This is a genomic window from Brevundimonas sp. SL161 (assembly GCF_049896985.1).
GTDB lineage: Bacteria > Pseudomonadota > Alphaproteobacteria > Caulobacterales > Caulobacteraceae > Brevundimonas.
In genome coordinates, this window is sequence record NZ_JAFCVJ010000005.1 from 110,526 (window position 1) to 165,060 (window position 54,535).

At 63.7% G+C, this 54,535-nt stretch carries 42 protein-coding genes and 2 pseudogenes (1 of these 44 running past the window's edge); 25 read left to right on the forward strand and 19 right to left on the reverse strand.

The genetic code is table 11. The features are described from left to right. A protein-coding gene (locus ACP7AU_RS06225; RefSeq protein WP_426038757.1) for a cell division protein FtsX crosses the window boundary here: on the reverse strand, positions 1 to 648 show its 5' portion. Its footprint begins 285 nt before the window's first position; the window shows 648 of its 933 coding nt (coding positions 1–648); the start codon lies at positions 646 to 648; its stop codon lies beyond the left edge, outside the window. Beyond that, entirely contained in the window at positions 645 to 1,355 is a 711-nt protein-coding gene (locus tag ACP7AU_RS06230; RefSeq protein WP_426050853.1) for a cell division ATP-binding protein FtsE, read from the reverse strand. Before ACP7AU_RS06230 ends, ACP7AU_RS06225 begins: the two co-directional genes overlap by 4 nt. Before the next feature lie 77 nt (positions 1,356 to 1,432). On the opposite strand from ACP7AU_RS06230, the gene ACP7AU_RS06235 reads away from it, so the two are divergent. Next, positions 1,433 to 2,344, forward strand: a complete 912-nt coding sequence (locus ACP7AU_RS06235) for a zinc-ribbon domain-containing protein (protein WP_426050854.1) — start codon at positions 1,433 to 1,435, stop codon at positions 2,342 to 2,344. Continuing rightward, entirely contained in the window at positions 2,337 to 2,870 is a 534-nt protein-coding gene (locus ACP7AU_RS06240; RefSeq protein WP_426050855.1) for a phosphoribosyltransferase, read from the forward strand. The genes ACP7AU_RS06235 and ACP7AU_RS06240 overlap by 8 nt, the downstream gene beginning before the upstream one ends. Here the strand turns inward: ACP7AU_RS06240 and recQ are convergent. Next, positions 2,867 to 4,741, reverse strand: coding sequence for a DNA helicase RecQ (recQ, locus tag ACP7AU_RS06245; protein ID WP_426050856.1), 1,875 nt, complete (start codon positions 4,739 to 4,741; stop codon positions 2,867 to 2,869). The genes ACP7AU_RS06240 and recQ overlap by 4 nt on opposite strands. Before the next feature lie 1,297 nt (positions 4,742 to 6,038). Here recQ and ACP7AU_RS06250 point away from each other — a divergent pair. The 3 genes from ACP7AU_RS06250 (at position 6,039) to ACP7AU_RS06260 (ending at position 7,602) form a co-directional block, all read left to right on the forward strand. After that, the gene (locus tag ACP7AU_RS06250; RefSeq protein ID WP_426050857.1) at positions 6,039 to 6,371 is read left to right on the forward strand and encodes a hypothetical protein; all 333 of its coding nucleotides are present in this window, start codon (positions 6,039 to 6,041) and stop codon (positions 6,369 to 6,371) included. A 183-nt stretch (positions 6,372 to 6,554) separates the two neighbouring features. Next, the gene (locus ACP7AU_RS06255) at positions 6,555 to 7,187 is read left to right on the forward strand and encodes a hypothetical protein (protein WP_426050858.1); all 633 of its coding nucleotides are present in this window, start codon (positions 6,555 to 6,557) and stop codon (positions 7,185 to 7,187) included. 130 nt (positions 7,188 to 7,317) lie between these two features. Continuing rightward, on the forward strand, positions 7,318 to 7,602 hold the full coding sequence (locus ACP7AU_RS06260; protein ID WP_426050859.1) for a hypothetical protein: 285 nt from the start codon (positions 7,318 to 7,320) through the stop codon (positions 7,600 to 7,602). 367 nt (positions 7,603 to 7,969) lie between these two features. Here ACP7AU_RS06260 and ACP7AU_RS06265 read toward each other — a convergent pair. Continuing rightward, positions 7,970 to 8,439, reverse strand: a pseudogene (locus tag ACP7AU_RS06265) (transposase); the annotation flags it as partial. A 192-nt stretch (positions 8,440 to 8,631) separates the two neighbouring features. Here ACP7AU_RS06265 and ACP7AU_RS06270 point away from each other — a divergent pair. The 9 genes from ACP7AU_RS06270 (at position 8,632) to ACP7AU_RS06310 (ending at position 17,071) form a co-directional block, all read left to right on the forward strand. Next, a protein-coding gene (locus ACP7AU_RS06270) for an IS3 family transposase (protein WP_426050860.1) occupies positions 8,632 to 9,821 on the forward strand; the annotation gives its coding sequence in 2 pieces (ribosomal slippage) (positions 8,632 to 8,881 and positions 8,881 to 9,821; 1,191 coding nt in all). A 170-nt stretch (positions 9,822 to 9,991) separates the two neighbouring features. Then, complete coding sequence (gene rfbF / locus ACP7AU_RS06275) at positions 9,992 to 10,759, forward strand: glucose-1-phosphate cytidylyltransferase (protein WP_426050861.1); 768 nt, start codon at positions 9,992 to 9,994, stop codon at positions 10,757 to 10,759. Beyond that, positions 10,756 to 11,808, forward strand: coding sequence for a CDP-glucose 4,6-dehydratase (gene rfbG, locus ACP7AU_RS06280; RefSeq protein ID WP_426050862.1), 1,053 nt, complete (start codon positions 10,756 to 10,758; stop codon positions 11,806 to 11,808). Before rfbF ends, rfbG begins: the two co-directional genes overlap by 4 nt. Further along, complete coding sequence (gene rfbC, locus ACP7AU_RS06285; protein WP_426050863.1) at positions 11,805 to 12,353, forward strand: dTDP-4-dehydrorhamnose 3,5-epimerase; 549 nt, start codon at positions 11,805 to 11,807, stop codon at positions 12,351 to 12,353. Before rfbG ends, rfbC begins: the two co-directional genes overlap by 4 nt. Then, on the forward strand, positions 12,350 to 13,573 hold the full coding sequence (locus tag ACP7AU_RS06290) for a class I SAM-dependent methyltransferase (RefSeq protein WP_426050864.1): 1,224 nt from the start codon (positions 12,350 to 12,352) through the stop codon (positions 13,571 to 13,573). Before rfbC ends, ACP7AU_RS06290 begins: the two co-directional genes overlap by 4 nt. 14 nt (positions 13,574 to 13,587) lie before the next feature. Further along, complete coding sequence (locus tag ACP7AU_RS06295) at positions 13,588 to 14,409, forward strand: NAD-dependent epimerase/dehydratase family protein (protein ID WP_426050865.1); 822 nt, start codon at positions 13,588 to 13,590, stop codon at positions 14,407 to 14,409. Then, positions 14,406 to 15,473: a class I SAM-dependent methyltransferase gene (locus tag ACP7AU_RS06300; RefSeq protein WP_426050866.1), complete on the forward strand. Its 1,068-nt coding sequence runs from the start codon at positions 14,406 to 14,408 to the stop codon at positions 15,471 to 15,473. The genes ACP7AU_RS06295 and ACP7AU_RS06300 overlap by 4 nt, the downstream gene beginning before the upstream one ends. Then, a complete protein-coding gene (locus ACP7AU_RS06305) occupies positions 15,460 to 16,230 on the forward strand; it encodes a cephalosporin hydroxylase family protein (protein WP_426050867.1) in 771 nt (256 codons plus the stop codon). The genes ACP7AU_RS06300 and ACP7AU_RS06305 overlap by 14 nt, the downstream gene beginning before the upstream one ends. 31 nt (positions 16,231 to 16,261) lie before the next feature. Beyond that, a complete protein-coding gene (locus ACP7AU_RS06310) occupies positions 16,262 to 17,071 on the forward strand; it encodes a hypothetical protein (RefSeq protein ID WP_426050868.1) in 810 nt (269 codons plus the stop codon). A 9-nt stretch (positions 17,072 to 17,080) separates the two neighbouring features. Here ACP7AU_RS06310 and dapD read toward each other — a convergent pair whose 3' ends face one another. Genes dapD through argB form a run of 3 tightly spaced genes read right to left on the reverse strand, consistent with a single transcriptional unit; the run spans position 17,081 to position 19,562 of the window. Further along, positions 17,081 to 17,953 carry a 2,3,4,5-tetrahydropyridine-2,6-dicarboxylate N-succinyltransferase gene (gene dapD, locus ACP7AU_RS06315; RefSeq protein ID WP_426050869.1) on the reverse strand — a complete coding sequence of 291 codons (873 nt, stop codon included), beginning with the start codon at positions 17,951 to 17,953 and terminating at the stop codon, positions 17,081 to 17,083. Then, positions 17,950 to 18,639, reverse strand: coding sequence for a pyrimidine 5'-nucleotidase (locus ACP7AU_RS06320; RefSeq protein WP_426050870.1), 690 nt, complete (start codon positions 18,637 to 18,639; stop codon positions 17,950 to 17,952). The genes dapD and ACP7AU_RS06320 overlap by 4 nt, the downstream gene beginning before the upstream one ends. After that, positions 18,636 to 19,562 (reverse strand): acetylglutamate kinase, encoded by a 927-nt coding sequence (gene argB / locus ACP7AU_RS06325; protein WP_426050871.1) that lies wholly within the window; start codon positions 19,560 to 19,562, stop codon positions 18,636 to 18,638. Before argB ends, ACP7AU_RS06320 begins: the two co-directional genes overlap by 4 nt. A gap of 159 nt (positions 19,563 to 19,721) precedes the next feature. Between argB and ACP7AU_RS06330 the strand changes: the two genes are divergently transcribed. The 3 genes and pseudogenes from ACP7AU_RS06330 (at position 19,722) to ACP7AU_RS06340 (ending at position 25,811) form a co-directional block, all read left to right on the forward strand. Further along, positions 19,722 to 20,291, forward strand: coding sequence for a sugar phosphate nucleotidyltransferase (locus ACP7AU_RS06330; protein ID WP_426050872.1), 570 nt, complete (start codon positions 19,722 to 19,724; stop codon positions 20,289 to 20,291). 71 nt (positions 20,292 to 20,362) lie between these two features. Next, positions 20,363 to 21,763, forward strand: a pseudogene (locus tag ACP7AU_RS06335) (AGE family epimerase/isomerase). A 118-nt stretch (positions 21,764 to 21,881) separates the two neighbouring features. Next, on the forward strand, positions 21,882 to 25,811 hold the full coding sequence (locus tag ACP7AU_RS06340; RefSeq protein ID WP_426050873.1) for a M10 family metallopeptidase C-terminal domain-containing protein: 3,930 nt from the start codon (positions 21,882 to 21,884) through the stop codon (positions 25,809 to 25,811). Positions 25,812 to 25,849: 38 nt separating this feature from the next. Here ACP7AU_RS06340 and ACP7AU_RS06345 read toward each other — a convergent pair whose 3' ends face one another. After that, positions 25,850 to 26,134: a DUF6471 domain-containing protein gene (locus ACP7AU_RS06345; protein WP_426050874.1), complete on the reverse strand. Its 285-nt coding sequence runs from the start codon at positions 26,132 to 26,134 to the stop codon at positions 25,850 to 25,852. 109 nt (positions 26,135 to 26,243) lie between these two features. Between ACP7AU_RS06345 and ACP7AU_RS06350 the strand changes: the two genes are divergently transcribed. The 5 genes from ACP7AU_RS06350 (at position 26,244) to ACP7AU_RS06370 (ending at position 35,403) form a co-directional block, all read left to right on the forward strand. Then, a complete protein-coding gene (locus tag ACP7AU_RS06350) occupies positions 26,244 to 28,004 on the forward strand; it encodes a type I secretion system permease/ATPase (RefSeq protein WP_426050875.1) in 1,761 nt (586 codons plus the stop codon). Next, complete coding sequence (locus tag ACP7AU_RS06355) at positions 28,001 to 29,395, forward strand: HlyD family type I secretion periplasmic adaptor subunit (protein WP_426050876.1); 1,395 nt, start codon at positions 28,001 to 28,003, stop codon at positions 29,393 to 29,395. Before ACP7AU_RS06350 ends, ACP7AU_RS06355 begins: the two co-directional genes overlap by 4 nt. Positions 29,396 to 29,403: 8 nt before the next feature. Next, complete coding sequence (locus ACP7AU_RS06360; protein WP_426050877.1) at positions 29,404 to 30,162, forward strand: sulfotransferase domain-containing protein; 759 nt, start codon at positions 29,404 to 29,406, stop codon at positions 30,160 to 30,162. A 288-nt stretch (positions 30,163 to 30,450) separates the two neighbouring features. Continuing rightward, positions 30,451 to 33,384: a beta strand repeat-containing protein gene (locus tag ACP7AU_RS06365; protein WP_426050878.1), complete on the forward strand. Its 2,934-nt coding sequence runs from the start codon at positions 30,451 to 30,453 to the stop codon at positions 33,382 to 33,384. A gap of 336 nt (positions 33,385 to 33,720) precedes the next feature. Further along, positions 33,721 to 35,403, forward strand: a complete 1,683-nt coding sequence (locus ACP7AU_RS06370) for a glycosyltransferase family 4 protein (RefSeq protein WP_426050879.1) — start codon at positions 33,721 to 33,723, stop codon at positions 35,401 to 35,403. 214 nt (positions 35,404 to 35,617) lie between these two features. On the opposite strand, the gene ACP7AU_RS06375 is transcribed toward ACP7AU_RS06370, so the two are convergent. After that, positions 35,618 to 36,874 carry a glycosyltransferase gene (locus ACP7AU_RS06375; protein ID WP_426050880.1) on the reverse strand — a complete coding sequence of 419 codons (1,257 nt, stop codon included), beginning with the start codon at positions 36,872 to 36,874 and terminating at the stop codon, positions 35,618 to 35,620. Between the two features lie 128 nt (positions 36,875 to 37,002). On the opposite strand from ACP7AU_RS06375, the gene ACP7AU_RS06380 reads away from it, so the two are divergent. Next, entirely contained in the window at positions 37,003 to 37,698 is a 696-nt protein-coding gene (locus ACP7AU_RS06380; protein ID WP_426050881.1) for an acyltransferase, read from the forward strand. A gap of 10 nt (positions 37,699 to 37,708) precedes the next feature. On the opposite strand, the gene ACP7AU_RS06385 is transcribed toward ACP7AU_RS06380, so the two are convergent. Then, complete coding sequence (locus ACP7AU_RS06385) at positions 37,709 to 38,539, reverse strand: FkbM family methyltransferase (RefSeq protein WP_426050882.1); 831 nt, start codon at positions 38,537 to 38,539, stop codon at positions 37,709 to 37,711. Between the two features lie 88 nt (positions 38,540 to 38,627). Here ACP7AU_RS06385 and ACP7AU_RS06390 point away from each other — a divergent pair, with 88 nt between their 5' ends. Then, positions 38,628 to 40,283, forward strand: a complete 1,656-nt coding sequence (locus ACP7AU_RS06390) for a glycosyltransferase family 4 protein (RefSeq protein ID WP_426050883.1) — start codon at positions 38,628 to 38,630, stop codon at positions 40,281 to 40,283. Here ACP7AU_RS06390 and ACP7AU_RS06395 read toward each other — a convergent pair. The 9 genes from ACP7AU_RS06395 to ACP7AU_RS06435 form a co-directional block, all read right to left on the reverse strand. Then, entirely contained in the window at positions 40,280 to 41,998 is a 1,719-nt protein-coding gene (locus tag ACP7AU_RS06395) for a hypothetical protein (RefSeq protein WP_426050884.1), read from the reverse strand. The two genes, ACP7AU_RS06390 and ACP7AU_RS06395, sit on opposite strands and share 4 nt — an antisense overlap. An 18-nt stretch (positions 41,999 to 42,016) precedes the next feature. Continuing rightward, the gene (locus ACP7AU_RS06400; RefSeq protein ID WP_426050885.1) at positions 42,017 to 42,868 is read right to left on the reverse strand and encodes an FkbM family methyltransferase; all 852 of its coding nucleotides are present in this window, start codon (positions 42,866 to 42,868) and stop codon (positions 42,017 to 42,019) included. Positions 42,869 to 43,016: 148 nt separating this feature from the next. Further along, positions 43,017 to 44,702: a hypothetical protein gene (locus tag ACP7AU_RS06405; RefSeq protein ID WP_426050886.1), complete on the reverse strand. Its 1,686-nt coding sequence runs from the start codon at positions 44,700 to 44,702 to the stop codon at positions 43,017 to 43,019. A 10-nt stretch (positions 44,703 to 44,712) separates the two neighbouring features. Further along, positions 44,713 to 45,744: a hypothetical protein gene (locus tag ACP7AU_RS06410; protein WP_426050887.1), complete on the reverse strand. Its 1,032-nt coding sequence runs from the start codon at positions 45,742 to 45,744 to the stop codon at positions 44,713 to 44,715. Then, positions 45,741 to 47,648 (reverse strand): hypothetical protein, encoded by a 1,908-nt coding sequence (locus tag ACP7AU_RS06415; protein ID WP_426050888.1) that lies wholly within the window; start codon positions 47,646 to 47,648, stop codon positions 45,741 to 45,743. Before ACP7AU_RS06415 ends, ACP7AU_RS06410 begins: the two co-directional genes overlap by 4 nt. Continuing rightward, the gene (locus ACP7AU_RS06420; protein ID WP_426050889.1) at positions 47,645 to 49,273 is read right to left on the reverse strand and encodes a glycosyltransferase family 4 protein; all 1,629 of its coding nucleotides are present in this window, start codon (positions 49,271 to 49,273) and stop codon (positions 47,645 to 47,647) included. Before ACP7AU_RS06420 ends, ACP7AU_RS06415 begins: the two co-directional genes overlap by 4 nt. Before the next feature lie 86 nt (positions 49,274 to 49,359). Beyond that, on the reverse strand, positions 49,360 to 50,172 hold the full coding sequence (locus ACP7AU_RS06425) for a hypothetical protein (RefSeq protein WP_426050890.1): 813 nt from the start codon (positions 50,170 to 50,172) through the stop codon (positions 49,360 to 49,362). A gap of 36 nt (positions 50,173 to 50,208) precedes the next feature. Next, entirely contained in the window at positions 50,209 to 51,111 is a 903-nt protein-coding gene (locus tag ACP7AU_RS06430) for an SAM-dependent methyltransferase (protein ID WP_426050891.1), read from the reverse strand. A 99-nt stretch (positions 51,112 to 51,210) separates the two neighbouring features. Further along, positions 51,211 to 53,319 (reverse strand): glycosyltransferase, encoded by a 2,109-nt coding sequence (locus ACP7AU_RS06435; protein WP_426050892.1) that lies wholly within the window; start codon positions 53,317 to 53,319, stop codon positions 51,211 to 51,213. A 140-nt stretch (positions 53,320 to 53,459) separates the two neighbouring features. Here ACP7AU_RS06435 and ACP7AU_RS06440 point away from each other — a divergent pair, with 140 nt between their 5' ends. Then, complete coding sequence (locus ACP7AU_RS06440) at positions 53,460 to 54,395, forward strand: class I SAM-dependent methyltransferase (protein WP_426050893.1); 936 nt, start codon at positions 53,460 to 53,462, stop codon at positions 54,393 to 54,395. Positions 54,396 to 54,535: the final 140 nt, after the last annotated feature.

Here is a 54,535-nt window from a genome sequence, read left to right on the forward strand (position 1 = left end):
GAGGCTCAGGGTCTCGATCACCGATCGGCGCGCCTGGATGCCGGCGCGGACGGCGTAGATGATTGCCGCCCCCGCCGCGAAGGCCGTGGTCAGGAAGGCGGCGAGCGCCAGGACGGTGATCAGGGTCGCCGACCGTTCGACCTCGCCGCGCCACAGGCTGTGGTCGTCGACGGTGGCGTCCAGCCCCGCCTCGGCCAGGGCGCGGCCCAGGGTCAGGGCGCTGGCGGGCGCGCTGCGGTCCAGGCGGACGGTGACCAGAAAGGGCAGGGGCAGGTCGGCCAGCACGGCCTCGCCCATCCACGGACGCAGCAGGGCCTCGGCGGTCGCGCGGTCCATGGCGGCGGCCTCGGCCACGCCGTTGACGCCGGCCAGGGTCTCGGCGGCCCGGGCGGCTGCGGTGGCGCCGCTCTCACCGACACGCGGACGGACCTGGACCGTGGCTTCGGCCCGCAGTTCACGGGCCCATCCGTGCGCCGCCCGGTCCGCGGCGACCGCACCGACGGCGGCGAGGCAGGCGAGGAAGCAGAGGACGGCGATGACCGCGGCCAGCCAGCGCTCCCCGGCCGCGTCGCGCGGCAGGAGACCGCTCTCGGGCCGGACCGGTCGGGCTCGCGGGCCGGAGCCGAACAGGGTGGACCAGCGGATCACGTCGCGACCCCCGAGATGCGGCCGTCGCGCAACTGCAACCGGCGCGCGCCCGACCGCCTGGCCAGATCTTCGTCATGGCTGGCGATCAGGACGGTGGCGCCCAGGGTATTGAGCGCCTGGAACAGTTTCAGCAGCCGATCGGCCATGGCCGGGTCGACGCTGCCGGTCGGTTCGTCGGCCAGGATCAGGTCCGGTTTGGCCATGACGGCGCGGGCGATGGCGAGGCGCTGTTTCTCGCCGCCGGACAGGGCGGTCGGCAGGGCGTCGGCGCGATCGCCCAGCCCGACCCAGGCCAGCATCTCCTCGACGTCGGCGGCGTAGTCTCTGCGTTTGCCGCCACGCACCCGCAGCGACAGGGCGGCGTTGTCGAAGACGCTGAGGTGATCCAGCAGACGGAAGTCCTGGAACACGACCCCCATGCGCCGACGCCAGGCGGGTCGGTCGCGGGCGGTGATCCCTGTGACGTCTTCTCCGAACAGGGCAATGCGGCCTTCCGCGGGCCGGTCGGCGAGGGTCAGAAGACGCAGCAGCGAAGACTTTCCCGCTCCTGACGCCCCGGTAAGGAAGTGGAAAGAGCCACGCGGCAGGATGAGGTTAACGTCCCGCAGCACGCCGGGCGATTCGGCATAGCCGAAACCGACCGCCGACAGGCGGACGGTTTCGGGCGAAGGCGCGGATTCGGCGGCGCGACGGGGCGACTGAGGCATCGATTGTTTTCGTTAGGACCGGACCGCATTGCGTTCCGACAGGAGGGGGCCGGCGAGCGGCCTCGCAGTCAGCGACCATGATACTGACCTGCCCGTCCTGCGCCACCAGCTATTTTGCCCCCGACGGCGCCATTCCGCCCGGCGGCCGCAAGGTGCGCTGCCAGTCCTGCGCCCATGTCTGGCACGGCATGCCGAGCGACGAACCGCTGGAGCTGACGGAGGCCAGCGAACCGATCCTCGCTCAGGAGCCCAGGAGTTTCAAGGACGCGCCGCCGGTCTCGCCCGAGATTCCCGCGCCCGAACTGCCCAAGGCCTTCCGTGCCCGGGCCGATCAGCAGCGTCGGCTGCGCCGTGCCGCGACCCACGGCGCGGTCTGGGCCGGTCTGGCCAGCCTGTTCGTCGGCCTGATCGGCGCCGGCTGGCTGTTCCGGGTCGAGGTGGTGGAACTGTATCCCCGCGCCGCGGCCGCCTACGCCATGGTCGGGACGCCGGTGAACCCGACCGGGCTCGAGTTCGAGGCCCTGACCGCCAAGGCCGTGGCCGAACGGCCGGACATGGTGATGGTGTCCGGCGCCCTTCGGAACGTCAGGGATCGCGAGATCGTCGCGCCGCCGGTCCGGGTCGCCCTGCTCGACGCCTATGGGGCCGAGGTCGGGTACGCCCTGATCGAGCTGGACGGGGCCCCCGTCCTTCCGGGCGGGGTCGAGGGCTTCGCCGCCCTGATCCGCGACCCCGGCGCGCATGGCGTCGATGTCGGCGTCGATTTCGCCAGGGCGGGAGCCGGACCGGCCGCGCATACGGAGGCCGCGCCCGCCGCCCGCGCCCGGCCCTTGCCGACGCCCGACGACCACGGCCTGCGTCCCGCCATGATCGAGGAGGCGCCGACGATGCAGGCCGAGCCGATCGACGCGGCCCCGGTCCCGGCCGATCCGGCGCACGATGCTATCGACAGTCATGGGGCCGAGGCGGTATCCGCCTCGCATGGCTGAAGCTCCCCCGACGCCCACCGTCCTCCTTTCCGAAGCCGAGATCGGTCGGATCGTCGCCGATCTGGCCGAACAGATCGCCCCGGTCATCGACGACGAGACCGTGGCTGCGGTGCTGCTGACCGGCGGCCTGTGGTTCGCCGCCGATCTGACGCGGGCCCTGTCGCGGATCGGACGGAATGTCCGCTTCGACGCCCTGTGGCTGGCGTCCTACGGAGACGAAAAGTCGAGCCGGGGCCGGATCGACGTGCATGCGCCGTTCCAGCGGTCGTTGACGGATCGCAAGGTGCTGATCCTCGACGACGTGTTCGATACCGGCCTGTCGCTGGCCGAGGCCGTGCGGCATGCGAGGGAGGCGGGGGCCGCCGAGGTCGTAACCTGCGTCTTCGCCCGCAAGCCCTGGCCGAAGCCCCGTGCACCCGAGCCGGACTTCGTCGGCTGGGAGGCGCCGAACCGGTTCCTGGTCGGCTACGGCCTGGACCACGCCGGCGCCCTGCGCGGCCTGCCGGACATCTGCGCGCTGGATTAATCCGCGCCCGTCAGCGCGGCCAGGACGCCCTTGCCGTAGCGGTCGATCTTGGTCTGGCCGACGCCGGAGATGGCGGCGAGCGCGTCGAGCGAGCCGGGCTCGCGCTGGGCGATCTCCAGCAGGGTCTTGTCCTGGAAGATGACATAGGGCGGGACGTGCTGTTCGGCGGCGCGGTCGCGGCGCCAGGCGCGCAGGGTCTCGAAACGGGCGCGGACGTCGGCGTCGAGCGCCTCGACCGCGGCGTTGCGGTCGTTGCGGGTGCGGTTCCTCGGGCTGGCGGATCGACCGGTGTCGGAACCCGGCGGGGTGCGGCGGACCTCGACGGCGATCTCGCCGCGATAGACGGCGCGGACACGTTCGGCGTCGCCGAGGCCGACCAGCGGCTTGCCGTCGTTGGGATCCTCGAGCAGCAGGCCTTCGAACATCAGGTGGTCGACGATGTCGCGCCAGCCGCCCAACGAGATCTCCTTGCCGATGCCCCAGGTGGAGAGGTCGCTCTCCCACGGCTGGACGTCTTTCGTCTTGCCCAGCAGGTGGTCGACGATCCTTCCCTTGCCGAAGCGGCCGCCGAGGCGCTGGACGGCGGCGAGCGCCTTCTGAGCCGGGACGGTGGCGTCATAGAGGGCGGGCGGGTCGGAACACACGTCGCAGACGCCGCACGCGCCGGCGTCGGTTTCTCCGAAATAGCGCCGCACGGCCTGGGGCCGGCAGGTCGCGCCGTCCAGCATGGCGAACAGCTGGCGAGCTTTCCGCGTCTGGACCTGTTTGACCTCCTCGGCCATCGGGCGGCTGTCGAGACGTTTCAGGGTCCAGGCGATGTCGGAGGGCCCGTAGAGGGTGATGCCCTCGGCCGGTTCGCCGTCGCGTCCGGCGCGGCCGATCTCCTGCCAGTAGGCCTCGAGGCTGCCCGGCGGATCGGCGTGGATGACGAAGCGGACGTCGGCCTTGTCGACCCCCATGCCGAAGGCGATGGTCGCGACCATGACGGCGCCGTCTTCAGCCAGGAACCTTTCGAGCCGCTTGTCGCGCTCTGCGCCCGGCATTCCGGCGTGATAGGCGATGGCGTTGGTCCCGGCGGATTTCAGGGCGTCAGCGACGCGTTCGCAGCCGTCGCGGCTGCCGCAATAGACGACGCCCGACTGGCCGCGTCGGGCCTGAACCAGTTCGATGACGTGGGCGTCGGTCCTGGCGCGCGAGGCGCTCTCCTTGCGAATGGCCGAGAGCTGCAGGTTCGGGCGGGCGAAACTGTCGACGAAGACAGCGGCGTGCTCGAGGCGGAGCGAGGCCAGGATGTCGTCGCGGGTGCGGGCGTCGGCGGTGGCGGTGACGGCGATCCGGGGCACGCCGGGGAACAGCTCCGACAGACGGCCGAGGGTGCGGTAGTCGGGGCGGAAGTCGTGCCCCCACTGTGAGACGCAGTGGGCCTCGTCGATGGCGATCAGCGACAGGGGCAGGTCACGCAGCCGGTCGGTCAGGGCGCCGGAGGCCAGGCCTTCGGGCGAGACATAGAGCAGGTCCAGTTCACCGGACTGCGCCGCGCGCAGGACGGCGGTGCGCTCATTCAGGGACAGGCCGGAATCGAGGCGGGCCGCGGCCACGCCCTGCTGCTTCAACGCCTCGACCTGATCGGTCATCAGGGCGATCAGGGGAGAGATGACGAGGCCGAGGCCGGGGCGCAGGATGGCCGGGATCTGGTAGCAGACGCTCTTGCCGCCGCCGGTCGGGAGGACGGCGAGCACGTCCCGGCCGGCCATGATCTCGGTGACGACCCGGGCCTGCAGCCCCCGGAAGTCGGCGTGACCCCAGACACGCTCCAGAGCCTGCCGCGCGGCGTCGAGGCCGGGCGGGGGTGTCTGTGAGTCGGCGAGCATCGGTGGCTTGTGCCGCATAGGGGCTGGCGTGTCATCCGCCCCTGATTGGCCAGCTACAGGATGGTCCATGCGTGGTTTGCAGGCGGAGATCCCTGGATCTGCTCGTTGAGTTCCACCTCGACCTGCGCGCCACCCCTTGAATGCGGGGAGGCAGGAGGGCGGGAGCGTGGGTTTCTATGGGTGGGGGGTCAGGTGAGCATGGGGCATTCAGGCACGCAGGATGTGGACACGGGGACATCAGGACATCAGGACATCAGGACAAGAGGACATGAGGACATGAGGCCGGTCAGCCGCCCGTCGGTCTGCCTATGCGCCCTGATATGACGCACTGCTGATTGGGAGGCATCGCGCTTTGCGCCTCAGACCAGTCGCCCCACTGACGATGGGTTCGTTTTGCAAAAAAGAGGCCCGCCCTAGGCTGGCATCGGATGTTGCAACCAGTTGCAACTGTGACGGCTCCGGGTGAATGCGCGACTGCGTGACAGCGGCACGAACACCACCACGCCGTAACAGGTTGCCCACTTGGCTGCGCGGCCCTGTGTCCTCTCCGTTGCCTTGGCTCGTCGCCGAAGCTTCTCCCAGCCCCAGCCCCAGCCCCAGCCCCAGCCCCAGCCCCAGCCCCAGCCCCAGCCCCCGGCCGCAAATGATCGGCCTTGAACTCGAGAACCGAGCCCCTCGGGCTCCCCGGGGAGCCATTAACCAGGTAGCCGGGCCACCATCTCCATCTCCATCGCCGGCACTGGCGATAGCCGGCCAGCAGCCCACAGGGCGAACCTGACGTCCCGCCGCGTCCACACCCGACTTTGCGCGGGTGGCGTTAGGCCGCCGACATGTGTGGGTGCCCCGGAGGTGTTTGGGCCCAGCGCGCCGGATCGATTGTGCGTTTCGCGGCTTGGAGAGCGTCTTCGACCAAACCGAGAGATTTATTTTATTCAATTAAATCAACCTATTGACCACGACGACAGCTGGTTTAAGCATTCTCTTGCTTCGTATTGAAGCGTTCAAAAGGAGAATCAAGGATGAGAATCGGAGATCAATGTGTCTTCGTTCGATGCCGGCGAACAATCAGGCCCGGTGCACGAGTATTCGAAGGCGGCGATATCATCGTCGCGACTCAGAAAATTGGAGACGTTACATGGATTTTCCACGGCGTTGATAGTCACGGGGTCGTGGTTCCCTGGCTGCGCGACAGGCTGGACCATGAAGAGTTTGTTCGCCTGCGGCATGCGCCGATGATTTCACATCTTCCGGGGCCGCCACTACCGACCAGCGATGACCTGGGGTCGCTTGGATGAGTGTGAACCGCGATCGCCAGGCCTACGCGTTCATCTGGCGGTTGGGTCGTGTGTCTATCGGGCAGACGTTCCGCATGATCGCAGAACTGCTTAAGCGACAGGATGGTCCGAACACGGGCTTCGGAGGAGTCGAATCAAGACGACGAGCGTCAGCGAGCGAGAAAGCGCTTGAGCAGCACCCGGCCGTGCGCGAGTACCGCCGACTGCTCTGGAAGGGCTGGCACATCGACTATGAGCAGACGCCGCAGGTCTACGTTCCAGGCGCTCAGGTGGTCATGAAAAGAGGCAGGCGGTCGCGGGTGATCGCAGTCGATGGCGGCCGAGAGGGGTTGTGAAACTGGAGGGTGGCCGATTGCCCTGGTGGGGCGAATCGGCCACCCCCTCTGAGGTGTATCGAGTGTGTGTGGAGTAGCGTGATTATGTCTGAACAGCCATTGCCTGACGCGCGGCCGAGATCGCGGCCGGATAGCTCAGCGTCGCAGGGACCCGTCGCTGACACGAGAGCAGTAGCAGAGGTCTTGACGCCTGGTTCCTCAGCGGCACCCGCGCCTGAACATTGCTATCCGTTCCCGACCCGTCGGCTCGTCGGAGAAAGCGCTGAGCAAGCTCGAGCGGCGCAAGCCTACTTTATGCGCGAGATGGATCCTGACCCAGGCCTCGAGTCTATGTTGGCCATAACGCTGATCAATCAGACGCGCGAGCTCAACCAACTGGAGAAATCCAAGATCGTGGTGATCAGATTGGCGCTGAGTGACTATCTGATCGACAAGTTGAAGCCTACTATAACGAAAGCTGATCATCTCGGGGACCCGCACAAGCTCAGCAGGATCGTTAATCATTGGGCTTTCGGTCTAGACGGCGAACATAAGGAACTCAGTGCTAAGCTCGCGGCGATAGGTCTGGTCTTGGAAAACATTGTGGCTCAAGCCTACTCCATAGCCATCGACGACCTGACCAAGCTCGACACATTGATCGACCGGACAGAGCGCCGGCGTGATCGGTCGGTTCGTACCTTTGAAGCCTCGCGAGCGATCCGATCGTTGATGGACCTCCGGCATGTTCAGGTGCGACGCGCCAACCTGGCCTTGACGGCCGATGCGTCTCGCTCCGAAGAGCTGGTGACCCCGGCTAACACCGACCGCGATGTCTGAGCGGCGTGTCTGCGCCAATCAGGGAAATGCGCGTCTCAGCACGGGTCCAAAGTCGCTCCAGGGAAAACAGGCGTCCGCAGAAAACGCACTCAAACACGGATTGTCCCGGGCGCGTCAGCGGACGCCAGGAGTGGATTTGCAGGACTGCGAAGCCGCGTTTTTGGAAGTTGAGGAACACGCGCACCAAGCACTCGGTTGCCTCGGACTCCTGCTCACTGTCCATCCCGACGATCTTGAGACCCTGGATAGCCGCCGCCGGTTGGAGGAGGTCAGCGACGCCATTGCGGCGCTTGAAAAGCTCGAACGTTACCGGACACCCCGATTTCGGGCCTGGGTGAAATCTCTCGAGACAACTCAAGCTCAGCCGACCCGGTTTAGCGGCAATCACAGGGTAAACGACGCGTCGTCGGGTTGATCGCTGCGCTCACCCGCTTCTCACCGGTAATCTTCCCAAGGTTATCCAGCGCGCAGACCTTTGCGAAGGCGTGTTTCAGTCTGCAGGACAAAAACCTTGCGCTAACTGACGCGGGGGAACCGTTTCAAATACAAGGGGCTAGCGTCTTCGAGTGCGGAGGGTGGAACTTGGCCTGAGACTCCAGTATTAACCGTGACGTGGCCCCGTTTCTCATCCAGCCATAACGAGAGTCCTTTGGTGATCTGAACTGGTGTTGGTGGGGTTGGCAAGAGGCCGGTCTGCGCAGCCATCAACCAGCGCAGCAGGCCGGCCGATGTGTCCGGTGAGCGCCTTGGCGTAGGCCTCGGGCGTCAGCCATCCCAGCTTCGAGTGTGGCCACCCGGCGATAGCCGTAGCGCACGCGCGTCTCGCAGATCGCCTTTATCCGGGCTTCGAGGCCGGCTTGGTCGGGGCGACGGGATCGGTAGTGATAGCTCGACGTGTCCATCTCCAGCACCCGGCACGCCCGCCGAATCGACACGCCCCAATAACCCCGACACCCGTTCACCAGCTCGCGCTTGCGACCAGGACCCAGTGCTTTCGGCGGATCACGTCCTGAAGCATCTCCCGGTCCAGCGACAGGTCCGCCACCAACTTCCTCAGCCGCCCGTTCTCGTCCTCAAGCTGCTTCAGCCGCTTCATCTCCGTCGGCAGCAGGCCGTCGTACTTCTTCTTCCAATTGAAGTACGTCGCCTGACTGATTCCGGCCCGCCGGCAGATCTCCGCCACCGGCACGCCGTCGGCGCCCTGCTTCAAAATGAACGCCTTCTGGGCGTCCGAAAATGCTGATGCCTTCATCGTATTCCGCTCCTTCCCAGCCAGGGAAATCTCAGCAGAAAACTCTAACGTCCAGTGATCCAGTTTCCGGGGAGCAGATCAACGACGCCGCCAAGACAGTCGGTCAGGCGGAGGTCGTCCACACCATCTGACGTGACCCCCTGAAACTCCTCCAGGAATAGCTAGAGTCCGCCCCTCGAAAGGACGGACGGAATGAAGCGATCACGGTTTACGGAAGAGCAGATCATCGGGATCCTGCGGGAGCAGGAGACGGGTGTCCCGGTGGCGGATCTGTGCAGGAAGCACGGGCTCAGCTCGCCGACGTTTTACAAGTGGAAAGCCAAGTTCGGCGGCATGGATGTGTCGGAAGCCCGGCGGCTGAAGGCGCTTGAGGACGAGAATGCCAAGCTGAAGCGGTTGCTGGCGGATGCGATGCTGGACAACGTTGCGCTGAAGGATCTGCTGGAAAAAAAGTGGTGACGCCCGCCGCGCATCGGGAGGCTGTGGTGCACCTGCGATCGGTCTACGAAATGAGCGAGCGGCGGGCGTGCCGGGTTCTGGGCGTCGATCGTGCGAGCGTGCGCTACCAGGCCACGCGGCCGAACGACGGTGAGCTACGCGATCGGTTGAAGGCCCTGGCTCAGGAGCGTCGGCGGTTCGGCTATCGCCGCCTGCACGTGATGCTCCGGCGCGAGGGCCATGAGGTGAACAGGAAACGGGTCCAGCGGATCTACCGCGAGGAGAAGCTGATGGTGCGCCGGCGCGGCGGGCGCAAACGGGCCATGGGCACGCGGCGTCCGCTGGAGGTTCCCCTGGTGGCCAACCAGCGCTGGTCGCTGGACTTCGTGTCCGACCAGATGACCGACGGGCGGCGCTTCCGCATCCTGACGGTGATCGACAACTGCACGCGGGAATGCCTCGGGCTCATCGCCGACACCTCGCTGTCAGGTCGGCGGGTGGCGAGAGAGCTGGACGCCATCATGCTTCGGCGCGGACGGCCCGACACGATCATCAGCGACAACGGCACGGAGCTGACCTCGAACGCCATCCTGGCCTGGGCCGACGACGCCGGGGTGGGCTGGCATTACATCGCGCCGGGCAAGCCCCAGCAGAACGGCTTCAACGAGAGCTTCAACGGCCGTTTGCGCGACGAGCTGTTGAACGAGACGCTGTTCCGCTCCCTGCCGCACGCCTGTGTCGTGCTGGACGCCTGGCGGCGCGACTACAACGAAACCCGGCCGCACTCGAAGCTCGGATGGCTGACGCCCGAGGCCTACGCCGAGGCGCTCACCGGACACATCGGCCGGCCTGCTGCGCTGGTTGACGGCTGCGCAGACCGGCCTCTTGCCACCCCTGCCAATCACGGTTCAGATCACCAAAGGACTCTCGCTATGGCTGGATGAGAAACGGGGGTCACGTCACATCACGTCAAAGGTGGTCACCGGCAGGCACCCAAGACGCAGGAGATATTGAGCGCCCACGCTCCCAATCTTGCATTGCGCTCGGCGACCAAATTCTCCATCAAATCCCTAGGTTTGATGATGCCGAAACTGTCGTTTGGATGACGTAAAACATGAAAGCTGTGATTCTCGCGGGAGGCCTCGGTACACGCATAAGCGAAGAGTCGCATCTCAAGCCCAAGCCGATGATCGAGATCGGCGGACTGCCCATCCTATGGCACATAATGAAATCCTACGGAGCGCACGGCGTGACGGACTTCGTGATTTGCTGCGGTTACAAAGGCTATGTGATCAAGGAGTATTTCGCGAACTACTTTCTACACATGTCCGATGTCACTTTCGACATGTCAGCGAACACCATGCAAGTGCATCGACGCAAGGCTGAGCCCTGGAAGGTGACGTTGGTAGACACGGGCGAACTGACACAGACAGGGGGACGTATCCGCCGCATTCGCGACTATATTGACGGCACCTTCTGTTTGACCTATGGCGATGGGGTAAGCGATGTAAACATCACTGACCTTATTCGCTTCCATCGGTCTCAAGGCGTTGCAGCGACGGTCACGGCCATCCAACCGTCTGGCCGCTTTGGCGCAGTCGAAATGGACGGCGACCGTGTAACGAGTTTCCTGGAAAAGCCCACTGGTGACGGCCGATGGATCAGCGGCGGCTATTTCGTGTGCGAGCCTGACATCTTCGACCGGATCGATGGCGACGACACGGTCTGGGAACGGGGACCTCTTGAAACGCTGGCGGCCGATAATCAGCTGGCGGTTTGGCGCCATGGCGGCTTCTGGGCGGCGATGGACACGCTGCGCGATCGCACCTTCCTCGAAGGCCTGTGGGCTGACGACGCCGCCCCTTGGAAGACCTCGACGTGAGCGGATTCTGGGAAGGTCGGCGTGTCTTGGTCACCGGCCATACGGGCTTCAAGGGGTCATGGCTGAGCCTTTGGCTCAATGGGCTTGGGGCCAATGTCCACGGGTTCGCGCTGGAGCCCGACGCCAATCCGTCGCTGTTCGCGCAACTGGGCCTGGACCGCTCCATCAATCACGCCGCGGGCGACATCAGAGAGCTCGAGGACGTGCGGGCACGGGTCGCCGCCGTCCAGCCGGAGGTGGTGATCCATCTGGCAGCGCAGTCGCTGGTACGTCGATCCTATCGCGAGCCGGTCGAGACCTGGGACGTCAATGTCCAGGGATCGGTCCATCTGCTGCAAGCTCTGAGGGTACTCAATCATCCTTGCGCCGTCGTCATGGTCACCACCGATAAGGTTTATGAGAACCGGGAGTGGACCCACGCCTATCGCGAGAGCGATCGTCTGGGTGGCCACGACCCCTACAGCGCCTCGAAGGCCGCGACGGAACTGGCCGTGTCCAGCTTCCGGAGTTCCTTCTTCGACGGCACCCCGGTGCGGATCGCCTCGGCGAGGGCCGGCAACGTTATCGGCGGCGGCGACTGGTCGGAGGACCGGCTGGTTCCCGACCTGGCGCGGGCGTTGGCGCGGGGCGAGCCGGTCGGAGTTCGGAACGCGGGTGCGGTGCGTCCCTGGCAGCATGTGCTGGAGCCGCTGTCCGGCTATCTGACGCTTGCGCGCCGGCTGCTGGAGAACGACGATCCGGCCCTGCGCTCGGCCTTTAACTTTGGCCCCCAGCCGGCCGATACCCGGACCGTGTCCGCATTGGTCGACGGGGCGCTGTCGCATTGGCCCGGTGGTCGGCGGGTGGATGCCCACGATCCGACCGCCCCGCACGAGGCGAATCTGCTAAGCCTGACCATCGATCGATCAGCGGCCATGCTCGACTGGCGACCCCGCTGGGATTTCGACCGGGCGGTCGAAGCCACGCTGAAATGGTATTGCCAGGTTCACGACGGAGCCAGCGCGCGCGATGTGACCCTGGCCCAGATCGAGGCGTTCGGCGCGCCATGAACTTCACGCCGCTTCCGCTTCCTGGCGCGTTCCGTATCGACCTGGACAAACGAGAGGACGAGCGGGGTTTCTTCGCCCGCCTCTTCTGCGAGACAGAGTTCGCTGCCCACGGCCTGAACACGCGCTGGGTTCAGATAAACACCTCGCTGACGCGCCGCACCGGCAGTCTTCGCGGCCTGCATTTCCAGCGCCCTCCGGCCGCTGAGGTGAAGCTGGTCAAATGCCTGGCCGGCGCGATCTTCGACGTGATCGTGGACCTGCAGGTCGGCTCGTCGACGTTCGGGCAATGGGCGGGGATCGAGCTCAGCGCCGCCAATCGGTCGATGATCTATGTGCCGAAGGGCTTCGCCCACGGGTTCCAGGCCCTGACCGAGGACGTCGAGCTTCTCTATCTGCACTCCGACGCCTATAGCGGGCCGGACGAAGGCGGCGTTCGCTACGACGATCCCGCGCTCGCGATCCACTGGCCGCTGCCCGTGACCGACCTGTCGCCCCGCGACGCCGGGCATTCCAGCCTGACCGAGATCGAACCGATTTCCCTATGAACTGCCGTCACTGCCGCTCCCCGCTGGAACAGGTCTTCCTCGACCTCGGCCATGCGCCGCCGTCGAACGCCTATCTCGACGCGGCCGCCTTGCGCGCGCCCGAGACGACCTACCCGCTGCGGCTGTTCGTCTGCGGTGCCTGTTATCTTGTCCAGACCGAGGACTATACCGAGGCCGAGGCCCTATTCAGCCCCGACTACGCCTATTTCTCGTCCACCTCGCGTAGCTGGCTCGACCATGCGGCGCGGTTCAGCTGGATGATCACGGATCGCTTCTCGCTCGGCGCCGACAGTCTGGTGATCGAGGTGGCATCCAACGACGGCTATCTGCTGAAGAACTTCGTCGAGGTAGGGATCCCCTGCCTTGGCATCGAGCCCACCGACAGCACGGCGGCGGCGGCCGAGGCTCTGGGTATTCCGGTGATGCGGTCGTTTTTCGGCCAGTCGCTGGCCAGCGAGTTGGTGGACAAGGGATCCGTTGCCGACCTGATCTGCGGCAACAATGTTTATGCCCATGTGCCGGACATCAACGACTTCACGCGAGGCCTGGAAACGGCCCTGAAACCCCAGGGCGTGGTGACGCTGGAGTTCCCGCATCTCATGCGACTGGTCGAGTTCGCCCAGTTCGACACCGTCTACCACGAGCACTTTTCCTACCTGTCCCTGGTTACGGCCCAGCGCATCTTCGAACGGGCGGGCCTGCGGATCTTCGACGTCGAGGAGGTGCCGACCCACGGCGGCAGTCTGCGCGTCTATGGATGCCGGACGGACGCGACCCATCCGACCGCTCCAGCCGTTGAAGCGGTGCTTGCCGAGGAAAGGGCCCGTGGCATGGAGACCTTGGCCTACTACGCCGACTTCCAGGCCCGCGCCGACGCGATCAAGGATGGGCTGCTGACCTTCCTGCTGGAACAGAAAAAGGCCGGCTGCTCGGTGGCCGCCTACGGCGCGGCGGCCAAGGGCAATACCTTGCTGAACTATGCGGGCGTGCGACCCGACCTGCTGCCCTTCGTCTGCGACGCCGCGGCCGCCAAGCAGAACCGGTTCATGCCGGGCAGCCACATCCCCATCCTGGCGCCGGATGCGCTCGTGACCGCCCGGCCCGACTATCTGGTCATCCTGCCGTGGAACATCGCCGACGAGGTGCGCGCGCAGCTGGCGGGTCTAGCCGAGCAGGGCACAAGGTTCGTCACGGCGGTGCCGGAGCTCCGGGTGTCGTGACACGACGGGTGCTTTTGACTGGCGCGACCGGCTTCGTCGGCCGGCAGATTCTGCGCTCGCTCGAGGACGCAGGCGTTCCCGTCCGGCTTGTCGTGCGCAACCTTCGGACGCCGTCGCCCGATGTCGTTACGACGCCGGACCTGTTCGCCGAAGACGCGGCTTGGTGGGCAGAAACCATGGAGGGCGTCGATACGGTCGTTCACGCCGCGTGGTACGCCGAGCCGGGAATGTATCTGCATTCGCCGCTCAATCTGCACTGTCTCTCGGGGACCTTGGCGATGGCCCAGGGCGCGATCGCCGCTGGCGTTCGCCGATTCGTCGGCGTTGGCACATGTTTCGAATACGATCTCTCAGCGGGCGACCTCGATCTGAACACTCCGCTGCGACCCATCACCCCCTATGCTGGGGCGAAGGCTGCTGCCTTTTTGGCCCTGTCACAGATCCTGCCGGCCAGCGGGGTCGAGTTCGCCTGGTGCCGCCTGTTCTACCTCTATGGCGAGGGCGAGGACCCCCGTCGCTTCGTGCCCTATCTGAACGACCGCCTCTCGCGCGGCGAAGCCGCCGAACTGACGTCCGGAGTTCAGGTGCGCGATTTCCTCGACGTGGCCGTGGCGGGCCGCGTCATCGCCTCCGTCGCGGGCGGCGATATCCAGGGGCCGGTTAATGTGTGTTCCGGTCGCCCGGTGACGCTGCGCCGGATGGCGGAGGCTATCGCGGACCGCCATGGTCGCCGCGACCTCTTGCGGTTTGGCACACGTCCGGATAACGCCGTCGATCCTGTCCGCGTAGTAGGCGCGCCGACCTTTCCCGTCCCTGAAAGCCCGGAGCCGTGGTGAACGATACGTCCGATACGCGGCTGCTGTACCAGCAGGACAGCCTGCCGATCTTCCAGAACCGCATGTATCCTTCCGAGGCCGAGGCCAGGGATTGCCCCAAGGGCGACGTGAGGCTGGTCGAAGATCTGGAAACCGGGTTGGTCGTCAACGGCGCCTTCCGCCCCGAACTCATGGTCTACGATGCCCACTATCAGAACGAGCAGGGCGTCAGCCTGCCGTTCCGCGAGCATCTCGACCGCGCGTCTGGCCTTGTCCAGACCACCTTGGGCCGGCTCGATCTGGTCGAGGTGGGTTGCGGCAAGGGCTTCTTCTTGGAGATGCTCCTGGCTGACGGGGTCGACGTCACGGGCTTCGATCCGACTTACGAAGGCGACAATCCGCGGGTCAGACTGGAGTATTTCTCACCTGGCCTGGAGGTCTCGGCCAAGGGCCTGATCCTGCGCCATGTGCTGGAGCATGTCGTCGATCCGGTCGACTTCCTGATGAACCTGCGCGACGCGAACGGCGGCCAGGGACTGATCTATATCGAGGTCCCTTGCTTCGACTGGATCTGCGAAAACCGTGCTTGGTTCGACATCTACTACGAGCATGTGAACTACTTCAGGCTCTCGGACTTCTCACGCATGTTCGGCCGCGTGATCCACGCCGAGCGGGTCTTTCTGGGCCAGTATCTGGCCGTCGTCGCCGATCTGGCCAGCCTGCGTCATCCGCAGATCGACCCCGCCGACCGGGCCGCCTTCCCCGATGACTTCACCGCGACCATTCCCGCCTCGGCACCGCCGGGGGGGCTGGTCGTTTGGGGCGGCGCGTCCAAGGGTGTGATCTTCTCCCTGTTGTGCCAGCGCGCCGGCCTGGACGTCGCCGCCGTCATCGATATCAACACCGCCAAACAGGGTCAGTATCTGGCCGCCTCGGGCCTTAGGGTCAGCACGCCCGACGAGGTGATGGCGACGCTGCCACCCGGCTCCCCCATCCATGTCATGAATCCGAACTATCTGTCCGAGATCCGGGACATGTCGAACAACGCTTTCACCTATATCGAAGTCAGCCATGAACACCTTTGAATCCGAAGTCTCCGGCCGCATTGCCAAGGTCCGCGACGAGACCGACATGTGCGCGAGCGCGGCGCGGTTCGTTCAGACGTCGATCCTGCCCCAGTACTCCTATAACTTCAGCTGGCAGGGCCGGCCGATAATCCAGTACCCGCAGGACATGGCCGCCATGCAGGAGTTGGTGTGGTCTGTGCGCCCGGATCTGATCATCGAAACCGGCATCGCCCACGGCGGCTCGCTGATCTTCAGCGCGTCCCTGCTGGCGCTTCTGGACCTGACCGATGCTATCGAGACGGGGAAGCCCATCGACCCGCGCCAGTCGGGCCGCAAGGTTCTGGGCGTCGACATCGACATCCGCCCGCACAATCTCGCGGCGATCGAGGCTCACCCCATGGCCAGCCGCATCCAGATGATCGAGGGATCAAGCGTCGCCGACGATGTAGTCGCTCAGGTCAGATCCGTCGCCGCCGGGTACGAGCGCGTCATGGTTCTGCTGGACAGCAACCACACGCACCAGCACGTCCGCGACGAGCTGGAAGTCTACGCCCCACTGACCAGCGTCGGCAGCTATTGCGTCGTGTTCGACACCGTCATCGAGGACCTTCCGGCCGAGATGTTCCCAGACCGTCCCTGGGGGCCCGGAAACAGTCCCAAGACGGCCGTCTGGGACTATCTGAAGACCCATCCGGAGTTCGAGATCGACAGGTCGATCGACGACAAGTTGCTGATCTCCGTGGCTCCCGAAGGGTATCTGAAGCGCAAGCGCTGAACCCCCGCGCCTGATCGGAACCGGCCCGCCCATGACGGTCTTCATCGTTTGCCACAACGCGCTTCCGGCCTACCAGTTGCCTGAAGGGTCCCGGATCATGTGGATAAATCCGGTCATGCCGGATAACCCGGGTGGTCTGGACATCATCGCCGGCTACGACTTCTTCGAGAATCCGGAGATTCTGCACGACAAATTGTCGGGGTGCCTCGGCTCGCTCGCCGTCCACAGGTACCTGAGTGCACAGACGAGCTTCGAACGTTCGGTCACTATCTGGCAGTATCGCAAGTTCGTGTCTCTGGAGCCATTCGGTCGCGCGAGCCCGAACTATCCCGGCATGCACCTGGTGACCTCCGCCGAGATGGAACCGGCGCAACTCGCCCACCCGGAACGGCTTGGCTATGACTACATCTTTGTGAAGCCGCTTGCGATCAACGGCATCGCCCATCAGTATATTCGATCGCACAATGCGATCGACTTCCTCCGCTACACCCTCCTTATGCTGCAAACCGGCGTGCTCGGTCAGAAGCAGACGATGCATTACATGAACCAGCAACATCTGATCCCGGGGGGAATGGAGCTGGGCACCTATCCGACCGCCTGGTGGCTGGAGGCCTATGAAAAGCTTTCGCGACCGACGCTGGCCTTCGCGGACCAGTTTTCTGCGTTCCAGCCCGACGACGCTTACCAGCGGCGCGCGATCGCCTTCTGTCAGGAACGGCTCGGCAGCTACCTTCTGCTCAGCCGGGCGCTGGAGCTGAAGGCCAGCGGAACGACGGAGCGCAACGTCTTCGGCATCATGCACACTGTGACCCAGGACCAGGTCTACCGCGGCGGCCGGTGACCGGGCGGCTCAGTCCCGCAGCAACTCGTTCACCGCCGTCTTGGCACGGGTCTGGGCGTCGACCCGCTTGACGATCACGGCGCAGTACAGCGACGGGCCGCCCTTGGGATCGGGCAGGGCACCGGGGACGACGACCGAATAGGCCGGGACTTCGCCGCGGATGATCTCGCCGGTGGCGCGGTCGACGATCCGGGTCGTGGCCGAGATGTAGACGCCCATCGATAGCACCGCGCCCTGGCGCACGATGACGCCCTCGACGACCTCCGAGCGGGCACCGATGAAGCAGTCGTCCTCGATGATGGTCGGGTTGGCCTGGAGGGGCTCCAGCACGCCCCCGATGCCGACGCCGCCGGACAGGTGCACGTTCTTGCCGATCTGGGCGCAGGACCCGACCGTGGCCCAGCCGTCGACCATGGAGCCCTCGTCGACATAGGCCCCGATGTTCACGAAGCTGGGCATCAGCACGACGTTTCGGCCGATGAAGCTGCCCTTCCTGACGATCGAGCCGGGCACGGCGCGGAAGCCCGCCTCCTTGAAGTCATTGCCGGTCCAGTCGCCGAACTTGTTGGGCACCTTGTCGTACCAGGGACCAACGCCGGGCGCGCCGCCGCCCGAGGTGGAGGCAGACAGGTTTCGGTCGCCTGCGCGCATGATCTCGTTGTCGTTCAGGCGGAAGGATAGGAGTGCCGCCTTCTTCAACCATTGGTGCGTGATCCAGACGCCGTTCTCGCCTCTCGACGCGACGCGGGCCTGCCCGGAGTCCAGCAGCTGGAGCGCGGTCTCCACGGCCTTGCGGGTTTCGCCGCCGGTCGAAGGGTTCAACTCGGCCCGCGCCTCCCAGGCGGCTTCGATGACGGCTTCCAGTTCGGCGCGGTCGGTCATGCGGCGTCCTTCAGGGAAAAGGGTGTGAGGAAGTCGAGCAGGTCGGGGGCCCGGGCGTCGATCCAGTCGCCGAGTTCATGGCTATGGCCGTCGCCGAGGCTGTCGCCGATCAGCACGGTTGCCATGCCGAGGGCCTTGGCGGGAACGAGATTGCGCGGCGTGTCCTCGAAGAAGACGGCGCGCGAGGCGTCGATGGTGAACCGCTCGATGAAGTGGCGATAGGTCGAGGGGGCCGGTTTGGGCGTCAGGTCCATGTCCTCGATGGCGAAGACGCCGTCGAAGCGGTCGGTGATGCCGATGCGGGCCAGGACCCGGGCGGCATGGAAGCGCGCGCCGTTTGTCAGGACATATTTCTTGCCCGGCAGGCGCGCGAGCACGACGTCCAGTCGCGGATTGGGCTCCAGCGTGTCCAGCGGCACGTCGTGCACCTCGCGCAGGAATTTCTCCGGATCGATGGCGTAGTTGGCCATCAAGCCGGCCAGGGTCGTGCCGTGCTCGTTCAGAAACTGTTTCTGGAGGATGCGGGCCTCATCCGAGGGCAGCCCGACGGCATCGACCATGAAGGCGTTGATCCGTCCCTGGACCAGGTTCATCACCCCCTGCTCGCGCGGGTACAGGGTGTCGTCCAGATCGAAGACCCAGGCGTCGATGTGGCTAAGATCAAGTTGGGAAGGGAGGGGGCTCACGCCTTCACCAGGGTGCCCGCGCCGTATTCGGTGAACAGTTCGACCAGCATCGCGTGCGGTCGGCGGCCATCGAGAATGACCACGGCCTCTACCCCCGCCTTCACGGCGGCCATGGCGGTCTGGAGCTTGGGGATCATGCCGCCGGATGCCGTGCCGTCGTCGATCAACCCTTGCGCCTCTGCCACCGTCATCTGCCGGATGATATCGCCGTCCTTGTTCAGCACGCCCTTGACGTCGGTCAGCAGCAGCATCCGTTTGGCGTTCAGCGATCCGGCCACAGCACCCGCCACCGTGTCGGCGTTGACGTTGTAGGTCTGGCCATCCTCTGCGACCCCGATGGGCGCGATGACGGGCACCCAGTCGTCGGTTTCGGACGCGATCAGACCGGCGATCAGCTTGGGATCCACCCGGGTCGGCTCACCGACGAAGCCCAGGTCGACCTCGTGCTCGATCAGACTGTCGGGGTCGCGTTTCGTGCGCGTGGTCTTCTCGACGGTCAGCAGGCCGGCGTCCTTGCCCGACAGGCCCACGCCGCGCACGTCGGCCTCGCGCCCGGCCACGGTGATCCAGTGGGCGATCTCCTTGTTGACCGCGCCCGACAGGACCATCTCGGCCACCGCCATGGTGTCGCGATCGGTGACGCGCAGTCCGTCGACGAAGGCCGACTTGACGCCGGCCTTGTCCAGCATGGCGCTGATCTGGGGTCCGCCGCCGTGGACCACGACCGGATTGACCCCCATGAGCTTCAGCAACACGACATCGGCGGCGAACTGCTTGGCCACGGCGACCTCGCCCATGGCATGGCCACCGTATTTGATGACCACGGTCTCGCGATCATAGACCTGGATATAGGGCAGGGCCTCGGCCAGCGTCTTCGCCGTGGCCCAGCCCCGTTCTTCGGATTGCCGTTCGCTTTCGTCCATGCAGCGGGTCACTAGCCGTAGAGGGGTCATCTGTCACCCTGCGACCGCGGCCAGCCGACAAGCGGAGCGTTGCCGGTTTCGGTCGCGCGACGAAGGCGCTAGTAAAGGCGCGATGGTCCTCTATCCGGTTATCCTGTGTGGCGGTGGCGGAACGCGGCTGTGGCCCGCGTCGCGCACCGCCAGTGGATCCTCGACCAGTTGGCCGAATTGGAGATCGAGGCGCAGATCCTGCTGGAGCCTGAAGCCCGCGACTCGGCCCCCGCCATGGCCGCCGCCGCCGCCTGGATCCAACGAGACAATCCTGACGGCGTCGCCGCCTTCGTGGCGTCGGATCATCACATTCCCGACCACGACGCCTTCCGCGCCGCCGTGCGAGAGGCCGCCCAGGCGGCCTCGCGGGGACGGATCGTGACCCTGGGGGTCAGGCCGGACGCGCCCTCGGCGGCCTATGGCTATATCCGGCCGGCCGGCCCGGGCCTCTCGGCAGTCGCGGCCTTCGTCGGGAAACCCGACCGCGCCACCGCTGCTGACTACATCGCCGCCGGCTATCTGTGGAACAGCGGCAACTTCATGGTGTCTGCGGCCGTGCTGCTGGAACAACTGACGGTCCATGCGCCCGGCGTGGCAGCCTCTTCCCAGGCTCCGTGCCGGCCCAGGAGGCGGGACAGGTGCAGGTCCTCGGACCGGAGTTCCGCCCGGCTCCGAAAATCTCGATCGACTATGCGGTGATGGAAAAGACCCGCCTGGCCAGCGTGCTGGCGGTCGAGTTCACCTGGTCCGACATGGGCGCGTGGGACGCTATGGCAGCCTCGGGCGAGGGCGACGTCGGGGCCCATATCTTCGAGGATCCCGACGGCTGCCTTGTGCGGGCGCCGGACGGGGTTCTGGTCGCCGCTCTGGGGGTGCGAAACCTCGCCATCGTCGTCGAACGCGACGCCGTTCTGGTCACCGACCTCGCCCGGGCTCAGGATGTCAAGCGCGTGATCGAACGCATCAAGCTGGGGTCGCCCGGTCATCTGGATTTCAACGCCCTCGCGCCGGAGAGCCTCGAGGGGGGAGCCGGGCGGCTGGCCGACTGGTTGGGTCTACGGGCCCTGCCCCTGTGGGCCACAGTCGGTCTGCAGGACGGCTCCGGCTTCGCCGAGACACTCGGTCTCGACGGCCGGCCCCTCGTGGGTGCCAGCCGGTCCCTGGTGCAGGCGCGCCAGGTCTATGTTTATGCCCAGGCAGGGCGGCTGGGCTGGACCGGGCCGTGGCGACGGGCGGTCGATGCGGGTCTGGACGCCCTGGCTTCGCGCTTCCAGCGACCCGACGGCGATCTCAGGGCGTCGCTCGCGGCGGACGGAACCGTGCTGGACGACACGACCCGCCTCTACGACCGGGCCTTCGTGCTGCTCGCGCTGGCGACCGCCCGCGCGTCGGGGCACGTCCGCGACGATCCTGCGGCCCGGGCGCGCGCCCTGCGCGACCGAACTCAGGCGGGCGCCCTGCCGAACGGCGGCTTTCGTGAAACTGGCCCCCACCCGTATCAGGCCAACGCCCAAATGCGTCTGCTGGAAGCCGCCATGGCCTAGGAGGACCAGAACGACGACCCGGCGTGGGCCGCTCTGTCCGCCGCGATCGTGGACCTGGCAATCACCCGTTTCATCGACGCCGAAAGCGGCATGCTGCGCGAGTTCTTCGACGCCGACTGGCACCCGGCACCGGGCGAGGACGGTCGGCCGGTCGAGCCGGGCTATCAGTTCGCGTGGGCATGGCTTCTGACGCGTTAAGCTCTGTCGCGCGGAGGGGCCGACGTGGTCGAGGTCGCTCGCCGGCTTTATGCGGCGGGAGACCGGGGCGTGATCGAACGCAACGGCGTCACCCGGGACGCGCTGAACGACGACGGCTCGCTCCGCAGCGCCCGCGCCCGGCTCTGGCCGCAGACCGAAAGGTTGAAGGCAGCGCTGGTCCTGGCCGATCAGGCCCTTGACGGCGAGCGGGCCGCACTGGTCGAGGACGCCGAAAGCACGCTTCGGGCGCTGTGGCTTTATCTGACGCCGGATGGATTGTGGCGCGACAAACGGCTGCCCGATGGGGCATTCGTGGATGAGGCGGTACCGGTCAGCTCCTTCTACCACATCATGGCTGCCTTCGATCAGCTGGCGACCGTCTCGGTGACCCAGCGGATCGACGGTCTTTCGAGGAAAGACCTCGCCTGATGCAGACCGACGTACAAACCTCTCGACAAGTTGAACCCCTCGTCAGGGATCGTATGGGGTTTCTTGCGTCAAATACGCTATGATGCTCCTGCGAGGGGCGCGCGAGACTGGGCATTAGATGGCCGATAACGTCAACGCTCCAACCGAAGCGACCTCGGCGTCTGCATTCGGCGACGTGGGCGGCTACGCCCGCTGCGCAAGCTGTGGCGGCTTCCACTCGGCGTTCGACGGCGGCGGGGCGTCCCCCTATTCGGCGCTAAACGCCGATGACCGCGGCGAGGTGGGGCCCAACGGCAAGAACTCATTAACGACTGACGAGGCGGCGGCCCAGCTGGGCCGAAGCAACCTGAGTTGGGCGACGGGTCTGGGCCAGTCGACGACCGTCACCTTCGCCTTCCGCTCGACGGCTCCTACGACTCTTCCGAGCGACGTCACGGATTTCAGCCGCTTCAGTGGAGTGCAGGTTAACGCGACCCTCCAGGCCCTCGGTGCCTGGTCGGACGTTGCTAATATCCAGTTCGCGCAGGTATCGGACGGTGATGGATATAGCAACAGCGCCACGATCTTGTTCTCCAACTACAACTCGGGTGCCAACGGCTCGGCTGCCTTTGCATACCTTCCCGGATCGAGCAGCATCAGCTCGGTCTCCGGCGATGTCTGGATCAACGGATCGATCAGCTACAACGCCAATCCAGTTCTTCTGGGTTACGGCTACCAGGTGCTCACCCATGAGATCGGCCACGCCATCGGCTTGTCTCACCCGGCGGCCTATAACGCGGGTGAGGGCGTCACGATCACCTATTCCACAGACGCGGTATATTACGAAGACAGCCGCCAATACACGGTGATGTCCTATTTCAACGAGTCCAACACGGGCGGGAATTTTAACTCTGCCTCGGGCGCTCGCCAGTATTCGGCCGCTCCCCTTCTCGACGACATCGCAGCCGCCCAGCGCATGTATGGCGTCAACACCACGACTCGGACCGGCGACACGGTCTATGGCTTCAATTCGACGGCCGATCGCGCCTGGTATGCTGCGACGACTACCGCAACCGATGTCATCTTCGCTGTCTGGGACGCCGGCGGGACCGACACGCTGGACTTCTCAGGCTATGCCGAGAGCCAGTTGATTGACCTGCGCCAGGGGGCCTTCTCCGATGTCGGTGGTCTGGTCGGCAATGTGGCGATCGCCATCGGTACCGTGATCGAGAACGCGGTCGGCGGCAGTGGTTCGGACAGGTTGATCGGCAACGGGGCCAACAACCGCCTGACGGGCGGAGCCGGCGCGGACTCGATCGACGGCGGTCTGGGCAACGACACGGTCGTCTTCTCCGGCCCTCGGAGCGCCTACACGATCACCGGGTCGGGGACGTCGACGATCGTTTCTGGACCGGACGGAACGGATGTCCTGACCAATGTCGAGGTTTTCCAGTTCTCCGACGGAGCGGTCTTGGCTCAGGTTCCCGGCAGCGGGGTCACCGTCAGCGGCGACGTTATGGACAACGTCATCGAGGGCACCGAATTTGCGGACAGCCTGTCGGGTCTCGGGGGGCGCGACACGCTGAACGGGCGAGGCGGTGACGACAGCCTGAATGGCGGGACCGGCGACGACCGGCTGGATGGCGGGACTGGCAACGACGTCCTGACCGGCGGTGCCGGCAACGACACCCTCCTGGGCGGCGATGGCTTCGACATTGCGGTGTTCCAGGGGGCCTCCGGCATCGGCGTCAACGTCAATCTGGGGACAGGCGCAGTGGGCGGTGGCGACGGCGTTGACAGTCTCACCGGCATCGAGGGTCTGACGGGTTCTATATACGCCGATACCCTTACAGGCGACGCCGGGAATAACGTCATCGAAGGCGGCGGCGGGTCGGACGTGCTGCGCGGCGGTGCCGGTTCGGACCGTATCTCGGCGACCGGTGCGCCCGGTCAGGCCGGGGGCGCCGCCGATATCGTCAAGGCCCAGACCACCGCGAACGCAACAATCGCGACGGCGGTGAACCTGGACGGCGGATTCGATCTGCTGGCTCGAGGCGACGTCGGGAACGCAACAACCATCCCCCACGCGACCGTGCTCGGGCGCACGCACGGCGGGGTCGAGTATTATGCGATTGCCGTCGGTGCGGGTGCCACCGTGACTTTCGACATTGACGGTGCCGCGTTCGACAGCAGTCTTCGACTGTTCAACGGTGCCGGCGTCGAACTCGCGGCCAATGACGACAACAACGGAGACAATGGTGGAGCACGAACCGATTCCTATCTGACCTATACATTCCAGACTGCCGGCACCTATTATGTCGAAGTGTCGGAGTGGGCGACGGGATCGGGATCCACCTTCACGTCCAAGGCTCCCTTGGCCGGCCTCGCCTACACCCTCCACGTTTCCGTGCCGGGCCATGCCGTGGTCGCGGCGACGCTAGTCGGCTCCACGCTGGAGGGAGGAGCCGGCGACGACACGCTGGTGGGCGGACTGGGCGGCGACGTCCTCGCCGGCGGCGCTGGAAATGATGTCATCGACGGCGGGGCCGGGGACGATGTTGTTCAGTTCTCAGGCGTGGCCTCCGACTATGTCCTGACGCGGACTTCGGCGGGTTGGCAGATCGTCGGAACCGACGGCCTCGACACGCTCAGTAACGTCGAGCGCATACAGTTTGGAGCGGCGGCCCCCATCGCCATTGACGTCGTTACCACGGCCCGCTTCGATCCGCTCACCTATATCGCCAGCAATCCCGACCTGATCGTGGCCTTCGGCACCGATACCGCACGGGCCACGGCTCACTACGATCAATACCAGGCGTCCTCCCCACGCCCTATCGATAGCTTCAAGGCCTTGGTCTACACGGCTAGTCACCCCGACCTTGTTCGTGCGTTCGGAACGGACACGGTCGCGGCGACGCTTCATTACATTCAGTTCGGCTTCGCTGAAGGACGAGAAACCGCGACGTTCAATCCACTTATCTACGCTGCCTCCAACCTGGATCTTGCTCTTGCTTTCGGCTCGAACAGCGATGCGGCGGCAAGGCATTTTCTGACGTTCGGCGCGCAGAACACGCACGCGGTCACCGGATTTCAGCCGTTGATATACGTGGCATCGAGCCCTGACCTGGCACGGACGATCGGTAATGATCTTGACGTTGGTCTGCGGCACTATCTCGATACTGGTGTCCGCGAAGGTCGACCAACGACCGGCTTCGATCCACTCGTCTATACCGCCTCCTACGCTGACCTGGCCAAGGCGTTCGGCCTAAGCGAGCCAGTCGCTTTGCAGCACTATCTTGTTTTCGGTGCCGACGAAGGTCGATCGCCCAACCTATTTGATGGGCGACTCTACGCTGCGTCGCACCTGGATCTGGCCCGGGCGTTGGGTAGTGATTCGAAAGCGGCGGCCATCCATTACATTCAGTACGGCGTCTACGAGGGTCGTCAGACCTCTGGCTTCGACCCGGTCGCCTACCTTCTTTCACAGGGGGACTTGGCCGGCCGTACGCCGTCCTCTGCGCTCGACCACTGGTTGACGTTCGGAGCGGACGAGGGCCGTGACGGCGACGGTGCTTTTGGCCTGGAGCAGACCAGTCATGCCTTGACGGGGGCCAGTACCTCGGGCGCGCTGGAAGCCGCCGGCGACCGGGACTGGTTTGAGCTTCGTGCGGCTGCTGGCCAGAAGATCACCATCGATGTCGCCGCCTCCGGTGCGGGGGGCGGTTCAGGGAGTTTGACCGACGGCTCGGTCAGCATCTTCAACGCCCTGGGCCAGCGCATCGCGTTCGACAACGACTCGGGGCCCGGTCTGGATGCCCGGCTGACCTTCACGGCCCCAGCGGCCGGAACGTTTTACCTGGTCGTCGGTAGCGAAGTCGGCGCCACAGGCACGTACCGCGTGCTCACTGCGACGGGGTCGGCGGAGTTCTCGCAGTTGGCCCAGGAGGGTTGGGGACAGCCGGTAGACCCGCTCGTCTACGCTCAAGCTGGACTTGTGCTTGACGAGATGCCGATCTCAGTTGCAACCCCCTGGCTCGAGCCGCTATCTTCCGAACTCGGCTGGACCTGAGCCGGACGAGGCACCCGGCGACCCGGCGACCCGGCGGCTCAGCGGTTGATCTTGATGTGGACCACGTCGCAACCGATCGCGAACAGGCACTGCATGAAGAAGGCGGCGGTGAAGGCCCCTCGGCTAATCTTGTTGCGAAGATTGGCCTCGGTCTCGATGACACCCTGCACGGCCAGTTTTTCTACCAGATCGGCATAGGTCAGCCCGCGGCGCTTCAGTTCGCCTTTCAAAATCCCCTTGACGTCGGCGACGCCGATCGCTTGGGGAGGCTTAACTTCCAGCGGTACGTTTGTCATTGTTTTCGATACTAACGTCATTGACATCGAGACACCAGAGGGTCATTCGTCCGATCTAGGCTGGCGAGTTTATCTCGTCGTCGCGGTCTTCGGAGCCAGCAAGGGTTCGCGCCGCGAAAACTCAGAATGAATCTGCATGCAGCGGCCCAAGCCCAAGCCCGAAAGCCTCCTGATCACAGCCCTGCGCGAGGGGCGCACGCCTTTGCTTGCCGCCGCCGGTTTCAGCCTTGTGACCAACGCCCTGTTCCTGGCGCTGCCGATCTACACCAACCAGGTGTTCGGCCGCGTGCTCGGCAGCGAGAGTCTGGCCACGCTGCTCGTCCTCACGGTCGGCACGGTCTTCGTGTTTGTGATCTCCAGCCTCGTCGACGTCTACCGGGCCCGGGTGCTGTCGGGCTTCGGTGTGCAGATCGATCAGAGGGTCTCCAGCCATGTCTTTTCGGCACTTTTCGAGGGTGTGGTCAGGCGCGAACCTCAGGCCGGCGCCCAGGCGCTACGAGATCTGGACATGTTCAGGCAGACGGTGACAGGCAACGGGATCAACGTGCTGTTCGATCTGCCGTGGATGCCGATCTATCTGGGCGTCCTGTTCTACATCGATCCCCTCGTCGGAGTGATTACGCTGCTTGGCGGCCTGGTGCTGCTTCTGCTCGCCTTCATCCAGGACCGCACCAGCCGTCCGGCCCTGCGCGCCGCCAATGACGCGGCATTGAAGAGCTACGCCTTCACCGAAGCGGGGCTTCGCAACAGCGAGGTCGTCCGCGCCATGGGCATGCTGAACCATATCGGCCGTCAATGGGCAGGATTCCGCGCTCGCTCGCTGGACCAGGGATCGGTCGCCAACGACCAATCTGACTTCTGGGGCAATGCCATCAAGCTTGTCCGCATGGTGATCCAGGTGGTCATTATCGCCGCCGGGGCCTATCTGATCATCAACCAGGAGATCGGCGCGGGCATGCTGTTCGCCAACATGATCCTGTCCTCGCGTGCCTTGGCACCGATCGAACGCACCGTGGGGTCGTGGCCTGCCCTGATTGCCGCCAGCCAAGCCTATGAGCGCCTGAACATCCTGCTGGTCGAATACGAACCGACCGAGAACGGCATGTCCCTGCCTCGACCCAAGGGCCTTTTGACCGTGGAGGGCGTGAACTTCGCCGCGCCGGACGGACGCCTGATCCTCATGGGGGCCAGCTTCGGCATCGCACCGGGCGAGTTCCTGGGTGTCATCGGGCCGTCGGGCGCGGGTAAGTCGACACTCGCCCGGCTGATCGTTGGCATCTGGAAGCCGCTCAACGGGCATGTCCGGCTAGACGGATCGGACGTGTTCAGCTGGAACCGCGGTGAGTTCGGCGCTCACGTCGGCTATCTGCCACAAGACACCGAGCTGTTCGCGGGCTCTGTTCGCGACAACATCGCCCGCTTCCTCGCGGATGCCAGCGACGACGAGGTCGTGATCGCGGCCCAGGCGGCGGGCGCGCATGATTTGATTCTGCGCCTGCCCCAGGGCTACGATACCGAACTTGGGCCTGGCGGCGTGGTCCTTTCGGTCGGTCAGCGCCAACGGATCGGACTGGCGCGCGCCCTGTTCCGGAACCCCGCGATGATCGTGCTGGACGAGCCCAACGCTAACCTTGACGCCCAGGGCGAAGAGGCTCTGATGCGCGCGCTCAAGGGCATGAAGTTGCGCGGCGGAACCATCGTGGTGGTCACACACAAACCGAGCCTGCTGGCGGACGCGGACAAGCTGCTGGTTCTCAAGGAAGGGCGCATCGATCTGTTCGGGCCGCGCCAGGCCGTACTGCAGAGACTCAGCGGTGCCCAGCCCAACCCCGCCGTAGCCGCCCTGGCCCCGGCTCCCGTCCCCGCCGCACCCAAAGTCGCCGAGGCTGGTCGATGAAATTCGATTTTGAAAAGCTGGCCCGTCTGGTGCCCGGTCAATCGCGCCCTGCGATCGAGCCTCCGGTCTTTGGCTCCCAGCCCGTGGGGCCGTCGGCGGTGAGCGGCGCGCGGATCAGCGGCCCAATGCGCACCGGCATCGCCATCGTCGTCGTCGGCGTCCTGGGGCTGGGGCTCTGGGCGTCGCTCGCGCCCCTGTGGAGCGCCGTGATCGCGCCCGGCGTGATCCGGGTTGAGGCCAACCGTCAGGAGCTGCGCAGCCGCGAGGGCGGCGTCGTGCGCGCCATCTATGTGCGCAACGGCGATTCCGTTCGCTCCGGCCAGCTGTTGATGCAGTTCGACGACACCGTCGCCCGGGCCCAGATGGCGGTGCTTACCAATCAGCACGACAATGTCCTGATGCAGATGGCCCGGTTCCAGGCCGAGGTCCGCGGCCAGTCGTCCCTGATCCCGCCGGCTGAACTCGCGGCGCGGCGCAACGATCCGGCGGTCGCCACGATCATCTCCAACGAGACCCTCGTCTTCTCCTCGCGCCTGCTGGCGATCCAGGGGCAAGCGGCCATCCTCAACCAGCGCGTCGGACAGCTTCAGTCGGCCCGCTCTGGCTTGAACGTCCAGGTCCAGTCAATCGACGACCAGGTCGACCTCATTCAACAGGAGCTGGACGGCTATCAGCGGCTATACGAACAGGGATTCGCCCCCCGCACCCTCATATTGCGCTACCAACGCCAACTGGCCGAGATCGGTGGCCGACGGGGTGCCCTCGCTGCCGACATCCAGCGCAACCAGCAGCAGGCCGGCGAGACCCGCCTCCAGCTTGCCCAGCTTTTTGAGCAGCGCAACAGCGAGGCGGCCACCGGGCTACGCGAGGCCGAGGTCCGTCTCGCCGACATTGCCCCGCGTCTCGACGCCGCCCGGCTCAGCTTGGCCGAGACCCGCGTCATCTCGCCGGCCAATGGCTATGTGATCAACCAGACCCAGTTCACCATCGGCGGCGTCGCCCGCGCCGGCGAGACCGTGCTGGACGTGGTCCCCTCCAATGCGCCGCTTCTGATCTCGGCCCGCGTGCGCCCGACCGACATCGACGAGGTCCGCACCGGCTTGACGGCGCAGGTCACCCTGAATGCCTTCTCGACCAACAAGGTACCCAAGCTGCATGCCGAGGTGGTCACAGTTTCGGCTGACGCCCTCACGGACGAACAGTCGGGCCTGTCCTATTTCGTGGCTGACCTGCGCATCCCGCCGGCGGAACTTCGCCGCCTGCCCGCTGGTGTCAGGATTACGCCGGGCATGCAGGTTACGGCGATGATCCGCACGGGCCGCCGTACGATCATGAGCTATCTACTTGGCCCTATCGGCGATATCGGCGACAACGCCATGCGCGAGCAATAGCGGCTCTCATGGGCTCGACCGACCGTGTCGCCTTTCTGATCGCTGGCGTACAGAAGGGCGGTACCACGGCGCTTTTCGACTATCTCGCCGAGCATCCCTGGCTGTCCTTGCCGGCCTGCAAGGAGGCCCACTTCTTCGACGACGAGACGAATGTCGATTGGTCCGCGCCCGACTACACCCCCTACCATGCCCTCTTCGAGAACAGTCGGCCCGGCGCGATCCTTGGCGAGGCGACGCCGATCTATGTCTACTGGCCTAACAGTCTGGAGCGGATCGCCGACTACAACCCCGCCATGGGGCTAATCCTGCTGTTCCGCGACCCGGTCGAGCGCGCCTGGTCACACTGGCGTATGGAGACCGCTCGCGGCGCCGAAACCCGCGACTTCTCGTGGTGCATCCGTGAAGGACGCCGCCGCGTCACGCAGAGCGTTACGCCCGTCGGGGCGCACAGGGTCCATTCTTATGTGGAACGCGGGTTCTACGGGGCTCAGATGACCCGCGTTCTCCACCTCTTTCCGAGGCACCAGATCCTTTGCCTCCGCTCCGACACGCTTCGGGACGCCCCGGACCACATTTTGAGACAAGTGTGTGATTTTTTGCACGCTCCGTACTTCACGGACGTCACCAAGCGCCTAAGTCACGTCGGCAACGACGCACCCGGTGGTCAGTCCTTGAAAGATGACGACCGTACATACCTCAGGTCAGTTTATGCTGAGGATCAGGAAGTCTTTCGAAAAGCGACCGGTATCTCTTTCGAAATCAAGTGACGAAATCTTTACGAAGCTACATCATGGCCCCGATCAACTGCCGTAGAACATGACTGAATGCCGCTAACGATTCTAAAACCACGGGTCGCGTAACGCCGCAACGGACCGTTCCCGCCGGGGGCGAGCAATGATTGCGTCTCGCGTCAGATTTGGTAACGATAAGGGCGGGTTGTAATAATCCGAGCCTCGGCTAAAAGCGGCCAAGGGCGGTTTTACGCCTAGACGTTCTCCATGGTGGGGGCGGGCGATGGCGGACCTCGGTCTGTGACACAAATGGAGAACTTTTAGATGGCTACGTATAACTTCGATACGATGACCCAGGCGCAGGCCGATGCCTTCACGACGGGAGACGTTCTGTTCTTCCCGACGGGCACGGCCGAGAACCTGGTCGTCAACGTGACCAGCGTGGGTGCCGGCTCCGGCATCCAGCTGTCGCTCAACGGCAAGACCCTGTCCTTCCCGGCCGCGATCGCCGGCGTAGGCCGCACCCTCTTCGCTGACAACTCAGTCTTCATCTACGGTGATGGCACGAGCGAAACCAACCTCAACGGCGGCAATCTGAACGACCTGATCTATGGCAACGCCGGCAATGACGTCATCAACGCCGGCAACGGCGACGACGACCTCTTCGGTGGCACGGGCGACGATTCGATCATCGGCGGCAACGGTGCCGACTTCCTCCAGGGCAACCAGGATAACGACAGCGTCATCGGTGGCGAAGGGGATGACATCGTCCTCGGCGGTCAGGGCATTGACCGCGTCTACGGTGACAACGGCAATGACTACCTGCACGGTAATCTCGGCGACGACTCAGTGTTCGGCGGCAATGGTGCCGACACCATCCTGGGCGGCCAAGGCAACGACAACATCGACGGCGAAAACGGCAACGACCTGATCTTCGCCGACCTCGGCAACGACACGATCTTCGGCGGCAATGGCGCTGACACGATCCAGGGCGGCCAAGGAGACGACTCGATCCTCGGCGGCAATGACGCCGACGTGGTCGAGGGCGGTCAGGGCAACGACACCGTCAACGGTGGCGATGGCGATGACTACATCCACGGCCGTCTGGGCGCGGATGTCATCGACGGCGGTACCGGTGCCGACACCCTGCTCGGCGGTCAGCAGAACGACCTGCTCAGCGGCAACGACGGCGACGACCTGATCTTTGGTGATATTGGCGTCGACACCCTCAACGGCGGCACTGGCAACGACACCCTTTCGGGCGGCAACGACAACGACACCCTGAACGGTGACGCTGGCGCTGACAGCCTGGAAGGCGGCGACGGCGTCGACAACATCAACGGCGGTTCGGAAAGCGACACCATCAACGGCGGTGAAGGCAACGATGTCCTGGCCGGTGGAACCGAGAACGACGTGGTCTCGGGCGACAACGGCAACGACACCGTGAACGGCGATGCTGGCAACGACACCCTGAACGGCGGTTCCGGTGCCGACACCCTCAACGGTGGTACCGAAGCTGACGTCTTGAATGGCGGCAACGACAACGACGTCTTGGCTGGCGATGCTGGCAACGACACCCTGAACGGTGAATCTGGTTCTGACAGCCTCAACGGCGGCGACGGCAACGATCTGCTGAATGGCGGTGACAACAATGATACGTTGCGCGGCGGAAACCAGGACGACGTATTGAACGGTGGCTTGGGTGCTGACACGCTCGACGGCGGCAGCGACAATGACACTCTGAACGGCGATGCCGGCAATGACAATCTCTTGGGAGGTTCCGGTGCTGACCTGCTGAACGGTGGTGACGACAACGATACTATCGACGGCGGCACCGGTGCTGACCTTCTGAATGGCGACTCCGGGGCTGACTCCATCGTTGGCGGCGACGACAACGACACCGTCAATGGTGGTCTCGGCGACGATAACCTTGCCGGCGGCAGCGGTGTTGACTCACTCTCGGGCGGCGAAGGCAATGACCGTATCGAAGGTGGTATCGGCGGCGACGTCATCACCGGCGGCGCGGGCAACGACGTCTACGTGTTCAACAATGGCGACACGACCGTGACTTCCGGCGGTACCAACGATGCTGCTGGTGCTGATACGGTTACCGATTTTGTCGGTGCGGCTGACTCGTTCAGCGTCGGTGTGAACGGTGGCGCTACTGGCTACACTGAGCTGACCGTTGCGGCGACTGGCTCTAGCGAAGGCAACTATGATGCGGCTCTCATCGCCGCTAACGCAGCGATGAACGGCGTTATCGGAATCGTGGCGGTCGAGGTGGCGGGTGCGGGCGTTTACGTCTTCATCGATCAGTCGAACGTTAATGGAACTGCAGCAGATGGCTCCATCTTCCTGCCGGGCATGACCCTCGCGTCGATCCAGGCTTCGGACTTCCTCACCACGACTAATGGCAGTGCCGGCAACGATAACCTCGTCGGAACAGTTGGTAACGACTCCATCGCCGGCCTTAACGGAGACGACACCATTGACGGCGGTGCCGGTAACGACACCCTCAGCGGTGGCGAAGGTGTCGACTCACTTCGCGGCGGTGCCGGTAACGACTCCCTCAACGGTGACAACGGCAACGACAACCTCGATGGTGGGGCGGATGCCGACTTGGTGAACGGTGGAAACGGAAACGATACCATCACCAATACTGGTGGTGCCGACACCATCAACGGCGGTGCTGATAACGATACCATCACCGGTGGTGGCGACGCCGACAACATCCGCGGCGACGCGGGTGAGGACTCGATCGCCGGCGGTGCCGGTGCCGATACGCTCAGCGGTGGATCCGAGAACGACGTCATTACTGGCGATGCTGGTGCCGACTCCATCATCGGTGGAACGGGTGCCGACACCCTGACGGGTGGCGGTAACGCTGACGTGTTCCACTTCGCCATCGGCGACAGCGGCCTCGCAGCGGCGGGTCCGGGGGTTAACAACACGATCGATCGCATCACGGACTTCGTCGAAGTTGACGACCAGATTGACGTCCTCGGCGCGACTGCGATCGTGTACGTTGAAGCTGCTGTAGGCGTCGCAGACTACGCGACGGCGTTTGCAGCAGCGGAGGCCCACTTCCAGGCCCTCGGCACCACGACCACGAACGTCTACGCTGTGGAAGTGACCGGGCAGGGCGTCTATGTCTTCCTCGACAACGACGCCGGTATCGACACTGGCACCGCGACCGACTCGGTCATCTTCCTGGCCGGGATTAACATCGGTGGGGTCGCCGCCGGCGACTTCCAGTAAGTCACGGCTTAGACCAACGGATTGGGCCGCCCTCCGGGGCGGCCCTTTTCTTTTGTGCGATGACATCGGCGTTGAACGCAGACCCGAATTTACCTCATGGGAACAGGGCGAGGTCGCTGTTCCGAGGCCTCCCACCAACCCCTCTCAAAAAGGCAGCAGAACGGGTGCCGGTACTGTCGGTGACCGCCAGGCAGGAGGCCTTTGAAACGAGACGAGCCGCTATGGACGATAGTTTTTCGGATTCAGGGGCCAGCGCGGCGGCCGCACGCCGAGCGCCGTCGGCGGGTGGGCGGCGGGCGGCTTGGGAAAAGCGTCGATCCGTCCTAATCAGGAGGGATGTCGAACGCAGCCATTTATCTGAATCCCGAAGCCTATGACACCAAACGCCCTGCCCTGATGGGCCGGCAGTCGGCGGGTGAAAGCTTCCTTCGCGGCTACCTGACCCATACCCGGGCGCAAAGCCTGTATTTCTGGAACGTCGCCAATCGGCCGGATGAGGAACTATCCGCCTTCATCCAGGCGATCGCTCCGATCCAGCGGCCCTCGTCGATCATCGCCCGTCACGATCGTCAGGGTTTGGGCCGGGCTGGAAACGTGTTCCTGACCAACCCCAACATGGCGCGTGAGGCCTGGTTGCGCCGCACCGCCGGGGCCGCCGACGCCTACGGAATCACCTGCATCACCCATACGACGGCGTCAGAAGCGGTGATGGATTCGCTGGGGGCCATGCTGACCGCGCCTATCGAGCCCTGGGATCGGCTGATCTGCACCTCCAACGCCGTCCGCGCGAGCGTCGAGGTCGAGCTGGAGGCCGTCCGCAACGACCTCGAAATCCGGATGGGCGCGACCCGCGTGCCAGAGCCCCGCTTGGTGACAATCCCCCTGGGGGTAAACACCAACGATTTCGGTGTCACCGCCGCCGCCCGCGCCGAGTGGCGTCGCTCCCTCGACATCCCTGAGGAGGGGGTGGTGGTCCTCTATATCGGCCGGTTCAATCACCTGGCCAAGATGAACCCCGTGCCCATGGCGATGGCCCTCGAACGCGCGGCCCAGGCGACGGATCGCAAGGTCTACTGGGTCCAGGCCGGCTGGGGCACCAGCGCCAACATGGAGAAGGCCTACCACGACCAGACCGCCAGCCAGTGCCCCAGCGTCGGCTACCGCATCGTCGACGGCCGCGTACCCGCCACCCGCTTCTCCATCTGGTCCGTCGCCGACATCTTCATCTCTCTGTCCGACAACATCCAGGAGACCTTTGGTCTGACGCCGATCGAGGCCATGGCGGCGGGACTGCCCTGCGTGGTGTCAGACTGGAACGGCTATCGCGACACAGTCCGCCACGGCGTTGACGGGTTCCGGGTGTCGACCTATGCGCCTGCGGCCGGCGCAGGCCGCGATCTGGCCTATCGTCACGCCAACCACTGGATTTCCTACGATCAGTACGTGGGCGCCGCCAGCCAGGTCACAGCCGTTGATGTCAGCGAGGCCGCCAATGCCTTGCTGGAACTCATCGACGACGCCGACCTTCGGCAGCGCATGGGGGCGTCCGGCAAGCAACGCGCCCGCGACGTCTTCGACTGGTCACGCATCATTCCCCAGTACGAGGCGATGTGGGCCGAAGCGACCGAACAGCGGCTGAAGGCGCAGCAGACACGCGTCGAGCCGCGCAATCTCGCCCCCGACCCGCGCCGGCTTGATCCTTTCCATCTGTTTGGCGGCTATCCCAGCGAGTGGCTGACGGGATCCACTGTGGTGATGCTGACGCCCGGCCACTCCTGGGCTTCCGTGGAGGCCCTCATGAAGCTGACACTAGCGACCCACGGCGGCTCAATCCTGCCGACGATCAACGAGCTGAAAGAGATGGTATCCCAACTTGCCGAGCATCGTCAGATCTCGGCCGCCACCCTCGCCTCGACCTTCCCGACGCACCGACGCCATATCGTCGAACGCGGCGTGCTGTGGCTGGCGAAATACGATGTCGTGACCATCTTACCCCGGGCGCGCCAGATAACAGGCTGAAACCGAAGAGCGTGCACAAGCGGCCGGACCATGAACACATCACAATCCGACCGCAGTGACACAGCTCGCTGGAGAACGAGGCTGACTTCAGTCCTTGCCACAAGCTACGCCGCTATCATAGGGCGATGAGCCATCAATCAGGCCGGAGGAACAAAAAACCCCAGGCCATGCCCTACACATTTGCGTTTGAAACGGTGGCGCAAACAACCGTGCCTCAGGTCGCTTTGCGTTCTAGAACCTCCTCGATCAGCGCCATCCAGCTCGGTACGCCTACCGTCTCGCGATCGAACAGCGCCAAAGCGGTCTTACGGGCCGCCTTGCGCATTGAAACGAAGGCCTCCGGCGTTTCGCAGGCGGTGACCAAAGCCCTGGTCAGGGCTTCGACATCAAAGAAGTCGTTCAGAATACCGTTCTGGCCGGTGGTGATCGCGTCGCGAACCGGAGCGGTGTCAGACCCGAGGATAAGACATTCGCACGCCATCGCCTCGGTGAGGGACCACGAGAGGACGAAAGGATAGGTGTAGTAGACATGCGCCCATGAAATCGACAGCGCGGCCATCAGGTCCGAGTGAGCGAGCGCGCCAGTGAAATGTACTCGGTCCAGGTCCAGCCTTTTTCCGACTTCGGCCAGCATGCGTTGCTTCCAGGTCTCGCCGCCCGGTAAAGGCCCACCGTATCCCCGGCCGCCGTCTGTCCCGATCATCAGGATTTCAGCGTCAGGGCACGCGGCCATGAAGGCGGGTAGGGCACGCATAAAGATATGGAACCCGCGCATCCGCTCAAAAGTGCGATTGACGAAGGTGATCACCGGCTTCGATCCATCGAGGAATCTGCCGCCCGACAGTTTGACTCTGGCGTTCGGGCGCCGAGCGGCCCGGCCGATATCGACGCCCTCATGGACGATCTTGACGCGGTGCTGAAACGCGGTGGGGATGTGGCTGGCCTGGAACGGGGTGGGACATACGATGACTTCAGCACCCGAATAGGCCATTGCCAGGCCGAGGTTCTTGGCATTAACGCGCAGGTCGCCGACCAATGTGCTGGTCTCGAACTCTGGGTCGAAGTTCACATCGGCACCATGCGACCGGTAAAAGAATTCACCGAAAAGGATCTGAGGCACCCCCGGGAAGACTTCCGACATCTGGATGGTCTCGCCCCACCCTGGATGGCCCACGATGAGGTCGGGAACGAACCCGTCCGCCTTCAGGCGAACCGCGACCTCCACCGCAGCCTGGGCCCGCATCAGGTCGGCCTCGGCGCGCACAGCGGCGTCGAAGATGCCGGCTGTCGATCCCCGGGTTAGGGTCCATCGGCGCAAATCCACACCGGGTTGACCCTTGGCAGTCTGCCCGCCGATCGCCGCCAGCTTATGGCCGGCCTTGACCGCCGCAGCGGCGATATGGGGGAACTGGCCCGGAAAATTTTGATGGATGAAAAGGATGCGCTTTTTCGACAGGTTCGCTTGTGTCATCGGATCTCATCACTGCGGACATCGGGTCAAGTGATCGACTTCGCGTCAGCGAATAAGAACATAAACTTGGTCGTCCGATGCAGTTGCCTTAGCCTAAGGTCCAGCTCCGGGGAAGAATCGAGTATTTTATGAGCGACGACGCGCCGGAGCGGTGGATTGAGGATCAAGGGCAGTCGAACGAGGTCAGCCTCGGCCATGGCGTGGCGATCTCCCACCTGATCCGGCTCGCGGGCGAGCACAACCGCCTGATCATTGAGTCCGGTGTGTCTATCGGGGGGAACCCGTTCACCCGCGATCCGGTCGCAATCCAGATTTCCGGGCGTGGCAGTGAGGTCATTATCCGCGAAGGCGCGCGCTTGAATGTGATGCTCAACGTCTCCGGTGACGGCTGTCGCGTCTTCATCGGTCGGGAATGCATCATCACAGTCGCCGCCAACGTCGCTGGGCACGGGGGCGTGATCGATATCGGCGATCATACGACGATTGTGCATGGTGCCCTGCAGGTCCATGAGCCGGGCAGCATTCTAATCGGGCGCGACTGCATGATCTCCACGCTCGTCTACGTCTCGGTCAGCGATATTCATCCGATCTATGATCGCGCGACCGGTGCCCGGATCAACGCGGCGGCCTCCGTCACCATCGGTGACCATGTGTGGTTGGGGCTGCGCAGCATGATCATGAAGGGCGCAAGCATAGACACCGGCGCTGTCGTCGCGGCGGGCTCCATCGTTTCAGGCCATGTGCCAGCTCATACAATCGTCGGAGGCTCGCCTGCGCGCGTGCTTCGGGAAAATGTCGATTGGGCGAGAGATTTTTTGCCTTAGGTCGGCCTGATCAGGCGAAGCGGCGCAGGTAGCCGAATTCCTGTTTGCGCTGAGGCCACTGGAGCGCGTCGGGGATCAGTGGTTTCAGGGCCCAGAGGTTGGGGACGCCGCGGGGCAGAGCCAGGATGTTGACGTCTCCCCTGTCGAAGTCGCCCGCCGCGTTCTTTTTGGCGTTTCTCGGCGTAATAAAAGGCGAGTAGAACCAGAACATCTCGTAGTCGTGGGCCGATAGGCATTTGACGCACAGGGCCACACTGTCCCGACTGCCTTCGGCGGCTTCGAAGAAGATGACCGGCCGGATGGCGGTCAGCGTGTGCTCGGCACCTCTCAGGACCTCGGCTTCATAGCCTTCGACGTCCATCTTGATCATGCGTGTCCGCGTTGACGACACCTCGTCCAGCGTGAGCATCCGGACGTTTTCAGTCGGCCTGACTGCATTGAGGTGGACGCCAAGGATGCCAAAGTTGCCCTCTTCGCGCAGGGAGATCTTCGGAAATAGCGCCAGTCGGGACGCCTCTCCGACAACGGCGTTGATCACCTCGACGTTAGTCAGGAAGTTCGAGAACGCGTTGGCGGACAGAATTTGTGCGATGGCGCGCTGTCCTTCGATCGCGGTCACGCTCCAGTCCGGGTGTCGATGCGCCAGCGGCAAGGAGATGGCACCGATATTGGCACCCACGTCGATGAAATGGCTCGAAGCGCCGAAATGGGTGATGTAGTCGTCCAGCAAAGCCAGCTCTATCGGGGCGAACTCCCCATGCCGCTTTAACGAGCCTCCAATGACGGAATCGCCGGTCGGAAATACGAATGTCAGGTCGTACGCGCGTGTCTGATCCAGCATAGGCGGATCATGCTCTGGTCGAACATGGAGGCGCAACCTACAACATCGGTAGCGGGAGCCTTTCCCGCGGTGCAGGTTCGTTTCCTGAATGAAACTAGCGATCCATCATCAGCCGACTGCCAAGGGCGTGGGGCAGAACGTCTTTGGAGCTAGTGTCGCCAACCACGAGTTGTTCCAGTCGCTGGTCGTGCACGGCGGCCTGGAGCGGGTGGATTTCCTATCGACGTCGGCGATGTCTCGCGACGACGTGGTTACCCACCTGTTGGGAGGTAACGTCCCAACGACCGAGATTGGCGTCGGCAGCATCATGGACGCCTCGATCGCCCAAGCGGCGGGAGCGGTCCTGAAGGGCGGGCCGCGAATCGAGGACTTGGCCTGGTTGAGACGCCGCACTGCATCGGACAGGGCCTACAGCCTCATCGGCCTGATCCATACGATCGCTCCACTGGTGATGCGGGCCGACATCGCAGCGTCCAATATCGCACCGACCCACCCTTGGGACGCCCTGGTCTGCACGTCACCCTCGGTGAAAACCGCCCTCGAGCAGATGTTCGAGGAGTGGGACGAGTATCTCGCCGACCGACTGGGAGATGTCCGCCCTCCTCGTCCACAGTTGCCGCTGATCCCTCTTGGCGTGGATGGCGCGCGTTTCGCCGCCAACGCCGATCGTCCTGTCGAACGCGCGTCGATGCGCGAGACATTGGGCGTCGGGCCGGATGACGTACTCGTCCTTTGGGTGGGCCGGCTCTCTTTCTTTGAAAAGGCGTTTCCTCAGCCGATGATCAGGGCGATTGCCGAAGCTGCGAACGCCACCGGCAAGAAGCTGCACTTCGCCATGGTGGGTTGGTTTCCCGATCAGATGTCCGGGACCAGAATGTATCGCGCTGCAGCGGCGGCCTATGGACCCGACGTTTCTTTCCATCTCCTGGACGGCAACAACCCGGACCTGGTGGGTAGGATGTGGGCTGCATCCGACATTTTCATTTCGCTGGTGGACAATGTCCAGGAGACCTTCGGCATTACGCCGCTCGAAGCCATGGCCTCAGGTCTTCCGGTGATCGTCAGCGACTGGGACGGCTATCGCTATACCGTGCAGGACGGCGAGCAGGGCATGCTGATCCCAACCCTGATAGGCTCGGCAAGCGGTGCCCCCACCGAACTGGTGCTTGGGCACGCAATGGGCCTGAAGACCTATCAACAGTATGTCGGCGTCCTGGCGCAGCATACGGCGGTGGATGTGGCGCGCGCGGCCGAAGCACTCGGCGCGCTCATTATGTCGCCAGACCTGCGGAAACAGATGGGAGATGCCGGACGGCGGCGTGTCCGCGAAAAGTTCGACTGGAGCGTCGTCGCGCCGCAGTTCGTGCGATTGGCGCAAGCGCTCGGCGATGTTCGTCGATCCTCGCCCGATCCTCGATGCCGGTCGTCGCGTCACCCCGCGAAGGGGGAACCCTTTCGCGACTTCGCCGGATTCGCCACGAACGTCCTATCGGCGACAACGGTCATGGCCCTGCGGCCGGGGGATGGAGAGGCCGATCTGTCTCGGGCCAGCCAGCTTGAACTCGACATGTTCGCAGCCACATGGCGGGGCAGCATCGAGGACTGTCGCACGATCGTCAGGGTTCTGAGCACAGGGCCCATGGAGGCGCGCGCAGTGCTTGGCGTCTTTCCCCGCGAGCAAAGGCCGCGCATGCAACTCAGCCTGCTGTGGATGTGCAAGATCGGCGTTCTGACCTGGAGCTAGATGTCAGGTGAACTCGCGAGCCGTTGGTGCCGGGCTTCCTCGAGGACAGCGGCGTTGTCGAGCCACTGCCGGAACACGCCTTCTCGCTGATCGATCTGGTGAACCTGCATCCGGCGCGCCGTGACGTATTCGAGACCTGCCGCCCGCCGCTTCCGCAAGGCGTCACGGTCGGTGATCAAGTGGCTGAGCGAAGCGGCCCAATCCTGCGGCGTCACCGCGAACAGGGCGATCTCCCCATGCGCGGAATCTTCCCCGTAGATGATGGGAGAACAGATCGGGACGACGCCAGCCGCCGCGCATTCGATCAGCTTGATATCTGATTTCAGGCGATTGAATCGTGTGTCCGTTAGCGGCAGCAAGGCGATGTCGCAGGAGGCCAGGCTTGCCAGATAGGCGTCGTAGTCCAGGGTGGGGGTGAAACTTTTGGGCACATCGCCCAAGGCGTCGAAAAATGCTCGATCATGGACCACGACGAACTCTAGTTGGTCCCGGAATACGGCCCCGATTGAAGTGATCGCAGACAGTATGGGTTGCCAGTCCGAGACGCGATTGAGGGCTCCGAAGAAGAGGCGCAGACGCCCGCCCGACTTGGGGGAAGTCTGCGACGCCTCGGGAAGATAGGGCACGGCGTTGGGTAGCACCGCAACAGTGGGGTTCCACTGCCGGACGACTTCGGCAAGCGCCTCGGTGCTGACCGTCACGGCATGAACCCCACGGAACGCGCGATGGCCGGCAGCCGCATAGGCGGGCCAATGAGCGGGATCATCATCGATTTCGGAGACCACGATCCAACCCTTGGCGATGCGCTTCTCGAGTGTGTCGACGAACGCAGAGCTGTCCAGAAACTGTCGATGCAGGATAAGGACGCCGGGAGGCCAGTGTCCGGGAATCTCGACGCCGCCGGCGCCCCAGGCGGCCCGGATCGATACACGACTAGCCATCGCTGCCATTGGATGGTCGATCCGAGCGTCTGTTACACCTGCGACCTTCTTCATGCCGAGGGCGGCGATGGTGATCTGCGGCGCGGGAGGACCGTTCGTGGCCCTGGCGATCCACTGGGTCGCGGCCAACTCATCTTTCAGTGTCGCAGACTCGATACCAAGCGTCCTAGCTGCGGTTCCGAACGCCTCCACGGCCGCTTCTGTCTGGTCCTGATCGCCGACAATCGGGGTGGTGTCGACCACGGTCCATCCGGTTTCGCGCAGCAGGGTGATCAGCGACTGCCGTGTAAAAAACCCTGCGACCGGCCGGTCTATCGATTGAGACCGGGCGGTGCTCCAGCGCCCGGCCATCTGCTCGACAAGCACCGACCAGTGAGCGACGTTTGGGGCGGCCACCAGGCAGACGGCGCCCGGCGCGCATCGCGCGCGCAGTCCCATAAGCAGGCTCTGAGGGTCGTACAGCGTCTCGATGCCGGAGAGGATGATGACGTCCGGCGATTGCCCCTCGACAAGGTAGTCTGCCTTGTCGAGCAACCCCCCCGTCTGTTGATCGCCGCACGACAGACCAGCTGCGGACGAGATCACCTCTTCCCACTCCGAGTCGGATAGTCTGAGGTTCACCAGTCGCGTCGCTGGGCTTCGTGCGAGAAACGACGAGGCGATTGAGGCCCTCCCTGCGCTGATCTCCAGCACCAGTCGGGAGCCCAGGGGGGAGAGCGCCAAAAGGGGCGTCTGGCTGGCGGCGCGGATCGGGATCGCCTGAAAATCGTTCATCGTGGACAGTCTGTCGCGTCAGGCGGGGGCAACGGTATAATAGCGCCTCAGATAGCCGAAGTCGGCCATGTCCGTTGGCCAAGGCTCATCCAGGGATCTGAACTCGGGCAAGTTCCAGAGGTTTTCCCCCGAAGGCGGAAGAGCCAGGAAGCTGAAGTCGCCACGGAACGAAGGCTTTTCCTGCGATGGCTTGTCTGCCGTCGTTGTAGCGAAGGGCGAGAAGAAGACAAAGAGCCTGTAGCCGAGGGACTGCATGAAGGCCGCGACCCTGGCGGTGTCGTCGGTCTTCGATCGGGTGACTTCGAGAAGGAGGGCGGGCTGGTTGCGAGCGATCAGGGCCGTGCTTCCTTCCAAGACATCGATTTCAGCACCTTGGACATCGATCTTGACGAACGCGACTGAGTCTCGATCGAACGTGTCCAGAGCGCGGACCTGGACATTTTCCGTCTGCGCATCCGCATGTCCCGTCGAGCCGACATCGCCGAAGTTTCTGCGCGTCGTCAGGGGGAAGGAGGGGAAGGACATCAGCCCTTCACGCGGTCCTGCGGCGAGGTGGTGGCACTCGACGTTGAAGAGGCGATTGTTGAGCGCGTTTGCGCACAGCACGCCGTGAATACGACGTTGCGCCTCCAGCGCGATGATCGTCGCGTCCCGGTGTCGCGCCGCGACAGGCAGACAGATCGCGCCGATGTTGGCGCCGACGTCGATGAAGGTCGATCCGGTGCCGGCGTGAGCTAGATAGGTAGAGATCAGATCGGCCTCGGGTCGCGCGAATTCGCCGTGATTGCGCAAGGACAGACCAACAGCGCTGTCTCCCTCGGGGAAAAGATAGGTCAGGCCATAGGCCATTGTAACATCAAGCATGGCCATCCGTGCCCAATCATAAGCGTCGCCGCAATACCTGTAACATGGCATTGGCAGCATTCGTCGACCGCGATGAGCGTGGACGCGTTAGGCCCGCTTTGCGGCTCACGTCCATCCCAGAGTGCGGAACGCTGGTCGGCAAATTAGTGTCGCCTCATTCCCCTCTGGTCAGATCTTGATAACGCTTGCTGATCACGCGAAGGGGTCGGGTAACGCTCCAACTGGAACTGGAGAGGACGGCATCTAGCCGTGTGGTAACGGCGGCGAGGCGGGCTGATGTTTCGTCGGCTCGCGCTTCGATTGCTGCCTTTTCCGTTGTTAGGTCAGAGGCGCGCGCCTCAGAAGCTGCCAAGATCATTTCCAGCTCCGCGCTCCGAGCGCTTAGCCTCTCAACCATGTCCTGCGCGCTTTTTGCGCGCTCCGAAGCAGCCCTTGCTCTCTCAGAAGCAGCCGAAACCGCAGCTTCGGCTGCCAGTTCCGCCAGCCGCAGACGTTCTTCCGCCTCTTGAGCCGCCGCCGACGCCGCCGACGCCGCCGAGCTTGTCACCCTCAGACGGTCCTCCGCCTCTTGAGCCGCCACCGCCGCCGCCGCGCTCGTCGTCCTAAGACGCTTTTCCGCCTCATCAGCTATGAGAGCTGCTTCGTGTCTCAGGTCTGCGATCTGACTAAGCGCTGCGTCAAGCTCCTCAATCGTACTATGATGAACCAGCTGGGCTTTGTCCTCTGCCTGCTTGATAACGAGCGCCGCTGCGCGCTGATGCTCGCTTTCGGCCTTCTCGAGGATTCGGATTTGCGCGAGAGCGTCGGCGTGTTCCTGCCGGGCTGCAGCAAGAGTCTCCGACGAGGCTGCAACGGTAGCCCCGTATTCCTGAACCTGCGCCTTCAGCCGAAGCACCGCCGTCTCTCGATCGGCGATCACCGCTTGCAACTCTTGCTCCCGCGCCATCGCCCTCGCGTTCTGGACCTGCAGGACGGGCCCCCACTGTGCCTCCAAACTCACCAGATCGCGCACAACAGTCTCCGGAAAGGGAAGGGGGGAGGCGGGGTTCAGCGTAGCCGTCTTTGCCCAACGCCACGCCTCGGCGATCCCCGGCCAAAGATCGGTACGGTCGACCCAGCTCGCATCATCGGACTCGTGATGCCGCGCCGAAGGTCTGAGGAAGCTGGAGATCTCGGCAGCCTGCTCAGCGGAAATGGGCAGCGGCATCGCGAACTGGTGGCGTAGCCTGTCGAGGACCGTTTCCCAGTTCTGCACCAACTCCGAATAGGAGACGAACAGGCGCCGTGCACCACGCGTGTCACGCTCCACGGCGACCATATGGCTGAGCCACGCCAGCATCGAGGCCTGTACGGGTGCGCCATCCCGAGCCGCGATGGATTGGGCAACCTCCATCGGGTCGCGCACCATAATCACGAAGACTGGCGGCAAGCCCTCGGCCCCAAGGGCTTCGCGCCAGAGCGGGACAAGCAGCGATAGTCTTGGGTCCTTGATGACCGCGAGGTCTGTGTGTGCGTAGTTCAGCGACACAACGGAGCGCGCGCGTGGGAGAAAGTCCTCCCCCCGATCCGCCAAGAGGGTGTCCGCCCGAAAACTAAACACGTCGTCCCATCCCGAACCGACCGTTCGCAGGATTTCGTCGTTCAGTGAGACCATGTCGCGTGGCTCCCAGAAACCCAGTGGGTTGTCTGCGGCCGCGTTGATCAGACGTTCCGGCATCGCGCCTCCCGCAAGCCCTAGCACGCGCGCCATGGCGGACGTCCCGCTCCGGTGCATTCCGGCGACCACTAGGGACGAACGCTTCACAAGCCCGGTCGGAATTTCGTCGAGAATGTGGGTCAAGACCGTTCCGTCATATCAGCGAATCATTGATCAGCGACGCCTGAAAACTCTCGGGCCCGATATCGAACGGGTTAGGAAACCTTGCTGATAACTCTGGCTGGTAGCGATACTGCTCGCGATGTTTTTTTTTGATTGGGCGACCGTCGGCATAGGTCCCATAAGCCCAATAGCCAGCGGGAAGACGAGGATCGGTCGTAGCCTGGACCATCCGACGATACCAACTCCAGATCTCGTAGACTTCATAGTTCGATCCAGCGTAACGCCGCGTCATGCTCTCGCCGACCGGACCCAGTTTTGTGAAGTGCCAAAACCGAAGGAGCGATCCGTTGACGCGAACCTCACCTGCCCAGTCGATGGTGACCTTGCGGCGACTGAGGTTCCAACTGGCAACGTTGTAACCGGGATCGCGCAACACCTTAAAGGTCTCATAGAAGGCTGGCACGTGATCACACCATCGTTGGTCGACGAACAGACCCCGAGGTATGTCATCGTAGCAGTAACTCAACAGCCTGTCGTTCCACCAGCGAGCGAAGGCCGCGCCTTCTCCGTCCGTCCTGATGGCTACAAAGCCGAGGTTGAAAATTCCGGTCCGCAGGGTGGCCAGTTCATTGTCCAGAATGGCTTGGGGCCGGTCCTCCGGTTCAAGCAGATGGGGGGTCAGCACTCCACCGTGAACAGCGAGGAGATCGATAACGGGATCGAGCCGATTAAACAGAGCCGTGTCGGGATCTAGGTAGACGATCGCGTCGACGACGCCTGCCTCACAAACCTGATGCATGTAGGGGCCCTTGACCGCCGTGCAGGCCTCGACGATGTCGTGCCCGAACAGCCAGGCCGACGCGTCGGCAAGGTTAAGGTCTTCGAACCAGACGATCTCGTCGAAATCCTCGGCGACGAGATCAATCTCGACACCCGGCGGCGGCCGATCCGTGATCAGGGCAACGAGGCGCCACTCGGGGTGGTACCGCCTCAGCGTCCGATAGAGGACCCGCGCCCGGTTCAGATACGAGAAGGTGAAACTCGAAAAACAGAGGACTCTCATGCTGGCTCGCGCAGAATGAGATCGGCGGTCATGCGCGAGTAGGCCAAGGTGTGCCGCCGAACAGGTCGTTCGCTCCGTCTTAGACGCAGGACCTCGCCACTGGCGAACATCTCATTCAGGACGACGTCGTCTTCGATCAGAATACCGCATTTTTCGCGCCGGATCAGATCGTGGACATTGCCGGAATCGGGGTTGGCCAGGATCAGCGCACCGCCGGCCACGGCTTCATACGCTGCGAAACAGAAGGTTTCCGGCCACAATGACCAGATCAGGACGACGTCCAGATCCAGGTCATGGACCGCCTTGATCATTGGCGCGGGATTCTTTGCCGTCGGTTTGACCCGCGTCCAGTTTACCGCAAGCGAAGGATCAGTTTCCTTCGCAAGATGGTGAAAACTGTAACGGGGATCACCGGCGAAGCGCCTGACCAGCTGGGCGAACACGGGCCACCCCTTGTGGCTCGTTGGCATCCCGAGAAAGCCGACCCGGAGCGGGATCTGGCCTTCGTCGCTGAACGTTTGGCCTTTGCGGGCTCCACGCGTTTCCGGAGCGAATGCGGCATGAGCGTGTACGATACCGCAGCGTTCGCGCCTCGGAAAGCTGCGCCGCCACAACGAGAGCGCTGCCTCTGACGGAGCGACGACAATAGGATCCAATGCGTCGAACAGGGCAAGATGTTGCGCGAGATGAATCTGGCGCCGGGCACCATATGCGCAGATCTCGCACGCCAGGCTTTGGGGCTGGGGGGCACCGCAGAATACCGCATCATTGCGCAACAAGGCATAGTTCGCGCAGAGGCTCGAGAAGTCGTGAAGCCAGTAAAATGCTTCGGTGATCGTCAACCGGTCGGCGATTGCGACAACGTCTGCCACGCGATGAGAAATCACACTATGAACCGCCAGCGTGATGGTCCGCCCTTTGCCGTATTCGGCCAAGGCCTCGCCTACGACCTCAGCGTCAAAGAAGCCGATCGAAACTCCATCGACGAGCACGCCGAGCCTGGGATGACTGCGTTCCACATCTACGACGGGGCTGGCTCGACCTGGATAGAGGTGGATGTGGGCGGCCCCCAAGGCCCGCATCGCCTGGCCTTCAATCTTCAAGCAGAGCTGAACGCCCCCCAAGGAAGCGGTGAAGTCGTCGTGGCTGATCGTGATGTGGACCGATGACTGTCCTGCAATCGCCGAAAGACCGTTGGCGAGGTCCTCGATGGGTGATGCAAGCCGATCTGGAACCAGCCGTGCCAAGGCCTGAACGTGTGCCTCGAAATGCTCCGCCTTACGGATCAGATCATAGCGGAACCCCAAGCCATGCTCGAGATCCCGCCCTTCGCGGCGCCCATACAGCACATAGTGGACAAACGGGTTGGCACCCGTCTCGACCACATCTGTGTTTGCCTCAAGATAGCATCGCGTTGAGAACCACCTCGTGGGATCACGGTTCTCGCGCCATCCCGTTTCCAGAAAATGGCCGAAAGCGGCCTCGGGCTTCAGCTCGACATCGGGATTGGCGGCGACATAGTAGTCAGCATCGAACTCGGCGAGGACGGGTAAAAGGTCGGGTTCCGCAGGCGTAGATGTCTGGTTTGGCTCAGGGTGGGACAAGGACAGCTTTCTGCCTTCCGCGCGCCCGTAGAGTACAAAGTGGCTGAAGGGGTCCACTCCGGAGATGGCAACGTCCGGATGTGCGGCAAGGTAGTCGGCAACGCTGAAGCCAGATTCCGGATTGCGTCCCTCCCGCCATCCGATGGTGGAGTAATGCTCCCAGGCATCAACACCGGCCGCTGCGACATCGGGGTTGTCCGCCAGATAGAACTCAGCATCGAAAGCCGCGTGAACCAAGGCCGTCGGGTCGGCAGCGCCGTACTCGTCTGTGGTCGAGGGCTCGCGTTCAGGCGACGTCAAGGCCGGAGCTCGACAAGGTTCAACTTCGCCAGCCACATGAGTGCCAGAACAGTCTGAGGATGGGACAGCCCAGAAGTGGCGATCAGGGCTTGGGTGTCGATCTCACCCTGTTGGTGAATCATCCGATGGACGGTGAGGATCATCTCAGCGGTCAAGACTGGATCGATGAGCGAGTACCGCGCAATCTCCAAACCAAGCAGTGCCTCAACGCCGCCGAGAGCGACCCGTGCCTGGATTTTGGAAGTTGCGGTCAGTGTGTGGGTCGGAAAATCCGCGAACAGGGCGAATGGGTCGGGCCGCAATGGCCAAGCTTCCGGAGCAGAACTTGTCGCTGCACGACGAATGTCGGCCAGATTCTGGGCCAAGTCCACGTAGCGATCGAGGATGACTGGCCAGTCGAATAACGCGCGGGCCCGTTGTGCACCAGCCGCTCCCAACGTCTTGCGAAGCCCGGCATCGTTCGCCAACGCCGCAATCCTGTCGGCAAGAATCTCGACATTCACCACCGTGGCCATACTAACCCGGCCAATAAAAAAGTCATAGGTGTCGCGACCCAAGGCGTGGCGGACTGCCAGATCCGATCCTGCACCGGCCATTGGAAGAGTGACTGGAATGCGAAAACCGTCGATGCCGTCGCGGACCGTGTCCTTGTAGCCGTTCCAGTCGCTGACGAGGACGGGCTGTGCCGCCGCCATTGCCTCGAGTGGAGTCAGGCCAAAGGTCTCTTGGATATTGTCTGACAGGGAGACGAATACGTCCGCGGCACGCCACGCCTGCCGGTAGTGCGTCTCGTTTTCCCCATCGACGCCAATGAACCTTACCGAGGGTGCTAGCGCGGTGCGAGCAGCAGCGAAGGCTTTGGCCATATGGGTGTTGGGGTAGACGCCCGCCTCCACACAGACGAGGCGTTGCCCGGTCCTCGCCGACGCCGACTCCAGCGCTTGATAGAGCGCCGAAGGATTCGCTTTGGCGTGAAATGACAATCGACCGGCGAAAAGAAACGCAACTTCATCGTTTGCAAGGCCCACGGCTTCCCGGGCCTCGGTGATCTGGCGATCGCTTCGTACGAAGGCTGGCGTGTCCACTCCGAGCGGTATTACCGGAAGCTGGATCGCGTTAAACCGCGTGGCTCCGGTTTCCCGCGCTTGCCATTCTCTCATTTCGTCCTGCAGTCGTCGAACGACGCCCAAGGCCGCGTTCGAGGTACAGATCAGCGCGTCCCATGGTTTGAAGGGCGGTAAAACCAGTGAAGCGACCTGGTCCATAGCGCCTTCAGACGACAGGGTGTGGGTCACGCCGAACAGACTATAGCTGGCGGGCCCACGCGTGTTTCTGGCATTGGCGAGGGCAGGGGTGATCGGCGCTGGATAGTAGACGGCACCTAGCTGATCGAGGATCGCGTCGCCAGGGCTCTCGCGCCACCTGACAGCACCCTTGTGTCCTTCCGAACTCAGCTGGGTGGCGAGCGACTGTCCGGCCGCGCGACTCTGGCCAAAAACGTGAACGTCATCGTTCGGCCAGCGCCGAGCTACGCCTCGGATCATGGCCTTGCCAGCGCTTTGGCGCCCCATGATTTTCTTGTCTGTGCTGTAGGCGTCGCCCGCACTGAAGATCGCGAAATTCACCGGACTCACGAAAGCTCCCCGAAATGCCCTAGTCGGCCCGATCCCTGCGGCATGCGGCCTCCAGACTCAAGCACAAGTGTAGAGGTTCAGGGCGTCGGCGTTTCAGACCAACCCAACGGTCGCATGACGAGCCACGGCGTGGGTCCAGCGCGCCACTCCCAGACGGCCAGAGCCATATCGAGATGACTCGATTCTACCAGGCGCTGATCGATGTTCGCAGCAGTCATGGCCGGGTCGATACGCAAGATACTGTGTGTCGCCCCAAAACGATCCATCAGCCGTTCAGTGACGCCGGGTCTTGCCATGGGGTGGGTTTCGACGATCACGCTGAGCGAGCCGAGTGCCGGGTATATGGCGGGATCCAAAAGGTCGTCCTCGAATCCCTCGGCATCGACGAAGACCAGTGTCCGTCGGTCCGCAAAACGCTCGAAGTCTTCGCCTCGAAACTCACCGCCGACCATAACCCTGTCAGCCACGCCGTTGGCGTTCGCAAGCAGGCCGCACCGTCGCCGGGAAGTCTCGTCGATATCGTGGGCGTAGACTTCAACCCCTGGCATCATAAGCGCCAGTCCCACGGCGTAGTAGCCCTCTGCGCAGCCGATATCGACGATGGCTTCGAGGTTCTCCTTCGCGAAAAGATTGAGCTCAGGGTGTAGCTCTCGCTCATATATGCCCTGGATCCGCGGAAGCAGTGCGCCCTCGGCAGAGGTCACTACATAGTCCATGCCCTTGAACGGACCGCTTCGTACGTGGGTGTCCAACGTCATTAAGGTGTTGGCCCAGAGTTTGCTCCGCCAGACCGAGGTCATGATCAAAGCTTTGCTGAGAAGCTGCGTGTCAGAAAGCTCGGCGCTTTCGGCTAGAAGTGCCCGCAGCCGGGCCGCATAATGAGAATTCAAGCCCATGCACCCGCGTGGGGGGTGCCTGACGCTAAGTCAAGCTTGGTTGGAAGGGTGAGGGTGACCTTCATTGGACAAATCTGGTTTTTTCAACAGCAGTACGATCTGATCGGTCGTCAGCGCCTCCACACAATAGGCCTCTGTCAGACAAGCAGATGGCGTTTTCTCCGTCCGGTCCCGCTGCTGGCGAACCACTTCGAACCCGACCGCGTCGCAATGTGCTGTCAACTCGTTGGCCGTGACGCGATTGAGCGTTGAATAGAGACGTACTAGCCGGTCCTTGGCTTCTGTCGTCAAGTGAGGGGCGGCTTCGATGTCCGCGAGCACTTCGCTTGTCTGCCTTAGGAGGTGTTCCCACCCGCCGTAGCCAATGGCCCAGAGGTGGGAGCCCTCCGGGCTGAAATAGAGGGGCGATATCTGGACAAAGGCAAGGCCGCCTGGCCGCAAGGCGGTCCACAGGTCCGCGATGGTCTGTCGGAGGCTGTCGCGCTGCACATGCTCGAGAACCGACCAACTGATCACCAGATCAAATTCCTGCTCACCGAGAAGCGCGCCCTTTTCGATCTGCGCGAGCGTGAGATGGTCGGGCAGCCCCCCAATCCCGATCTTCTCCATCAGGAGAGGCTCGCAACGCGCTGGCTTGTCCTGGACATCGACACCGACAACCCGAGTGACGTCGTACTGCAGGGCAATCCCTGCGGCCGTTTCGCCAAACCCACAGCCGAAGTCGAGAACCTCGCGCCCGGAAAACCCGCCGTAGGGCGCTATCCAGGACTCGATGATCTCAGGGAGCGTGCTGAGTTTTCGCAGCAGCAGGGGGTCCGAGGTTGCTTTCTTCCAATCCAGGAACGTGTTCCGATCGGATACGCGGTGTTCGTCAATACGAGCCGGGCGGCTAACAAGCAGCCCGTCCGATCGTACCGCTTCCAAAAAAGACAACAGCTTGCCCTCCGGCCCGCATCTTGAGCGCGCTAAAGGGATTGAGGTTGCAACAGATCGGCATTTCCACCGCGCATCTGGACTGCGGCGGGCCTCGCCTTAACGCATGATCGCCCACGGGTTGGCTGCGGCGCTTGCATCGAGATGAGCGAGAACCCGGCTCATCGGAAGGTCTCGAATGCCGTCATATGGTCGGTTCACTGCGTTGACCCACTGCGGATTGTAGCTGGGGTCGTGGAACAGCCATGAGCCCCAGCGCGCATTCATGTCGGCCAGTTCGGCGTCGTCCCAAGCGATCTTTTCGACCGAGTCGTTCAGGCCGCGTGTGCGGGACTCATAGTGGATCAGTTCGATGTCTGCGGCGAACATCACCTTCAGACCCTCCATTCGAACCTTCAGGCAGAAGTCGATATCGTTGTAGGCGATCGCCAGTCGCTCATCGAAGCCGCATACGGCCTGGAATGTATCGCGCCGACAGGCCATGAAGGCCCCCGTGACGGCCGCTGTGGCGCGCGTCGATGTCCAGCGACGCAGAGGGCCTTCGTCCTCGGCCGATGCCCACAGGCCGTCGTGCGAAGGTCGGCCCTGCCAGCCGCCGAGCAGAATACCCGCGTGCTGAACCTCCCCGTCCGGGTAAAGGAGGCGAGCGCCGAGAACGCCAACGTCCGGACGCGCCAGCATGCGACGGACGCTTTCGTCCCATCCGGGCGTCAGCATCTCGATATCGTTGTTGGCAAAGACAAGGATTTCGTCCTCGCCGTGCCGGGCGGCCAGATTGTTGCACCGGGGCCAGTTGAACGGCTCGTCCAGGCTGAAGCTGTCCACCCCGTCCGCGCTCGTCAGCTGCGCGATCGTGGCAGCCGTCGCTGGTTCACTACTTCGGTTGTCGACGATCAGCACGCTGATCCGCTCCGGATGGCGCGCCGTCTCACGCAGGGTCTTTATGCTCCGCTCCAGCATCGCGGCTTCGTCGCGTGTGGGGATCATGACGAGAATCCGAGAGGCGGACTCCGCCGGGGTCGGCAGTATGGTCGGCAAGGATGAGGCCGCCGCCGGCACCGCCGGCACGCTTGCCAGCAGTCGCGGCAGGTGGGCCACCGGCCCTGTGAGGGATGCCTCCAGCAGGCCGGCCAGGACCGCTTGCGGAACCTTGGCCGTTCCGTCCCGAAAAATGGCGATCGAGGGTGACGCGGGCGAAGTCGCCATGGCGTCCGGATCAAACATCGTCTGCAGTCGCGGCGAATGGCGCACCAACCCCAGGCGCCAGTCCTCGGCGTAGTGATCGTGGTCGCAATAGACAGCGGCTGCTTTGGTTCGAACCAGGCCATAGGCCAGCCAGCCCAAGGCCTCGCGGTCCAGGACCGTGCCCGCCGGTACCAGCACGACCGGGCCAGCCGTGACGTCACACTCCGGTCGTTCGAACCGGATGCGGTCGTCGACCTGGGCAAAACTGCCGACCGAGTGATCCGCTAGAGGCTGAGCCGGCGACACGAAAGCCGTCCACTCCTGGTGCCGTTGATCCATCAGGCTGACCAACGTCGCCCGCAGCATGGCCGCTGTTGCCTCCTTCGCCGTGATCACCACGGTCACGGCGACCTCCCCCGACATCGGGGGCGGCTGGATCGGATACTGGCGCCGAAACGAATCATGATCGCTCAAGGGGAAGGCCGATCTCTCAGCCCCTTCGGCCATGCCCTCGATCCCCTGAGCAAGCAAATGGGACAGTCTAGCGGACTCCAGGGCTGCAGCCGCCTGGCCGTACACGTCTCCTGGAATCTGGTCCCGGGCACCCGCGTTGATCAGCTCGTCTCTTGGTCCGGTCGCCGAGGGGGCGCGGCGGAGGGCCTCGCGGAACGCATTGATTGCCCCTGCCTTGTCACCAGTCCGCTTGAGGAGGTGTCCAAGGTGCAGCCAGGGTTCGGCGTCGTTCGCCGCGAAATGGGCGGCCTGGCGATAGGCGGCCGCAGCCTCGGTCAAGTGGCCAGTTTCCTTTAGGGCATGGCCATGTTGGATATGGATTGCTGCATTGTCTTCAACGATAGCCAGGCTCTCAGCATAAAGTGCCGCTGCCGTCGCCCATTCACCGTGATCGCGTGCCTGATCTGCAGCTATGGTGCTCCGGCTTGCAATCTGCCGAGGACTGAGATCGGCATCGGCGGGCACCGTGCTGCGCCGGCCGATCTTCAAAAGCGAGCGAGCCCATTTCATGGCGCCTTAGATCATGACTTTGTAGGAATGACCAAGCCCGGGCGGTGCATCCAGAGTTGCCAGTCTCGATGGGCCGCTGATATCGCTTCCGATCGCCATGGGGTTGTCTCAGCTCCAGTGGGCCCCTGAAAGGCTATGCTATGACGACCCCAGTCTATTCGATTGATGTGTTCGCACCCTTTTTCGGACATCTGGTCCTTCAGGGCTGGGTGGACGCGCCTGTAGGGTCTCGGCTTGAACTCCGTTTTCGCGAAAAGATATGGCCGATCCAGTCGTATGGATTGGCCAGCCCTGACGTCGCCGCGGACCGACACGGTGCCGACTATGTCCGGTTCGATGAGCGCATGGACATCGGTGAATGTGGCCCGATGATCCATCGCGCAAAGTTAGCCGTGATTTTGCCGGACGCCACTTCGTACGAGTTCGGCGATCTCGCGTCCGTCCTCGACCCCGCGCGTCAAGTGCAAAGCGACTTCGTTGCGGCGGTGGCAGCGCGAGAGGCTGGTAGGTTTCTAGAGCTAGGATCGAGGGCTCGATCGGGGCTGGTCAACAGTTCGATGGTCCCACCGATGTGGACCTACGTCGGCATGGACATACTGGAGGGGACAAACGTCGATGTCGTCGGCGACGCGCACGAGCTGTCGTCCTTGTTTCCACCCGATCATTTTGATGCGGTAATGAGCCTGTCGGTGGTGGAGCATCTGCTTATGCCCTGGAAGGTCGTCATCGAACTGAACCGCGTGATGAAGGTTGGTGCCGTCGGACTTTTTACGACCCATCAGGCCTGGCCGGTTCATGATGCACCCTGGGATTTCTGGCGGTTCTCAAAGGAATCATGGGCCGCGCTATTCAATCCCATCACGGGATTTGAAATCGTAAAGGCAGAGGTCGGGGAGCCCGGCTACGTTGTCCCCCAACGGTGTCACGCAGTGACGAACTTTGGTCAGCAGCCGGTGTTCTTGTCGTCGGTCGTGATGTTCCGCAAGACACGTAACACGACGCTGCGATGGGACGTTTCACTACCAGATCTGGTTGAATCCAATTATCCGGCGGGAGAAGCCAGCGTCGAGCTTTAGCGCTGCGTTCTACTTGTCTTGTGACGTGATGGTGTGGACGACCTCCGCCTAACCAGCTTTTCTGGAGCAGTCGTCATCAGGGACGTCACGTCTAGGAGCGGTATCATGCAGACCATCGCTGTCGTCGGGCTCGATCTGGC

Bases quoted from the DNA above. Each gene is read 5' to 3' on its own strand.
- ACP7AU_RS06230 (WP_426050853.1), bottom strand. From the start codon at position 1,355: ATGCCTCAGTCGCCCCGTCGCGCCGCCGAATCCGCGCCTTCGCCCGAA.
- ACP7AU_RS06235 (WP_426050854.1), top strand. From the start codon at position 1,433: ATGATACTGACCTGCCCGTCCTGCGCCACCAGCTATTTTGCCCCCGAC.
- ACP7AU_RS06240 (WP_426050855.1), top strand. From the start codon at position 2,337: ATGGCTGAAGCTCCCCCGACGCCCACCGTCCTCCTTTCCGAAGCCGAG.
- recQ (WP_426050856.1), bottom strand. From the start codon at position 4,741: ATGCTCGCCGACTCACAGACACCCCCGCCCGGCCTCGACGCCGCGCGG.
- rfbF (WP_426050861.1), top strand. From the start codon at position 9,992: ATGAAAGCTGTGATTCTCGCGGGAGGCCTCGGTACACGCATAAGCGAA.
- rfbC (WP_426050863.1), top strand. From the start codon at position 11,805: ATGAACTTCACGCCGCTTCCGCTTCCTGGCGCGTTCCGTATCGACCTG.
- ACP7AU_RS06290 (WP_426050864.1), top strand. From the start codon at position 12,350: ATGAACTGCCGTCACTGCCGCTCCCCGCTGGAACAGGTCTTCCTCGAC.
- ACP7AU_RS06305 (WP_426050867.1), top strand. From the start codon at position 15,460: ATGAACACCTTTGAATCCGAAGTCTCCGGCCGCATTGCCAAGGTCCGC.
- ACP7AU_RS06310 (WP_426050868.1), top strand. From the start codon at position 16,262: ATGACGGTCTTCATCGTTTGCCACAACGCGCTTCCGGCCTACCAGTTG.
- dapD (WP_426050869.1), bottom strand. From the start codon at position 17,953: ATGACCGACCGCGCCGAACTGGAAGCCGTCATCGAAGCCGCCTGGGAG.
- argB (WP_426050871.1), bottom strand. From the start codon at position 19,562: ATGGACGAAAGCGAACGGCAATCCGAAGAACGGGGCTGGGCCACGGCG.
- ACP7AU_RS06340 (WP_426050873.1), top strand. From the start codon at position 21,882: ATGGCCGATAACGTCAACGCTCCAACCGAAGCGACCTCGGCGTCTGCA.
- ACP7AU_RS06345 (WP_426050874.1), bottom strand. From the start codon at position 26,134: ATGTCAATGACGTTAGTATCGAAAACAATGACAAACGTACCGCTGGAA.
- ACP7AU_RS06350 (WP_426050875.1), top strand. From the start codon at position 26,244: ATGCAGCGGCCCAAGCCCAAGCCCGAAAGCCTCCTGATCACAGCCCTG.
- ACP7AU_RS06355 (WP_426050876.1), top strand. From the start codon at position 28,001: ATGAAATTCGATTTTGAAAAGCTGGCCCGTCTGGTGCCCGGTCAATCG.
- ACP7AU_RS06360 (WP_426050877.1), top strand. From the start codon at position 29,404: ATGGGCTCGACCGACCGTGTCGCCTTTCTGATCGCTGGCGTACAGAAG.
- ACP7AU_RS06365 (WP_426050878.1), top strand. From the start codon at position 30,451: ATGGCTACGTATAACTTCGATACGATGACCCAGGCGCAGGCCGATGCC.
- ACP7AU_RS06370 (WP_426050879.1), top strand. From the start codon at position 33,721: ATGTCGAACGCAGCCATTTATCTGAATCCCGAAGCCTATGACACCAAA.
- ACP7AU_RS06375 (WP_426050880.1), bottom strand. From the start codon at position 36,874: ATGACACAAGCGAACCTGTCGAAAAAGCGCATCCTTTTCATCCATCAA.
- ACP7AU_RS06380 (WP_426050881.1), top strand. From the start codon at position 37,003: ATGAGCGACGACGCGCCGGAGCGGTGGATTGAGGATCAAGGGCAGTCG.
- ACP7AU_RS06385 (WP_426050882.1), bottom strand. From the start codon at position 38,539: ATGCTGGATCAGACACGCGCGTACGACCTGACATTCGTATTTCCGACC.
- ACP7AU_RS06390 (WP_426050883.1), top strand. From the start codon at position 38,628: ATGAAACTAGCGATCCATCATCAGCCGACTGCCAAGGGCGTGGGGCAG.
- ACP7AU_RS06395 (WP_426050884.1), bottom strand. From the start codon at position 41,998: ATGAACGATTTTCAGGCGATCCCGATCCGCGCCGCCAGCCAGACGCCC.
- ACP7AU_RS06400 (WP_426050885.1), bottom strand. From the start codon at position 42,868: ATGGCCATGCTTGATGTTACAATGGCCTATGGCCTGACCTATCTTTTC.
- ACP7AU_RS06410 (WP_426050887.1), bottom strand. From the start codon at position 45,744: ATGAGAGTCCTCTGTTTTTCGAGTTTCACCTTCTCGTATCTGAACCGG.
- ACP7AU_RS06435 (WP_426050892.1), bottom strand. From the start codon at position 53,319: ATGAAATGGGCTCGCTCGCTTTTGAAGATCGGCCGGCGCAGCACGGTG.
- ACP7AU_RS06440 (WP_426050893.1), top strand. From the start codon at position 53,460: ATGACGACCCCAGTCTATTCGATTGATGTGTTCGCACCCTTTTTCGGA.